At 73.1% G+C, this 55,633-nt stretch carries 52 protein-coding genes and 1 pseudogene (1 of these 53 cut by a window edge); 29 read left to right on the forward strand and 24 right to left on the reverse strand.

Annotated features, from left to right (window positions below; genetic code table 11):
* Both ACWDEN_RS40565 and ACWDEN_RS40570 read right to left on the reverse strand, forming a co-directional pair.
* Positions 1-675 (reverse strand): leucine zipper domain-containing protein (locus ACWDEN_RS40565; protein ID WP_450862989.1); only part of this gene is annotated, 675 nt, incomplete at its 3' end.
* A 302-nt stretch (positions 676-977) separates the two neighbouring features.
* Positions 978-2,144: a PucR family transcriptional regulator gene (locus ACWDEN_RS40570; protein ID WP_450862991.1), complete on the reverse strand. Its 1,167-nt coding sequence runs from the start codon at positions 2,142-2,144 to the stop codon at positions 978-980.
* A gap of 160 nt (positions 2,145-2,304) precedes the next feature.
* Here ACWDEN_RS40570 and ACWDEN_RS40575 point away from each other — a divergent pair, with 160 nt between their 5' ends.
* Both ACWDEN_RS40575 and ACWDEN_RS40580 read left to right on the forward strand, forming a co-directional pair.
* Complete coding sequence (locus tag ACWDEN_RS40575) at positions 2,305-3,798, forward strand: long-chain-fatty-acid--CoA ligase (RefSeq protein WP_351622346.1); 1,494 nt, start codon at positions 2,305-2,307, stop codon at positions 3,796-3,798.
* A 77-nt stretch (positions 3,799-3,875) separates the two neighbouring features.
* Positions 3,876-4,322 carry a DNA-binding protein gene (locus tag ACWDEN_RS40580; protein WP_351622349.1) on the forward strand — a complete coding sequence of 149 codons (447 nt, stop codon included), beginning with the start codon at positions 3,876-3,878 and terminating at the stop codon, positions 4,320-4,322.
* 78 nt (positions 4,323-4,400) lie between these two features.
* Here the strand turns inward: ACWDEN_RS40580 and ACWDEN_RS40585 are convergent, their stop codons facing one another.
* Together ACWDEN_RS40585 and ACWDEN_RS40590 are read right to left on the reverse strand one after the other, a co-directional pair.
* Entirely contained in the window at positions 4,401-7,562 is a 3,162-nt protein-coding gene (locus ACWDEN_RS40585) for an amidohydrolase family protein (RefSeq protein WP_351622351.1), read from the reverse strand.
* 167 nt (positions 7,563-7,729) lie between these two features.
* Positions 7,730-9,064: a hypothetical protein gene (locus tag ACWDEN_RS40590; RefSeq protein ID WP_450862994.1), complete on the reverse strand. Its 1,335-nt coding sequence runs from the start codon at positions 9,062-9,064 to the stop codon at positions 7,730-7,732.
* A gap of 113 nt (positions 9,065-9,177) precedes the next feature.
* Between ACWDEN_RS40590 and ACWDEN_RS40595 the strand changes: the two genes are divergently transcribed.
* Positions 9,178-10,410: a molybdopterin-dependent oxidoreductase gene (locus ACWDEN_RS40595; protein ID WP_351623428.1), complete on the forward strand. Its 1,233-nt coding sequence runs from the start codon at positions 9,178-9,180 to the stop codon at positions 10,408-10,410.
* Between the two features lie 313 nt (positions 10,411-10,723).
* Here ACWDEN_RS40595 and ACWDEN_RS40600 read toward each other — a convergent pair whose 3' ends face one another.
* Genes ACWDEN_RS40600 through ACWDEN_RS40610 form a run of 3 tightly spaced genes read right to left on the reverse strand, consistent with a single transcriptional unit; the run spans position 10,724 to position 12,782 of the window.
* Positions 10,724-11,479 (reverse strand): methyltransferase domain-containing protein, encoded by a 756-nt coding sequence (locus tag ACWDEN_RS40600; RefSeq protein WP_351623429.1) that lies wholly within the window; start codon positions 11,477-11,479, stop codon positions 10,724-10,726.
* Positions 11,476-12,093: a TIGR04282 family arsenosugar biosynthesis glycosyltransferase gene (locus ACWDEN_RS40605; protein ID WP_450862996.1), complete on the reverse strand. Its 618-nt coding sequence runs from the start codon at positions 12,091-12,093 to the stop codon at positions 11,476-11,478. The genes ACWDEN_RS40600 and ACWDEN_RS40605 overlap by 4 nt, the downstream gene beginning before the upstream one ends.
* Positions 12,090-12,782 carry a glycosyltransferase family 2 protein gene (locus ACWDEN_RS40610; protein WP_351615499.1) on the reverse strand — a complete coding sequence of 231 codons (693 nt, stop codon included), beginning with the start codon at positions 12,780-12,782 and terminating at the stop codon, positions 12,090-12,092. Before ACWDEN_RS40610 ends, ACWDEN_RS40605 begins: the two co-directional genes overlap by 4 nt.
* 111 nt (positions 12,783-12,893) lie before the next feature.
* On the opposite strand from ACWDEN_RS40610, the gene ACWDEN_RS40615 reads away from it, so the two are divergent.
* Entirely contained in the window at positions 12,894-13,625 is a 732-nt protein-coding gene (locus ACWDEN_RS40615; RefSeq protein WP_351615496.1) for a response regulator transcription factor, read from the forward strand.
* 2 nt (positions 13,626-13,627) lie between these two features.
* The gene (locus ACWDEN_RS40620) at positions 13,628-14,740 is read left to right on the forward strand and encodes a sensor histidine kinase (protein WP_351615493.1); all 1,113 of its coding nucleotides are present in this window, start codon (positions 13,628-13,630) and stop codon (positions 14,738-14,740) included.
* A 4-nt stretch (positions 14,741-14,744) separates the two neighbouring features.
* Here ACWDEN_RS40620 and ACWDEN_RS40625 read toward each other — a convergent pair whose 3' ends face one another.
* Positions 14,745-15,047, reverse strand: coding sequence for a hypothetical protein (locus ACWDEN_RS40625; protein WP_351615490.1), 303 nt, complete (start codon positions 15,045-15,047; stop codon positions 14,745-14,747).
* A 100-nt stretch (positions 15,048-15,147) separates the two neighbouring features.
* Positions 15,148-16,137, reverse strand: coding sequence for an NAD-dependent epimerase/dehydratase family protein (locus ACWDEN_RS40630; RefSeq protein ID WP_351615488.1), 990 nt, complete (start codon positions 16,135-16,137; stop codon positions 15,148-15,150).
* A 362-nt stretch (positions 16,138-16,499) separates the two neighbouring features.
* Between ACWDEN_RS40630 and ACWDEN_RS40635 the strand changes: the two genes are divergently transcribed.
* A complete protein-coding gene (locus ACWDEN_RS40635) occupies positions 16,500-17,372 on the forward strand; it encodes an SGNH/GDSL hydrolase family protein (RefSeq protein ID WP_351615486.1) in 873 nt (290 codons plus the stop codon).
* A 13-nt stretch (positions 17,373-17,385) separates the two neighbouring features.
* Here the strand turns inward: ACWDEN_RS40635 and ACWDEN_RS40640 are convergent, their stop codons facing one another.
* Positions 17,386-18,198, reverse strand: coding sequence for an SDR family NAD(P)-dependent oxidoreductase (locus tag ACWDEN_RS40640; RefSeq protein ID WP_450863000.1), 813 nt, complete (start codon positions 18,196-18,198; stop codon positions 17,386-17,388).
* Positions 18,199-18,286: 88 nt separating this feature from the next.
* On the opposite strand from ACWDEN_RS40640, the gene ACWDEN_RS40645 reads away from it, so the two are divergent.
* Positions 18,287-19,138: a helix-turn-helix transcriptional regulator gene (locus tag ACWDEN_RS40645; RefSeq protein ID WP_351615484.1), complete on the forward strand. Its 852-nt coding sequence runs from the start codon at positions 18,287-18,289 to the stop codon at positions 19,136-19,138.
* Positions 19,139-19,244: 106 nt separating this feature from the next.
* Here the strand turns inward: ACWDEN_RS40645 and ACWDEN_RS40650 are convergent, their stop codons facing one another.
* Together ACWDEN_RS40650 and ACWDEN_RS40655 are read right to left on the reverse strand one after the other, a co-directional pair.
* Positions 19,245-20,393: a glycoside hydrolase family 19 protein gene (locus ACWDEN_RS40650; RefSeq protein ID WP_351615483.1), complete on the reverse strand. Its 1,149-nt coding sequence runs from the start codon at positions 20,391-20,393 to the stop codon at positions 19,245-19,247.
* A gap of 93 nt (positions 20,394-20,486) precedes the next feature.
* Complete coding sequence (locus ACWDEN_RS40655; protein ID WP_351615480.1) at positions 20,487-20,921, reverse strand: septal ring lytic transglycosylase RlpA family protein; 435 nt, start codon at positions 20,919-20,921, stop codon at positions 20,487-20,489.
* Positions 20,922-21,133: 212 nt separating this feature from the next.
* Here ACWDEN_RS40655 and ACWDEN_RS40660 point away from each other — a divergent pair, with 212 nt between their 5' ends.
* From ACWDEN_RS40660 to ACWDEN_RS40680, 5 genes are all read left to right on the forward strand, one after another.
* A complete protein-coding gene (locus ACWDEN_RS40660) occupies positions 21,134-21,787 on the forward strand; it encodes a maleylpyruvate isomerase N-terminal domain-containing protein (RefSeq protein WP_351615477.1) in 654 nt (217 codons plus the stop codon).
* Between the two features lie 260 nt (positions 21,788-22,047).
* On the forward strand, positions 22,048-24,240 hold the full coding sequence (locus ACWDEN_RS40665) for an MMPL family transporter (protein WP_351615474.1): 2,193 nt from the start codon (positions 22,048-22,050) through the stop codon (positions 24,238-24,240).
* A gap of 337 nt (positions 24,241-24,577) precedes the next feature.
* Complete coding sequence (locus ACWDEN_RS40670) at positions 24,578-25,864, forward strand: phosphodiester glycosidase family protein (RefSeq protein WP_351615472.1); 1,287 nt, start codon at positions 24,578-24,580, stop codon at positions 25,862-25,864.
* Between the two features lie 231 nt (positions 25,865-26,095).
* The gene (locus tag ACWDEN_RS40675) at positions 26,096-26,554 is read left to right on the forward strand and encodes a PPOX class F420-dependent oxidoreductase (RefSeq protein WP_351615469.1); all 459 of its coding nucleotides are present in this window, start codon (positions 26,096-26,098) and stop codon (positions 26,552-26,554) included.
* Positions 26,555-26,658: 104 nt separating this feature from the next.
* Complete coding sequence (locus ACWDEN_RS40680) at positions 26,659-28,815, forward strand: hypothetical protein (protein WP_351615466.1); 2,157 nt, start codon at positions 26,659-26,661, stop codon at positions 28,813-28,815.
* Between the two features lie 26 nt (positions 28,816-28,841).
* Here ACWDEN_RS40680 and ACWDEN_RS40685 read toward each other — a convergent pair whose 3' ends face one another.
* On the reverse strand, positions 28,842-29,534 hold the full coding sequence (locus ACWDEN_RS40685; RefSeq protein ID WP_351615511.1) for an NAD(P)H-binding protein: 693 nt from the start codon (positions 29,532-29,534) through the stop codon (positions 28,842-28,844).
* Between ACWDEN_RS40685 and ACWDEN_RS40690 the strand changes: the two are divergent.
* Both ACWDEN_RS40690 and ACWDEN_RS40695 read left to right on the forward strand, forming a co-directional pair.
* A pseudogene (locus tag ACWDEN_RS40690) lies at positions 29,502-29,651 on the forward strand (helix-turn-helix domain-containing protein); the annotation flags it as partial. The gene ACWDEN_RS40685 and the pseudogene ACWDEN_RS40690 sit on opposite strands and share 33 nt — an antisense overlap.
* A 49-nt stretch (positions 29,652-29,700) precedes the next feature.
* A complete protein-coding gene (locus tag ACWDEN_RS40695; RefSeq protein WP_351615464.1) occupies positions 29,701-30,786 on the forward strand; it encodes a hypothetical protein in 1,086 nt (361 codons plus the stop codon).
* Positions 30,787-30,886: 100 nt separating this feature from the next.
* On the opposite strand, the gene ACWDEN_RS40700 is transcribed toward ACWDEN_RS40695, so the two are convergent.
* From ACWDEN_RS40700 to ACWDEN_RS40710, 3 genes are all read right to left on the reverse strand, one after another.
* Positions 30,887-32,068 (reverse strand): hypothetical protein, encoded by a 1,182-nt coding sequence (locus ACWDEN_RS40700; protein WP_351615508.1) that lies wholly within the window; start codon positions 32,066-32,068, stop codon positions 30,887-30,889.
* Between the two features lie 210 nt (positions 32,069-32,278).
* Entirely contained in the window at positions 32,279-34,000 is a 1,722-nt protein-coding gene (locus ACWDEN_RS40705) for an MFS transporter (protein WP_450863004.1), read from the reverse strand.
* Positions 34,001-34,053: 53 nt separating this feature from the next.
* Positions 34,054-34,500: a MarR family winged helix-turn-helix transcriptional regulator gene (locus ACWDEN_RS40710; protein ID WP_450863006.1), complete on the reverse strand. Its 447-nt coding sequence runs from the start codon at positions 34,498-34,500 to the stop codon at positions 34,054-34,056.
* Between the two features lie 690 nt (positions 34,501-35,190).
* Between ACWDEN_RS40710 and ACWDEN_RS40715 the strand changes: the two genes are divergently transcribed.
* Positions 35,191-35,847: a dienelactone hydrolase family protein gene (locus tag ACWDEN_RS40715; RefSeq protein WP_351615456.1), complete on the forward strand. Its 657-nt coding sequence runs from the start codon at positions 35,191-35,193 to the stop codon at positions 35,845-35,847.
* Positions 35,848-35,946: 99 nt separating this feature from the next.
* Here ACWDEN_RS40715 and ACWDEN_RS40720 read toward each other — a convergent pair whose 3' ends face one another.
* Positions 35,947-36,333, reverse strand: coding sequence for a DUF2267 domain-containing protein (locus ACWDEN_RS40720; RefSeq protein ID WP_351615454.1), 387 nt, complete (start codon positions 36,331-36,333; stop codon positions 35,947-35,949).
* Positions 36,334-36,650: 317 nt separating this feature from the next.
* Here ACWDEN_RS40720 and ACWDEN_RS40725 point away from each other — a divergent pair, with 317 nt between their 5' ends.
* The 3 genes from ACWDEN_RS40725 to ACWDEN_RS40735 all read left to right on the forward strand — a co-directional run bounded on the left by ACWDEN_RS40725 (position 36,651) and on the right by ACWDEN_RS40735 (position 39,987).
* The gene (locus ACWDEN_RS40725) at positions 36,651-37,841 is read left to right on the forward strand and encodes an acyl-CoA dehydrogenase family protein (protein ID WP_351615451.1); all 1,191 of its coding nucleotides are present in this window, start codon (positions 36,651-36,653) and stop codon (positions 37,839-37,841) included.
* Positions 37,842-38,027: 186 nt separating this feature from the next.
* Positions 38,028-38,915 carry an MBL fold metallo-hydrolase gene (locus ACWDEN_RS40730; RefSeq protein WP_351615448.1) on the forward strand — a complete coding sequence of 296 codons (888 nt, stop codon included), beginning with the start codon at positions 38,028-38,030 and terminating at the stop codon, positions 38,913-38,915.
* A gap of 79 nt (positions 38,916-38,994) precedes the next feature.
* Positions 38,995-39,987: an NADPH:quinone reductase gene (locus ACWDEN_RS40735; protein ID WP_450863009.1), complete on the forward strand. Its 993-nt coding sequence runs from the start codon at positions 38,995-38,997 to the stop codon at positions 39,985-39,987.
* Here the strand turns inward: ACWDEN_RS40735 and ACWDEN_RS40740 are convergent.
* On the reverse strand, positions 39,968-40,153 hold the full coding sequence (locus tag ACWDEN_RS40740; protein ID WP_351615445.1) for a type 2 periplasmic-binding domain-containing protein: 186 nt from the start codon (positions 40,151-40,153) through the stop codon (positions 39,968-39,970). The two genes, ACWDEN_RS40735 and ACWDEN_RS40740, sit on opposite strands and share 20 nt — an antisense overlap.
* A gap of 389 nt (positions 40,154-40,542) precedes the next feature.
* Here ACWDEN_RS40740 and ACWDEN_RS40745 point away from each other — a divergent pair, with 389 nt between their 5' ends.
* The 4 genes from ACWDEN_RS40745 (at position 40,543) to ACWDEN_RS40760 (ending at position 43,586) form a co-directional block, all read left to right on the forward strand.
* Positions 40,543-41,532 carry a pirin family protein gene (locus ACWDEN_RS40745; protein ID WP_351615443.1) on the forward strand — a complete coding sequence of 330 codons (990 nt, stop codon included), beginning with the start codon at positions 40,543-40,545 and terminating at the stop codon, positions 41,530-41,532.
* Positions 41,533-41,574: 42 nt separating this feature from the next.
* Positions 41,575-41,913, forward strand: a complete 339-nt coding sequence (locus ACWDEN_RS40750; RefSeq protein WP_351615440.1) for a GNAT family N-acetyltransferase — start codon at positions 41,575-41,577, stop codon at positions 41,911-41,913.
* Positions 41,914-42,153: 240 nt separating this feature from the next.
* Positions 42,154-42,948 (forward strand): LolA-like protein, encoded by a 795-nt coding sequence (locus ACWDEN_RS40755; RefSeq protein WP_351615437.1) that lies wholly within the window; start codon positions 42,154-42,156, stop codon positions 42,946-42,948.
* A gap of 89 nt (positions 42,949-43,037) precedes the next feature.
* A complete protein-coding gene (locus tag ACWDEN_RS40760) occupies positions 43,038-43,586 on the forward strand; it encodes an HD domain-containing protein (protein WP_450863012.1) in 549 nt (182 codons plus the stop codon).
* A 313-nt stretch (positions 43,587-43,899) separates the two neighbouring features.
* Here ACWDEN_RS40760 and pcp read toward each other — a convergent pair whose 3' ends face one another.
* From pcp to ACWDEN_RS40775, 3 genes are read right to left on the reverse strand one after another with little or no spacing between them, the layout of a single operon-like run.
* Positions 43,900-44,550: a pyroglutamyl-peptidase I gene (gene pcp, locus ACWDEN_RS40765; protein ID WP_450863014.1), complete on the reverse strand. Its 651-nt coding sequence runs from the start codon at positions 44,548-44,550 to the stop codon at positions 43,900-43,902.
* Positions 44,551-44,585: 35 nt separating this feature from the next.
* Complete coding sequence (locus tag ACWDEN_RS40770) at positions 44,586-45,560, reverse strand: DUF979 domain-containing protein (RefSeq protein WP_351615428.1); 975 nt, start codon at positions 45,558-45,560, stop codon at positions 44,586-44,588.
* On the reverse strand, positions 45,557-46,276 hold the full coding sequence (locus ACWDEN_RS40775) for a DUF969 domain-containing protein (protein WP_351615425.1): 720 nt from the start codon (positions 46,274-46,276) through the stop codon (positions 45,557-45,559). The genes ACWDEN_RS40770 and ACWDEN_RS40775 overlap by 4 nt, the downstream gene beginning before the upstream one ends.
* A 166-nt stretch (positions 46,277-46,442) precedes the next feature.
* Between ACWDEN_RS40775 and ACWDEN_RS40780 the strand changes: the two genes are divergently transcribed.
* From ACWDEN_RS40780 to ACWDEN_RS40800, 5 genes are all read left to right on the forward strand, one after another.
* A complete protein-coding gene (locus tag ACWDEN_RS40780) occupies positions 46,443-47,195 on the forward strand; it encodes a LamB/YcsF family protein (RefSeq protein ID WP_351615423.1) in 753 nt (250 codons plus the stop codon).
* Positions 47,192-47,839 carry a 5-oxoprolinase subunit B family protein gene (locus ACWDEN_RS40785; protein ID WP_351615420.1) on the forward strand — a complete coding sequence of 216 codons (648 nt, stop codon included), beginning with the start codon at positions 47,192-47,194 and terminating at the stop codon, positions 47,837-47,839. Before ACWDEN_RS40780 ends, ACWDEN_RS40785 begins: the two co-directional genes overlap by 4 nt.
* Positions 47,836-48,693: a 5-oxoprolinase subunit C family protein gene (locus ACWDEN_RS40790; RefSeq protein WP_351615418.1), complete on the forward strand. Its 858-nt coding sequence runs from the start codon at positions 47,836-47,838 to the stop codon at positions 48,691-48,693. Before ACWDEN_RS40785 ends, ACWDEN_RS40790 begins: the two co-directional genes overlap by 4 nt.
* Before the next feature lie 72 nt (positions 48,694-48,765).
* Positions 48,766-50,976 (forward strand): FUSC family protein, encoded by a 2,211-nt coding sequence (locus ACWDEN_RS40795; protein WP_450863017.1) that lies wholly within the window; start codon positions 48,766-48,768, stop codon positions 50,974-50,976.
* Between the two features lie 75 nt (positions 50,977-51,051).
* The gene (locus ACWDEN_RS40800) at positions 51,052-51,504 is read left to right on the forward strand and encodes a hypothetical protein (RefSeq protein ID WP_450863019.1); all 453 of its coding nucleotides are present in this window, start codon (positions 51,052-51,054) and stop codon (positions 51,502-51,504) included.
* Here ACWDEN_RS40800 and ACWDEN_RS40805 read toward each other — a convergent pair.
* Complete coding sequence (locus ACWDEN_RS40805) at positions 51,488-52,498, reverse strand: alpha/beta hydrolase (protein ID WP_450863028.1); 1,011 nt, start codon at positions 52,496-52,498, stop codon at positions 51,488-51,490. The genes ACWDEN_RS40800 and ACWDEN_RS40805 overlap by 17 nt on opposite strands.
* 74 nt (positions 52,499-52,572) lie before the next feature.
* Positions 52,573-53,226: a M15 family metallopeptidase gene (locus ACWDEN_RS40810; RefSeq protein ID WP_450863021.1), complete on the reverse strand. Its 654-nt coding sequence runs from the start codon at positions 53,224-53,226 to the stop codon at positions 52,573-52,575.
* A gap of 107 nt (positions 53,227-53,333) precedes the next feature.
* Between ACWDEN_RS40810 and ACWDEN_RS40815 the strand changes: the two genes are divergently transcribed.
* Positions 53,334-53,897 (forward strand): hypothetical protein, encoded by a 564-nt coding sequence (locus ACWDEN_RS40815; protein ID WP_351615407.1) that lies wholly within the window; start codon positions 53,334-53,336, stop codon positions 53,895-53,897.
* Between the two features lie 48 nt (positions 53,898-53,945).
* Here ACWDEN_RS40815 and ACWDEN_RS40820 read toward each other — a convergent pair whose 3' ends face one another.
* Positions 53,946-54,854, reverse strand: a complete 909-nt coding sequence (locus ACWDEN_RS40820) for a hypothetical protein (protein ID WP_450863023.1) — start codon at positions 54,852-54,854, stop codon at positions 53,946-53,948.
* Positions 54,855-55,026: 172 nt separating this feature from the next.
* Between ACWDEN_RS40820 and ACWDEN_RS40825 the strand changes: the two genes are divergently transcribed.
* Positions 55,027-55,633 carry the beginning of a hypothetical protein gene (locus ACWDEN_RS40825; protein ID WP_450863025.1) on the forward strand. It continues 821 nt past the right edge of the window, so only the first 607 of its 1,428 coding nucleotides appear in the window; its start codon is at positions 55,027-55,029; its stop codon lies beyond the right edge, outside the window.

Consider the following 55,633-nt stretch of genomic DNA (forward strand, 5'->3'; position numbering starts at 1 on the left):
CCAGGCGTTGTCCGTCAGGACGCGCTCGATCCGGTCGATGCCGCAGGTGGCGAAGAAGGCTGCGGCCCGGCTCAGGAAGGCCGCGCAGGTCGCGGCCTTCTCGTCGCTGAGGACTTCGCTGTAGGCCAGTCGGCTGTGGTCATCGACGGCGGAATGGATGTAGTCGAAGCCGGTGGTGCGGCGGCGGTCGGGGCAGGCGGCACGGCCATGGACGCGCCAGCCTCCGCCGTTGGGGATGCGGCCGAGCTTCTTGACGTCCACGTGCACGAGCTCGCCGGGCCGGCTGCGTTCGTAGCGGCGGATGACCTGGCCGGTGGGCCGGTCCAGGAAGGCAAGGCGGTTCAAACCGTGCCGGGTCAGGACCCGGTGCACGGTCGAGGTGGGCAGGCCCAGGATCGGACCGATGCGGGCCGGTCCGAGTTTGCGCTCCTGCCGCAGGCCGCAGATGCGGTCCTCGACCGCTGCTGCCGTGCGGTGCGGCGTCCTGTGGGGTCGGCTGGAACGGTCGTGCAGGCCGGCTGCGCCCTCTGCTCGCCAGCGGCCCAGCCACTTGTGGGCCGTGGCCCGCGAGATACCCATTTCGGCAGCGACATGCGCGACGGGGCGGCCGGAACGGACACGCTCGACCAACAGCCGCCTGCCATGAACGGTCAGCCGGGCATTACGGTGGGACACGAAGACCTCCGTGCGGTGCAGTCCTAGACAGCTCCACCACACCGGAGGTCTTCGCCATGATCAAGCCCTGCGGCTGTCAACAACGCTCGTGATCAATACAGCTAGACGGTCGCACCGCGCCCCCGCGGCACGGACCCGGGCGGCACGCCGAGGGCAGATGCCCGGTCGGCCCGGCAGGCCGCGCGCCCTCTCGCATCGGCACACCGGCGCCCCGGTCCTCCGCCGGGCGCCGCAGCCCCAGTCCCAGTCTGCGCCGTTCCGCCGTCGGGCTGAGCCCGGTCCGCCGGGTCGGCTGGTCCTGGTCAGGCAGGCAGCAACCGCAGCGCGTACAGCGCGGCGCCCAGGTCGGCGAGGGCCATCGGGTCGGTGAGCGGACGCCCGGTCAGCTCCTCGACGCGGCGCAGCCGGTAGCGCACGGTGTTGGGGTGGACGAAGAGCCGTTCCGCGGCCCCGGCGGCCACCCCGCCCGAGCTGAACCAGTGACCGAGGGTCTGCAGCAGCCGGGCCCGCTCCACCTCCGGCAGTTCGAGGAGCGGACCCAGGGCGACCTCGACCAGCCGGCTCGCCTCGGCCGGGGCGGCGGCCACCAGCATCGCCAGCGGGCTGTCGTCGAACCGGGTGACCCCCGGACCCTCGCCGGGCAGTCCGGCCAGGGCGAGCCGGGCGAACCGCAGCGCCTGCGGGGTGTCCCGCAGCGAGTCGAACCGGGGGCTGACGCCGACCCGGGCGCGCCGGCGGCGCAGCGCGCGCAGGCTCACCGTCTCCGCGTCCCGGTGCCCGAGCGAGACCAGCCCGATCTGCTGGTCCGGCAGCAGCCGCCACACCGACGGCACTCCGGAACGGCGCAGTGCCGCCTCGATGCCGGGCAGCGGCTCCTGGCCGGGATCCGGCACCGCCGCGGCCACCACCGCGTACGGCCCGCGCTCGGGCAGGCCGAGCTGCCGGGCCGCCTCCCACGGCGTCGTACGATCCGCGAGGGCGCCCGTGAACAACGCCTCGGCCAGGGCCGATCGGCGGGCCTCGCGCTGCAGCGCCAGTTCCGCGCTGGCCTCGCGGTAGGCGGCCGCGACGGCCTCCGCGTACCGGCCGAACAGCGCCCAGATCTCCGAGGAACCGGCCACCAGCTCCGCGTCCGTGACCTCCGGGTGCCGGCGCGCCTCCCCGACCATCTCCGACCAGAGCAGCTCGAAACCCACCCGGTACGCGTGCAGGGTGTCCGCGAGCGGCACGCCCTGCTCGGCGCGCAGCCGTCCGGTCTGCTGAGCGGCTTCGACGCCCGGTCGGACGCCGTGGGCGAAACGTCCGAGCAGTTGATCCGCGTTCCCCTCGCACGACTCCCTGAGCGACGCGAAGGGGATCAGCGAGTCGTCCGCGTACGACTCGACCTCCGCACGGATGCGCTCGGCCATCCGCTCGCCCAGCTCCGGAAGGCGCCCACGCAACGCCGCACCCACATTCGACAGGCTCATATCCGCAGCGTACGGTGCTTCTTTTGTTCCTGGGAACAATCTCGGCGCAGGTGAACTGTGGGCGTCGCCATGGACGCCCCTGATCGTGCGGGCGACCATGCCGGGAGCGTTCGCGACGGGACCCGTGGGCGCGGCGGCAGCATGGGTGCGAGGAGGCATCATGGCCAATCTGGCGGAATTCCTGGTGGCGACGGCGCGACGGCTGCCCGAGCGCCCGGCGCTGCGACTCGGAACGGCGACCACCACCTACGGCGAGCTCGACCGGCTCAGCGCCCGGGCCGCCGCGCTGCTGCGCACCGAGGGCCTGCGCACCGGTGACCGGGTCGCGCTGATGCTGCCGAACGTGCCGGAATTCGTCGTCCTGTACTACGCCGTCCTGCGCGCCGGCGGCATCGTCGTGCCGGTGAACCCGCTGCTCAAGGAGCGCGAGACCGAGTACCACCTGCGGGACTCCGGCGCCGTACTGCTCTTCGAGTGGCATCAGGCACCCGGCGAGGGCGCCGCGGGCGCGGCCGCCGCCGGCGTACGGCACCTGACGGTCGAACCGGCCGCCTTCGCCGCCGAACTGGCGCGCCTGGAGCCGGAGTACGAGGTGACGGCCGCCGCCGGTGACGACATCGCCGTGCTGCTCTACACCTCGGGCACCACCGGCCGCCCCAAGGGCGCCGCGCTCACCCACTCCGGGCTGCGCCACAACACCGAGGTCAACGTCACCGAGGTGCAGCGGCTGACCTCCGACGACGTGATCGTCGGCTGCCTGCCGCTGTTCCACATCTTCGGCCAGACCTGCACCATGAACGTCGCCGTCCGCAGTGGCGCGTCCCTCACCCTCGTCCCCCGTTTCGAGCCGCAGACCGTGCTCGACGCCATCGCCCGCGACCGGGCGACCGTCTTCGAGGGCGTCCCGACCATGTACGCGGCGCTCCTCCAGCACCCGGGCGCCGCCGAGGCCGACGTCTCCAGTCTGCGCATGTGCGTCTCGGGCGGTGCCTCGCTGCCGGTGGAGATCCTGCACGCCTTCGAACGGCGCTTCGGCTGCATGGTGCTGGAGGGCTTCGGCATGTCCGAGACCAGCCCGGTCGTCTCCTTCAACCACCCCGACCGCCCGCGCAAGCCCGGATCCATCGGCACCCCCGTCCGCGACGTCGAGGTCCGGCTGCTGGACGACTCCGGCCGGGACGTCGCACCGGGGGAGGTCGGTGAACTGGCCGTGCGCGGGCCGAACCTGATGAAGGAGTACTGGCACCGCCCCGAGGAGACGGCCGCCGCGATCCCCGACGGCTGGCTGCGCACCGGCGACCTGGCCCGCCAGGACGAGGACGGCTATCTGTACATCGTCGACCGGAAGAAGGACCTCATCATCCGCGGCGGCTACAACGTCTACCCGCGCGAGATCGAGGAGGTCCTGCACGAGCATCCCGCCGTCGCCCTCGCCGCGGTCCTCGGCGTGCCCGACGAACGGCTCGGCGAGGAGGTGGCCGCCGCGGTCGTCCTGCGTCCGGGAGCCCGGACGGACACCGAGGAGTTGCAGCGGTTCGTCCGGGACCGGGTGGCCGCCTACAAGTACCCGCGCCGGCTCTGGCTGACGGACACGCTGCCGATGGGCCCGAGCGGCAAGATCCTCAAGCGGGAGATCACCGCGCCCGCGTCGTGAGACAGCCCCCGGCGTGTGAACGGATTGTTCACAATAAGCAGTTGACGCCATGTCGTTTCGAGCCTGACTCTTGACGCATGTCATCGACCGCCGATCACACCGATCCCTTCAACCCCCCGCGGCCGGAGCAGGCGCGTGCCCAGCGGGTCCACGCCTCCCTCTTCCGTATCGCCGAGCGGCATGCGGCGACCGACGAGCAACGGCGTCGCCAGATCCACCCGTCGGTCGTCGCGCCGCACGAGGCCGTCCGGCTCGTGACGTTCCTGCTGAGCGGCGCCGCGCTGCTCGACGAGGGCGAGCCGGAGGTGGACCGTGCCGACATCACGGCCGCGTTGAGTCTCGTGCCGCTGGTACGGGCGGAGCTGGACGAACTGGAGGCCTCGCTCCTGCAGATGGCCCGCGGCCGGGGCATGACCTGGCCCGAGATCGCCTTCGGCCTCGGACTCGGCACTCCGCAGGCCGCCAGACAGCGCTACGAACGCCTGGCGGACCGCACCGCCACCGACGACGGGGGCGACGCCTGAACACGTGGGCCGGCAGCCGGTAGCCGGCAGCCGCCTTCCTGTGCGACTGCGGCACCCCCTGAGCCACAGCCGGGTGTCTCACCCGTCGGCGCCGGGATGGCAGCACGATCCGCGCCGGAGCCGTTCGGCCACCCCCAGCCAGGACGTGTCCCGGGGAGGTTCGTGCACCACGGCCGACCGGTGCGCCGACGTCAGGTCGCCCTGCGTGTGCGGGACTCCCTCGCGAACGACGACGGGGATGCGGACGAGGGAGTCGAAGTCGGAGAACGGGTCGCCGTCGACGAACGTCAGGTCGGCGATCCTGCCCTCCTGCACCGTCCCGAGGTCGGCGTCGAGGCCGAGGAGGCGGGCCGGCTCCACGGTCGCGGTGTGCAGTGCCTCGGCGGCCGTGAAGCCGTGCGCGACCAGGGCACGCAGGCACAGATGGAGGGAGAGACCGACCGGGACCAGGGGCGCGTCGGTGCCCAGGGCGATACGGGCGCCCTGCGAGGCCAGCAGCCGGTAGTCCGCCATCTCGGTGGCCAGGGCCTGCCGTTGCGCGTCCGTGGGCGCGGTGCCGGCGTGTGCGCGGACGACGGCGACGTCCCAGGGCGGCATGAGACGGGTCACGCGCGGATCCTCGGCGAGCCCGGGGTCGGCGGCGAGCAGGATCTGTGCGCTGAACGGCGTGATGATCAGGGCGAAGGAGCCGTCGGCGTACTGCTGGACCAGGTCCTGGCCGATGCGGCCGAGCGGGGTGGTGGCATGCCCGTACTCCAGGCGCTGCGTGGCCTGCAGATGGGTGGTCAGGTCCTGGCCCGCCGCCCGGCCGGGCGAGCACAGATGGCTGCCGCTGGGCACGCCCAGCGCGTGGGCCACCTCGGCCGCCTCCGCCATGACCTCACCCGGCGCGCGCACATATGTCTTCACGAAGTCGACGTCCAGGGCGGTGGCACGCCGGAGCGTGCGCCGGACACCTTCGCGGGTGCGGTGGGCGCGGCCCATGCTGTACGCGGTGCGCGCGCCGTCGATCAGTTCGGCGCAGGCCAGCTGCCGCGGGCCGAGCAGGTCCCCCGAGCCGGCCGCCTCGCGCAGCCGTACCGCGTCGTACAGCGGACCGCCCAGGCAGAAGGTGGTCGTGATGCCGTACGCGAGCGTGGTCAGGCTCTGGCGGGCGCCGTAGGTGGCCGCATAGGGGTGGGTGTGGCTGTCGACGAGGCCGGGTACGACGGTCCGGCCGGAGGCGTCGAGCGTGCGGTGTCCGGGACGGCGGGCACGGTGCGGCTCGACAGCGGTGATCCGCTTGCCGGTGACGAGGATGTCGACGTCGTGCCGTGGCGGCGCGCCGGTGCCGTCCCACAGCAGTCCGGCGTGGATCCGCAGTGGTTCGGCCGAGCGGCTCGCACCGCGCCCGGCGGTCAGGCGGAGCGGCAGCGTGGTCGCCCGGTCGGTGGTGAGGGAGAGCCGGCGCAGCCGGCCTTCGGACAGGTAGAGGAGCGTGCCGGAGTCCGCGGACCAGCTCGGGTGGTCGGCAGGCTCGTCGGCGAGCCGGCGGGCGGGACCGGCCGGGCTGCCGTCGGCCGTCACGGGCAGCAGGCACAGTGCCGACTCGGCGACCAGCGCCATCCAGCGGCCGTCGGGTGACCACACGGGCCCGGAGGCGACCCGGTCGGACAGCGACTGGTGCTCGGCGGGCAGATGACGGCGTTCGCCGCCGGTGCGGGTGTCCAGGACGCGGATGAGGTTGTAGCCCTCGCGGAACCGCTGGTTGAGCCGGTTGCGGTCGCAGAACGCCAGGTACCGGCCGTCGGGCGACCAGGTGGGCGCACCGGGCGGCCCGTCGGTGGCCAGCGGCCGGGCCAGCACCTCCTCGGCGCCCGTGGCCAGGGTGCGCACCAGCAGGTTCCCGGTGACGTCCTGGCAGGCCAGGCGGGAGCCGTCCGGTGACAGCGCGGGATACAGCCGGCCGCCCTCGGCCAACGGCTCGTCGGCGCCGCTGGCGAGGTGATGACGGCGTACGGCCGTCAGCCCGTCCCGGTCCGTGCAGTACAGCAGGCTGCGCCCGTCCGGTGCCCACGCCGGCATCTGCACCAGGTGGACGTCGGCCGCCTGGAGGAGCTTGCGCGGCGTGCCGCCGACCGGCATCAGCCACAGGGCGTTCAGCGCCACGAAGGCCACGCTGCGACCGTCCGGGGACAGGGCCGGCCGGTGCAGACCGCGCACCGGGACCGGCAACTCCGGGGCGAGCGGCGCCCGTCGGGGTCCCCGGGACGGACCCGGCACCGGCATCCGGGCGGTGAAGGGAACCTCCCGCACGGAGGAACCGGCCAGGGAGCGGACGCGGATCCGGCCGTCACCCACGTACAGCAGCTCGTCCTCGCTCAGCCAGCACGGCGGAGCGGCCGCCAGGTCCTCGTCCGCCGAGACGACTTCGTCATCGACCATCAGCCGTGCCGCGTCGGCCGGCTGCCCGGGGCTGCCCGCGCCGGTCAGACGCACATACGCGATCCGCCCCGCGGGCGAGACGGACGGGCACAGCAGCCGCCCCCCGGTCACCGTCCGCAGCACTTCGGCCGGGCCGCCCGAGACCGGCACCCGGACCAGCGACAGCCCGCCGTCGTTGCCGCCGCCCGGCGTGTGGGCGGCGCGCACGCACACCAGCGACCGCCCGTCCGCCGACCAGGCGGGATCGAAGTCCTCGTGGTCCCCGCCGGTGAGCCGCCGCAGCCGGCCGTCGGCCACGTCCAGCACCCACAGCCCGTAGGAGGCGCCGGCCGTGGCGTCGCCGCCGCGTTCGGAGGAGAAGGCCAGCCGGGTGCCGTCCGGCGACCATGCGACCCCGCGGTCGTCCCAGGGCCCGTCCGTCAGCTGCCGCAGCCCGCCGCCGTCCGGCCGCAGCGACCACAGATGGAAGCCGCCGCCGCGATAACCGCACACGGCCAGCGTCGTGCCGTCGGGGGACAGCGCGGGGCGCGTCGCCTCCAGCTCCCAGTCCGTCACCGCTACGGCCGCTCCGCCCTCCCGGGGCACGCGCCACAGCACCCCCTGCACCTCGGCGATCAGGTCACCGCCGGCCCGGCTGCCGGTGACCGAACCCCCGGTGATCCGGGTGCAGGTGAGCAACCGCCCCCCGTCGCCGGCCCGCGCACCGGGCCCGCCCGGCAGCCCGACCGCCGTCGCCGCCCGTGCGGAGACCGCGGTGACCAGCCCTGCCGCCGCCGTCCCGAGAAACCCGCGCCGGCCCACGCTGCCGAAGTCCATCCCCAGTCCTCCCTGCCTGCCGTCTGTCGTTCAGCCAAGTGGCAGCGGCACATCCCGCACCAGTACGCCATTTCGGCCACACCGGCCCCGGCCCACGCCCAGGGCAACGCCCGGACCGGGCGGCGGTCACGCGGGGTCACCCTGCCGTGCCGACGGCTCGGGAACACTCACCAGCCCGTCAGCAGCAGGTGGTTGAGGAGCAGGGCCAGGACGGCCTGGGCGGCGAGCCAGGGGCGGGGGTGGGGGAGAAGGGCGCAGGCGGGGAGGAGCCAGAGGGCGAAGGGCAGCCAGATGCGTTCCGTCTCCGCCTTGCTCATGCCGGACAGGTCGGCGACCAGCAGGGCGATCAGCGCGACGGAGACCAGGAGCGCCAGCCGCACCTCCGCGGGGCGTCGGGTGCCGGTCCGGGGGAGCAGCGCCGTGGTCGTCCGGCGCAGGCCCGCCACCGTGGCCGGGCCGGTGATGACCGCGGTGCAGGCGAGGTTGGCCCAGACCCAGTAGCCGTAGGGGCGGGTGCCGCCGACGCCCTGGTAGTAGCGGGTGACGAGGAGGTGGTAGGCGTGCCACCAGTCGAAACCGGCGAGCGTGAACACCACGGGGAACACGGCCAGTCCGGCGAGCAGGGACAGCAGGAGGGCGGGGCGTTCCCGGAGTCCGCGGCCCGCGAGCGCGACGACCGCCGCGCCGATCAGGGCGAACAGGGTGAGGCCGTAGGACAGGTAGCAGGTCAGGCCGAAGAGGAGGCCCGAGGCCGCCGCGTACCCGTGGGACCGCCGGGTCAGGGCCAGGGCGAGCAGCGCCAGGGACCAGGCGGCGACGGCCGCGAAGTAGGCGTCGGCGGAGGTCCCCTGCCACACCGCGGCCGGGGCCAGCACCAGGAACGGCGCGGCCCGCCGCGCGAGCGCCTCGCCGGCCAGCGCGCGGAGCGCGATCAGCACGGCCACGCAGCCCGTGGCACCCACGGTGATGCACCACATCCCGGCCCAGCCGCCGCCCCGCAGCCCGATCCGGTCCAGCAGCACGAAGGTGAGCGTGGCGGCCGGCGGATGGCCGGCGATATGGGCGGGCCAGGGGTCGGGGGTGCCGCTGACGATGTGGTGGGTGAAGTCGCGCAGGGTGGCCGGGATGTCGTGGAAGCGGCCGATGACCCGGAGGTACTCGTTGGTGGTGGTCAGCCTGACGGCGATGCCCTGGTGCCAGCCGTCGACCAGGGCGAGGGACAGGATCCAGGCCAGGGCGGCCGCCCAGGCCGCCGCGAGCAGCCCGCGCCAGGGCAGCCGGGCCGCGAGGGCGGGGCCGTGGGCGACGGTGGCCGCCGCCACCGCCAGGGCCGCCGGGGTGCCGGGGCCGAGGTGGGGGTCCCAGTCCGCGAACAGCGGCGGCCAGTGCACGAACAGGGTGTGGCGGGTGTCCTGGATGTGCCGGCCGACGACGACGGCCGCCGTCACGAGGAGGGCGGCGGCACCGGCGGCGTACAGGTCACGGCGAAGGGATCGGGTCACACCGGAACGCTAGGCCGGGGGAGCGGCGACCGGCCGCCGTACGGGCCGGACGTCAGCGTTTCGTCACCGGTCGCGGACCCTTTTCCGGTGGTCCCCCGGCCTACGGTCGGGACATGCGCGACCATTCCCGGCTTCCCACTTCCCCAGGTTTCTGGCGCAGCCCCCTGCGCGGCCCCTGGTTCACCTCGGTGCTCGGCCTCGTCCTGCTCGTCGGCATCACCGTGCTGTTCGTGACGGGCCTGGTGTCGTACGCCGCCTACAACCCGGGCCTGTCCCGGGTGAACGACATGACTCCCGACAAGGGCGTCCTGGGCTTCTACCTCTTCGCCTGGCCCACCGACCCGGTGTGGCTGTACCGGCTCACGCAAGGCGTCCACGTCACCCTCGGCATCACCCTGGTCCCCGTTCTGCTGGCCAAGCTGTGGTCGGTGGTGCCGCGGCTCTTCACCCTGCCGCCGGCCCGCTCCCTCGCGCACGCGCTGGAGCGGATCTCCCTGGTGCTGCTGGTCGGGGGAGGGCTGTTCGAGTTCACCACCGGAGTCCTCAACGTCCAGCTGGACTATGTCTTCCCGGGCTCCTTCTACCCGCTGCACTTCTACGGGGCATGGGTGTTCTTCGCGGCGTTCCTCGCACACGCGGTGCTGAAGACACCGGCCGCGGTGCGCACCGTACGCAGGCGCCGGCAGGAACAGAACGACCTGGTCTCCCCGCGCCCCGCGGCGCCCACCGTCTCCCGGCGCGGCGCGCTGGGCCTGGTGGGCGGCGGTTCCCTGCTGCTGTTCCTGACCACGGTCGGGCAGAGCCTGGGCGGACCCTTCCGCCGCACGGCCCTGCTCGCCCCGCACGGCACCGCCGATCCCGGCGGCGGCCCGAACGGCTTCCAGATCAACAAGACCGCCGCCTACGCCGGCATCACGACGGCCGACACCCACGAGGACGCCTGGCGGCTCGTCGTCACCGGCCGCACCGGGACCGTCCGGCTCAGCCGGGCCCAGCTGCTCCAACTGCCGCAGCACAGTGCCTCGTTGCCCATCGCCTGTGTGGAGGGCTGGTCGACGGCCGACCAGTGGTGGCGCGGGGTACGGCTGCGCGACCTCGCCGCGCTCGTCGGCTACGACGGCGATCCGCCGGACGTGCTCGTGGAGTCCCTGCAACGGCACGGAGCGTTCCGGCGTGCGGCCCTGCGCGCCAACCAGGTGGCCGACGGACGCTCTCTGCTCGCGCTCTTCGTCAACGGCGAGGAACTGTCCCCCGACCACGGCCACCCGGCGCGGATCATCGTCCCGGCGGCACCCGGTGTGCTCAACACCAAGTGGGTGGCCCGACTGACCTTCGGAGACCTGTGATGCCTCGTCGCGTACGCCTGGGCAGTCCCTTCCAACTGCTGCTGCTCGCCTGCTCGTTCGCCCTCGCCGCGTACGCCGGGGTGCGGCTGCTCGCCGGTGACTGGTTCGGGGTGGCGCTGTGGATCGTGGGCGCCGCCCTGCTGCACGACCTCGTGCTGCTGCCGCTGTACACGCTGGCCGACCGGGCCGTCACCGGCGGTCTGGGGGCGGCCGGACGGCGCGGCTGGACGCTGTACGTGCGCGTCCCGGCCCTGCTGTCCGGCCTGCTCCTGCTGGTCTGGTTCCCGCTGATCAGCGGCATGGTGGACCAGCGCTACCGGTCGGCCACCGGGCTCTCCCCGGACGGCTTCCTCACCCGCTGGCTGCTGATCACCGCCGTGCTCTTCGGCGGCTCGGCGCTGCTCCTGGTATGGCGTGTGCGCAAAGCGGCGAAGCACCGCCCGCCCGCCGACCACTGAGCCACGGACCGCCACCCGGCCCTGCGCGCGTACCGCAGCAGGGCCGGGGTGCCCAGGCGTGCCCAGGGAAACGGGGCACCGGTGGCCCTGGCGGCGCCGACCGTGTCGACCACCTGGACCCGGGCGCGTTCGTCGACGTGCCCCGGCACGGTCTCGGCGATCAGCAGGCCGCCCGGGCGCAGCAGCGCGGCGACCCGGTCCAGCAGCACGGACGGCTCCCCGCCGATGCCGATGTTGCCGTCCATGAGGAGCACGGTGTCCCAGCGGCCCTCGCCGGGCAGCGACTCGAACACCGAGCGCCGCAGCGCCTGCCCGCCGAGCTCGATGGTGTGGTCGACGGCGGCCTCGCTGACGTCGATGCCGAGCACGGTACGGCCCCGGGCGGCGAGTTCCGCCACCAGCCGGCCGGGACCGCAGCCGACGTCCAGGACGGCGCCCTCGCAGCGGTCCAGGACCTCCAGGTCGACCTGATCGGCTCGGCCGCACCAGCGCTCCACCTCCAGCGGCAGCAGCCAGCCGTCGGTACGGCGCAGGAACAGCGGGCCGCGGCCGGTGCGCACAGCGGCCGCGTAGGGGTCGGCGGCCGCCCAGGCGACGGCACTGCCCCTCATCGCGGGGTGACCGGCGTACAGCGGGCCAGCTGGGCGGCGAACCGGCCGCTCGGGGCCAGCGCGGCGACGGCGTGCGCGTCGGCGGCCGTGTCGACGTCCCGCAGCCGGGGCAGCTCGCGCACCCGCAGCCCTGCGGCCAGCAGCCGTTGCCGCTGCGCGGCCCCGGTCACCGGCGTCGACATCGGCACACCCCGCAGCAGCGCGGGGTCGGGCTCGGCCAGGCCCAGCGCCCAGAAGCCGCCGTCCTCGGCCGGGCCGAGGACGGCGTCGCAGCCCGCGAAGTCCACGGTGAGCAGCTCCGGCGTCACCTGCGGGGTGTCCATGCCGATGAGCAGCGCCGGGCCGGAGCAGTGCGCGAAGGCGTCCGCCAGCCGCTCGTCCAGCCCGCCCGCGCACTGCGGCAGCACCTCGAAGCCCACCGGCAGCCAGTCTCCCGGCGCCCCGTCGAGGACGAGGACCCGCCGGGTCGCGGGGGCCGCCGCCACGGCATGCAGGGTGTCCGCGAGCGCCGCCTCCGCCAGACGGGCGGCCTGCTGCGGGGTGAACGGCGGGGTGAGCCGGGTCTTGACCCGCCCCGGCAGCGGTTCCTTCGCGATGACGAGCAGCGTGGTCACCGTACGAGCCCCCCGTCGGCCGGGGTCTCGGCCAGCACGCGGCTCATGTCCCGCACCGCCTGCCAGGTGCCCCGCCAGGTGCCCGTCACCTTGGAGGCGCCGGTGCGCGGCCGGTAGGACACGTCGTGCTCGGCGATGAGCCAGCCGGCGTCGGCCGCGCGGACGACCATCTGCAGCGGATAGCCGCTGCGCCGGTCGGTGAGGCCGAGCGCGAGCAGCGGCTCACGGCGGGCGGCGCGCAGCGGGCCCAGGTCGTGCAGGCGCAGTCCGGTACGGCGGCGCAGTATCCGCGTCAGCGCGAGATTGCCCGCACGGGCGTGCGCCGGCCAGGCGCCCCGGCCCTCGGGACGCCGTCGGCCGAGGACCAGGTCGGCGGCGCCGTCCCGGATCTCCCGTACGAAGGGCACGAGCAGCGCGGGGTCGAGGGAGGCGTCGCAGTCGCAGAAACAGACGATGTCGGCCGTGGCCGCGGTCAGTCCGGCGTGGCAGGCGGCGCCGAAGCCGCGCCGCGGCTCGTGCACCACCGTCGCGCCGAGCGCGCGGGCGATGTCGGGGGAGCCGTCGGTGGAACCGTTGTCGACGACGAGGGCGCGCCAGCCGGCCGGGATCCGGCCGAGCACCCAGGGCAGGGCCTCGGCCTCGTCCAGGCAGGGGAGCACCACGTCGACGTCCGCTGAAGTGGTCGTCACGGTTTCACCCTACGAACGCCAATCGGGCATTTGGGACTCATGGTCCTTACGAAACGCGGACGCCCGCCCCGCGGCCCGACGGCGGCGGCCGAGCGGTGGGAGGCTGGAGCCATGCAATCGCTGTACGAGCCCCACGGGACCGAAGCCGCAGGCGGGACGGCCCGGATCCTGGTCGTGGACGACGATCCGACCGTCGCCGAGGTCGTCACCGGATACCTGCACCGCGCCGGCTATGTGGTCGACCGCGCCGACGACGGCCCGACCGCCCTCACCCGCGCCGCCGCGCACCGGCCCGACCTCGTGGTGCTCGACCTGATGCTGCCCGGCATGGACGGCCTGGAGGTGTGCCGGCGGATGCGGGACGGCGGGCCCGTGCCGGTCATCATGCTCACCGCCCGCGGCGACGAGGACGACCGCATCCTGGGCCTGGAGGTCGGCGCCGACGACTACGTCACCAAGCCCTTCAGCCCCCGCGAACTCGTCCTGCGCGTGGAGTCGGTGCTGCGCCGCAGCCGCCCCGCCACCACGGGGCACCGGCTCGCCGCGGCCGGCCTCTCCGTCGACCCCGACGCCCGCCGGGCCACCAAGAACGGCACCGAACTCGCCCTCACGCTCCGGGAGTTCGACCTGCTCGCGTTCTTCCTGCGGCACCCGGGCCGCGCCTACAGCCGCGAGGACCTGATGCGCGAGGTCTGGGGCTGGGACTTCGGCGACCTCTCGACCGTCACCGTCCACGTCCGCAGGCTGCGCGGCAAGGTCGAGGACGACCCGGCCAGGCCCCGCCTGATCCAGACGGTGTGGGGCGTGGGCTACCGCTTCGAACCGGACGGGGCGGTGCACTGACCATGCGTGACACCCTCCTCATCGCCCTGTACGCCTTCGCCGGCGCCGCGGCCGCGGGGGTGGCGGGAGCGGGCGTGCTGCGCCTGATCCGGCGCCGCTCGCTCACCGCCTCCGTCGCCGTGGTCGCGGCGGTCGGCGTCGGCGCGATGCTCGCCGGCACGCTCGCCGTCGCCTGGGCGATGTTCCTGTCGTCGCACGACCTGACCGTGGTCACCACCGTCGTCGCGATGGCGGCCGTGGTCTCCCTGGCCACGGCGCTGCTCCTCGGCCGCTGGGTCGTTGCCCGCAGCCGCGAACTCACCGACGCCGCCCGCTCGTTCGGCGACGCGGGCGCCTTCGCCGCCCCGCACGGACCGGTCACCGCCGAACTGGCCGCCCTCAGCCGTGAGCTGGCCGCCACCAGCGCCCGGCTCGCCGAATCCCGCGAACGGGAGCGGGCGCTCGAGAAGTCCCGGCGCGAGCTGGTCGCCTGGATCTCGCACGACCTGCGCACCCCGCTCGCCGGACTGCGCGCCATGTCGGAGGCGCTGGAGGACGGCGTGGCCGCCGACCCCGGCCGTTACCTCAAACAGATCCGCACCGAGGTCGAACGGCTCAACGACATGGTCGGCGACCTCTTCGAACTCTCCCGCATCCACGCGGGCACCCTCCCGCTGAGCCCCTCCCGGATCTCCCTGTACGACCTGGTCGGCGACGCACTGGCCGGCGCCGACCCGCTCGCCCGGGAACACGGGGTACGGCTGGTGGGCGACCGCGTCGAACCCGTACCGGTGGAGGTGGACGGCAAGGAGATGACCCGGGTGCTCGGCAACCTCCTGGTCAACGCCATCCGCCGGACCCCGCCCGACGGCACCGTCGCCATCGCCGCCGAGCGTACCGACGACGGGGTGGTGCTGTCCGTCACGGACGGCTGCGGCGGCATCCCCGAGGAGGACCTGCCGCGCGTCTTCGACACCGGCTGGCGTGGCAGCGACGCGCGGACCCCGCCCGCCGGGGCGGGGCTGGGGCTGGCGATCGTACGGGGCATCGTCGAGGCCCATCAGGGCCGGGCGACCGTCCGCAACATCCCGGGCGGCTGCCGCTTCGAGGTGACCCTGCCGACGGCGAAGGCGTGAACGGTCACTCCGGGCGGCAGCTGATGGAGTTCGGGGCCACGTTCCGGCATGTGAGCCCGCTCCCCGGGCCGATGATGCGCGAGAGGAGCGGCGCGATGTCCTTCTCGCAGGACAGGCCCGAGCCGTCCTCGGGGTCCTCGTTCGCGTGACGGCAGACCTTGTCGATGACGGTGCCGCTGTCGACCTTCGGGCCGGGCGGCGGCGCGTCCGCGGAGGCTGATGGGACGAGGAGGCCCAGGCCGAGCACCGGCGCGGTGAGCAGGGCTGCGACCTGGGCGCGGGTCGGCCTCAGGGTCCGTCGCGACATGGCTGTCCTTTCGACTGGTTCGTACGCATCGATGGGTTCATGCGCATTTCGAAGCAGCGCCATGATCAAGGGTCAGGCCGTCCCACGCGTGTGGACACGCTCAGTGCGTTCGCGTGAACTCCCGCATTCCCTCCGCGAAGCCCACCTCCGGCTTCCAGCCGAGTTCCGTGCGCAGCCGGGAGGAGTCCGCCGTGATGTGGCGGACGTCGCCCAGCCGGTACTCGCCGGTGACGACCGGTTCCGGGCCGCCGTGGGCGGCGGACAGGGCGCGGGCCAGGTCGCCGACCGTGTGCGGCTCGCCGCTGCCGGTGTTGTACGCGGTGAGGGTTCCGGGGCGCGGCCCGGCCTCCAGCGCGACGACGTTGGCCGCGGCCACGTCCCGTACGTGGACGAAGTCCCGCCGCTGCCGGCCGTCCTCGAACACCCGCGGGGCCTCGCCGCGTTCGAGGGCCGAGCGGAAGAAGGAGGCGACGCCGGCGTACGGGGTGTCGCGGGGCATCCTGGGGCCGTACACATTGTGGTAGCGCAACGAGATCGCCGTACCGTCCGTGGCGCGGGCCCAGGCGGCCGACAGGTGTTCCTGGGCGAGCTTGGTCGCGGCGTAGACGTTGCGCGGGTCGGGCGGGGCGTCCTCGGTGACCAGGCCGGGGACGAGCGATGCGCCGCACCGCGGGCAGCGGGGTTCGAAGCGGCCCGCCTCCAGGTCGGCCGCGGCCCGCGGCCCCGGGCGTACGACGCCGTGCGCGGGGCAGTCGTAGCGGCCCTCCCCGTACACCACCATCGACCCGGCAAGCACCAGCCGCCGGACGCCCGCCTCGGCCATCGCGGCGAGCAGGACGGCGGTGCCCAGGTCGTTGCGGGAGACGTACTCGACCGCGTCCGTGACGCCGTTGCCGAGGCCCACCATGGCCGCCTGGTGGCAGACCGCGTCCACGCCGGACAGGGCGCGGGCGACCGCTGCCGGGTCGCGCACGTCGGCGCCCCGACCGGCCCGGACGTCGTACACGAGCGGCTCGTGCCCGCTCGCGCGCAGCGCCTCGACGACATGGGACCCGATGAACCCGGCACCGCCGGTGACCAGTACACGCATACGGCCACGCTAGAGGCCGACGGCACGGGAACCGGGTGACGCGACCGCCATGTCATGACTTCGTAAGGGCTCGCTGTCGCCCGCACCGGGGAACGCGCCGGGTGATGCCCACCGTCAGCCTCTCGCGCCCAGACAGCAGTTGTTCCCGAAGAAGCTGAGTGTTTCAAGAACTTCTGTCAACAACGTTGACTCCTGGGTGCGCCGCCCGCACATTACTTCTCGGTAGTACCTCGCGGTAACCCCGCGACAAGGCAACTCCCCCTTGCCCTGAGCCGCCGCATTCTCGCGCACCAGCACACACACGGGCACAGCCATGCCCGCCTGCTGCGTGTCCCCACCTCGAGAACAGGGAGCACCCGCCCATGCCCAAGTCTGCCCTGCGCCGGGCCATCGCCGCGACGTCCGCGCTCGCCGGCGCGCTGGCCCTCGGCCTCACCGCCGCACCCGCCCATGCCACGACACCCCTGAACTACGCCGCCCTCGGCGACAGTTACAGCGCCGCCTCGGGCGTCCTGCCCGTCGACGCGAGCAACCTGATCTGTCTGCGCTCGACGGCCGACTACCCCCACGTCATCGCCGCCCGCACCGGCGCCGGGCTCACGGACGTCACCTGCGGCGCCGCCCAGAGCAAGGACTTCACCGCGTCCCAGTACCCCGGGGTCGCCCCGCAGACGGACGCGGTCACCGCCGGCACCGACCTGGTGACGCTGACGATCGGCGGCAACGACAACGGCACCTTCGTCGACGCCATGCTCGCCTGCGGAACCGCCGGCATTCTCAGCGGCGGCAAGGGCAGCCCCTGCAAGGACATCTACGGCAGCTCCTTCGACGACGGGATCGACACGAAGACCTACCCCGCGCTGAAGAACGCGCTGGACGCCGTGCGGGCCAAGGCGCCGAACGCCCGTGTGGCGGTGCTCGGTTATCCGTGGATCACGCCGGCCCAGGCCGACCCGTCCTGCTTCGCCCAGCTGCCGGTCGCCTCCGGTGACGTGCCGTACCTGCATGCGCTGCAGGCCCACCTCAACGCCGTCGTGCAGCGCGCCGCCGAGGAGTCCGGGGCGACGTACGTCGACTTCTCGCAGGCGTCGGAGGGCCATGACGCGTGCCAGGCCGTCGGCACCCGGTGGATCGAGCCGCTCCTGTTCGGGCAGAACATCGTCCCGGTCCACCCCAACGCGCTCGGCGAGCAGCGCATGGCCGAGCGGACCCTGAGCGTTCTCGGTCTCGGCTGACTCCCGCGCCCGGTCAGGCCCGTGCGCCGCCGTCGACCCGCAGCACCGTGCCCGTCACGAAGGAGGAGCGGTCGCTCAGCAGCCAGGCGGCGGCCTCGGCGATCTCCTCGGGAACGGCCGCGCGGCGCAGCGGGGTGAGCGCCGTGAGCCGGTCCTGAAGGCCGGGAGCCTGAGCTTCCCAGGCCCGGATCATCTCCGTCAGGGTGTTGCCGGGCGCGATGGCGTTGACGCGGATGCCTTCGGGGCCGTAGGTCACGGCGGCCGACTCGGTGAGGCTGTTCACCGCCCGCTTCATCGCACCGTACGCGGGCAGTTCGGGGTTGCCCCGCAGACTGCCGACGGACGAGTTGTTGACGATGGCGCCCGTCCCGGCGGTGGCCCGGATGGCGGTCACCTCGGCGACCATGGCGAGCCAGACGCTCTTGAGGTTCACCGCGTAGACATGGTCGAACTCGGCCTCCGGCAGCTGGTCCATGGGGCCGGGCGGCTGGATCGTGGCGCCGTTGTTGAAGGCGATGTCGAGGCGGCCGTACAGGTCGACGGTACGGTCCACGGCGGCCCGCACGCTCGCCGTGTCGGCCAGGTCGCACACGACGTAGTCCGCGGTGCCGCCCGCCGCCCGTACCTCCTCGGTGACGGCCTTCAGCTGGGCCTCGGTGCGGGCCGCGAGCAGGACCCGGGCCCCTTCCCGGGCGAAGAGCCGGGCCGCGGCGGCGCCGATCCCGCGCCCGGCACCGCTGACGAAGGCGACCTTGCCGGCCAGCAGGCCGTATGCGGGCGTGTCGATGTCCGGTGTGTCGTCCATGACGTTCTGTGCGTTGTCCATGGCAGCGAGCCTGCGCCCCGGGTGGCGGGCCCATCCAGGCACCGGCAGTACCTGGATCGGGCTCGCCGCAGACCCGCACACTGGAGGTGTGGACAGAGCGGAACTGGCGGGATTCCTGCGCAGCAGGCGCGAGCGGATCGGCCCTGCCGACGTGGGCCTGGCCGCCGGGCCGCGCCGTCGCACGCCGGGGCTGCGCCGCGAGGAGGTGGCGCACCTGGCGTTCATCTCGACCGAGTACTACACCCGGCTGGAGCAGGCCCGCGGCCCGCGTCCGTCCCGCGAGGTACTGGCCGGACTGGCCCGCGCCCTGCGGCTGTCGGACGCCGAACGCGAGCACCTCCATCTGCTGGCCGGCGCCTCGCCGGACCGCGCGCCCGGGCCCCCGCGCGAGGTGCGGCAGAGCATCCTCGACCTGATCCACCGGCTGCCGCGGTCCGCCGCCTTCGTCACCTCGGCCACGCTGGAGGTGCTGGCCTGGAACGAGCTGGCCGCCGCCCTGATGGAGGACTTCTCGGCCCTGCCGCGCCGCGAGCGCAACCTCGCGCGCCGTGCCTTCCTCGGGCCGCGCTCCGAGGGGCAGCGGCTGTACGGCGTGTCCGACGCCGACGCGTTCGCCCGGCACGCCGCCCGCCGGCTGCGCACGGCCGCCGCCCGCTACCCCGACGATCCCGAGGTGACCGGGCTGATCCGCGAACTCCGCGCCGGCAGCGAGGAGTTCGCCCGGCTGTGGGACTCCCACGACGTGGACGCGGAACCCACGCTCCGCAAGACGTTCCGGCATCCGCAGGTCGGGCCGGTCACCGTCAACTGCGACGCCCTGGACCTCGCCGACCGGGACCAGCAGGTCGTGATCTACACCGCCGTCCCCGGCACACCGTCCGAGGAGGCGCTGCGGCTGCTGTCGGTCATCGGCACCCAGCGCATGGACGCCGCCCGCTGAGCCGGACCAGCCGTACGGTGCGCACCTGGATGCCGTGCTGATGGCGGGCACGCGGTGCACCGCCTCTGTTGCGAGGCGGTGCACCTGTGGGCGAGGGCGGACCCGGTCAGCAGTACAGGTTGCCGCCCGGCGAGACGCCGAGGATCTGGGTGAAGCGCTGGTAGGCGTCGACGCGGCTCTGGACCTGGGCGGGGTTCTTGCCGTCGCACTCCAGGGAGCCGTTGATGCTGCGGATGGTCTGGCCGAATCCGGCACCGTTGACCATGGCGTCGTGCGGGGTCATCGTGCCCGGCCCCGACTGGGTGTTCCAGTACCAAAGGCCCGTCTTCCAGGCGACGGAGGCGTCGTTCTGCACCTGCCAGGGGTTGTCCAGGAGGTCGATGCCGAGTGCGTCACCGGCGGCCTTGTAGTTGAAGTTCCAGCTGAGCTGGAGCGGGCCGCGCCCGTAGTAGGCGGCCTGTCCGGCGGGGCAGCCGTACGGCCGGCTCCAGTCGCAGTACGTCGGGTAGTTGGCGGTGTTCTGCTCGACGACGTGGACCAGGCCGCCCGTCTCGTGGCTGACGTTGGCGAGGAAGGCGGCGGCCTCCTGCTTCCGGACCGTGTCGCTGCCGGTGTTCGCGAAGCCCGGGTAGGCGCTCAGGGCCTGGACGAGGCCGCTGTAGCTGTAGAAGCTGTTGCGGTTCGGGAACATCTGGTTGAACTGGGCTTCGGAGACGACGAATCCGGACGGTGTGCCGCTTCCGCCGCCGGCCGGAGCGTTCCACTTCTGGTTCGCGCCACTCGTGCAGGTCCAGATCTGCAGCCGCGTGCCGTTGGCGCTGTTGTCGTCCCGCACGTCCAGGCACTTGTTCGCGGCCGGGTTGACGATGTCGTGGGCCGGCGTGACCACCCACTGCTGGTTGGCGCCGCCGGAGCAGTCCCACAGCTGGACCGCCGCGCCGTCGGTGGTGCCGCGGTCGACGACGTCCAGGCACTTGCCGAGCGCCCGCAGGGTGCCGTCACCCGGGTTCGACCAGTTCTGCGCACCGGTTCCGTTGCAGTCGTAGAGCTGTACGGCGGTGCCGTTGGCGCTGTTGGCGCCCTCCACGTCCACGCACTTGCCGGCCAGCCCGGTGATCCGGCCGTCCGCGGCCCGGGCGGGCGAGGCGATGAACAGCGCGGCGAGGAGGGCGGCGACGGCGCCGCCGGCCAGGAAGCGTGCGAGACGCCCCGGACGTATGGGTCTGTGCGGGAGTTCGGCGAGGCGGAGGTGCATCGACAGGTGCTCCGGTCCAGGTCGGGTGGATGGGGTGCGTGCCGGTGCCGGCGGACGTGCCGTGCCGCCGGCCGGAGACGGGGGTACGGGCCGTCAGCCGAGGACGGTCTCCGTGACGACGATGTGTCCGGCGTCGGGATCGAGGCTTCCGCCGAGCCGTCCGAAGGCGCCGTCGGTCAGGTCCAGGCACTTGGGTACCTGCGGAGTCCAGGCGAACGTGCCCCGGTCGTTGATGCGGACCACCAGCGACCTGCCGTTGGCGGTGTTCGTGACCTGTACCCGTGTGCCGAAGGGCAGTTGGGGCTGACGGCTGAGCGAGGTCGCCGCCGTGTCGGCGTTGTTGTCGAAGAGTTCGCCGCTGGCCGTCAGGGCGCCGGGCGGCTGCGGACCGTAGTGGGTCGCCCAGCAGGTGTCGGAGTCCTGAGCGGCTGGGGCGTGCGTGCCGGCCTGGGCCGGGGAAGCGGTGAGCAGGCACGCGGAGAGGCCCAGTGCGGCTGTGAGGACGGCGGCGGAAGGGGACCTGGCCATGGAGGAGGGTGGCCTTTCGGGTGGGGGATGGCTGAGCTGTGAAACTAGAGGTACAGACCATTGGGGTCAAGGTGTGAAGTAAGCCATGAGGAAAGCGAGTTGAGGCGCGTCGCCGCACCGCGGCACGCGGAGTGGGGCAGGCACGCCATCCGAGTTCCGGCCCGTCCGAATTCGGTTGTCCGCCGAGCCGGCCCCGCACTACCGTGCGGTCAGTGGATCTCTTCTCACGCTCTTGGACGGCATTGCGCACAGCGGTCGCGGAACTCCCGGACGAGGACTTCGAGCGGCCGTCCGGCTGTACCGGCTGGCTGGTACGTGACCTGGTGTGCCACCTGGTCATCGACGCCCAGGACGTCCTGATCACACTCGTCACACCCACCGACGCCGAACCGACCGTGGACGCGGTCACCTACTGGAACCTGGTCGAGCCCCCGACCGGCCAGGATCCGCTCGACGCGCTGATCCCCCGGCTGGCCGCCGCCTACGGCGAGCCGCGGTGGCTGAAGTTCCACCTGGACGACGTCGGTTCCGCGGCGGGCCGCGCCGCCGAGCTCGCCGATCCGGCCCTCCGCGTCCGTACGCGCGACGAGGTACTGACCGCCGGCGACTACCTGTCCGCGTACGTGGTCGAATGGACCCTGCACCACCTCGACCTGATCGCCCGTCTGCCGTCGGCCGCCGAGCCACCCGTCGAGACGCTCACGGCGGCGCGCGCGTCGCTGGAGAAGATCGCGGGCACTCCCTTCCCCGCCTCGTTCTCCGACAAGGACGCGCTGCTCGTCGGCACCGGACGCCGTACGCCGACCGAAGCGGAGAAGGCCGCCCTGGGTGACTTCGCCGCCGAACTCCCGTTCATCCTCGGCTGAGCGGCCTGTCCCGGTCCTGGGCCGAGGGCTCACGTGTCCGCTCGGCGCTCCACGTCCCGGGCGCTCCACGTCCCCTGAGCGCTCGAACATCACTCGAGGGGGAGACCAAATGGCGAGATGACCTTCCTGTCCGGTCACTACCATGTGCCATAAGACAACCATTCGACCGGCTCGTTCGATACGCGCCGGTCAGGGTCGCCGACGTGCCAGGGACCGCTCCCCGGGCTGTGGTGATCTTCCTGCCCAGGAGGACCTTCCGCATGTTCCGACGTATTGGCGCCACAGTCGTCCGACATCCCGTCTGGACGATCGTGGCCTGGCTGATCGCAGCGGTGGCGATCGTCGCCACTGCACCGAGTCTGCCCTCGAACAGTGACGAGAGCAGCTTCCTTCCCAAGAGTTACGAGTCCATCAAAGCGGCCGATCTCCAACAGAAGGCGTTCCCCAGCACCTTCACCCCGTCCGCGATCGCGCTGTACCAGCGCACCGACGGCGGCGAGCTGACCGCCGCCGACAAGCAGGACATCGCCCGGATCACCACCGAACTGGGCAACAAGCACATCGACCAGGTGCAGAAGGTCGTCCCCGGCCCGCCGTCCAAGGACGGCAGGTACGACCTGACCCTGGTGCAGATGGACAGCAAGAACGCCGGCCAGCCCAAACAGGCCGACGCGGCCAAGGTGTTGCGCGACGACGTCAAGCAGCTGGCCAAGGGTACGCATCTCGACGTCAAGCTCGGCGGTAGCGCCGCCCAGGCTCTCGACCAGCAGGACTCGTCCAAGCGAGGACAGGCGCTGATCGGCTTCGGCACCTTCGCGATCATCCTGGTGACCTTGCTGATCATCTTCCGGGCGCCGATCCTGGCCGTACTGCCCCTGGTGCTGATCGGCCTGGTGTCGGCCGTCGCCAACGGCCTGATCGCCTACGCCACCAAGCTGTTCGACCTCCAGGCGAACAGCTCGATCTCGTCGATCCTGATCGTCGTGCTCTTCGGCGTGGGTACGGATTACTTCCTGTTCCTGATGTTCCGGTACCGCGAACGACTGCGCGCCGGTGACGAACCCAAGCAGGCCATGGTCAACGCGGTCGGCCGGGTCGGTGAGGCCATCGCCTCGGCGGCCGGGGCCGTCATCATCGCCTTCCTCGCGCTGGTGCTGTCCACCCTCGGCTTCCTCAAGCAGATGGGCCCGGCGCTCGCCATCGCGGTCGGCGCGACCCTCGTCGCGGGTCTGACCCTGATCCCGGCGGTGGTCTCGCTGATCGGACCGAAGGTCTTCTGGCCTTCCAAGTCCTGGCAGAAGGAACCGGAGAACGCCCGCTTCGCCGCCCTCGGCCGCGGGGTCCAGCGCCGTCCGGCGCTCGCCGCCGCGCTGTCCGGTCTCGTCCTGGTCGCGCTGGCGGGCGGCATCTTCGGTTACCACGCCACCTTCGACCTGGCCTCGGGCTCCATGCCGAAGACCAAGGAGTCCATGGTCGTCCAGGACCAGATGCAGAAGGCGTACTCGGCGGGCGCCGCGGCACCCACCGACGTCTACCTGTCCAGCACCGACGGCAAGCCGCTGGACAAGGCGGCCTTCGCCGCGTACGCGAGCAGGCTCGGGGCCGTGGACGGGGTCGCGAACGCCCGCATGACACAGGTGAACAAGGACGGCAGCACCGCGGACTTCACCGTCACGCTCAAGTACGAGGCGTCGACGGACAAGGCGATCGACACCGTGGGCCGGGTGCGGGACGTCGCTCACGCCAACGCCCCTGACGGCACCAAGGCGGTCGTCGGCGGCATGTCCTCGATCTACAAGGACATCAACACCGCGGTGAACCACGACTACAAGACGGTCTTCCCGGTGGCCGCCATCCTCATCATGGTGATCCTGGGCCTGCTCCTGCGCAGCGTCGTCGCCCCCTGGTACCTGATGGCATCGGTGGGCCTCGGCTTCGGCGCCACCCTCGGTGCCACCGTGTTGATCTTCCAGAAGGGGCAGGGACACTCGGGCCTGATGTTCATGCTCCCGGTGATCATGTATCTGTTCGTGGTCGCCATCGGCACCGACTACAACATCCTCATGATCGCCCGGCTCCGCGAGGAGGCCCGCGAGGGCCGCGAACCGCGCGAGGCGGCCGGCATGGCGCTGCGCCACGCCGGTCCGACGGTCGCCGCGGCCGGCTTCATCCTGGCGGCGACCTTCGCCACGATGATGCTGGCGGGCAACTCGCTGCTCACGGAGATGGGTTTCGCGGTCTCCTTCGGCATCGCCGTCGCGGCCTTCGTCATGGCGATGTTCTTCACCCCGAGCCTCACCGCGCTGATCGGCCACGCCGCGTGGTGGCCGGGGCACGGTGACCAGGCCGAGGCGGCGACGGCCGGCGCGGGCACCGGTGTCAGCGGTTCCGCATCGGCGCCCGGCGCCGACCGGGACTCCTTCGCCCACGATCCCGCGGGGCGCCGCAACTAGCGGCAGCGCGGGTCGTGATGGGGCGTCCCGCCGGGTCATGAGGCCTGGCGGGACGCCCCGTCGTCGTGTCGCGAGGGATGCGGCCGACGGTCCCACGCTCACGTGCAGCGCTACTGAAGCGGCACAGCCTCGACCGGGCCCGCGCACGGCAGGACGGACGCCGGCCGGGTTCGTCAGGGTCGTCGGGTGCGGGGGAGCGCACGCCAGGCCCCCGGCCCGGTTCCTGCTCGCCGGTATCCGCCAACTCGACCCGCGTAACCGGCAGTTAACCGAACCGGGACCGGCACATCAACCGCCGCACGGGTGGACGTCCGCATCGACGAGCACCCTCGCGTGCATGGCATTCACCTCGTACAGACCCGGCTTGACCCGTGCGGCGACGCTCACCGCGGCCGCCCTGCTCCTGCTGCTCGCGCCGCCCGCCGGCCGGGCCACCGCCGCCCAGGCGACGCTCCCGCTCGGCGACCCCGGCCTCGCGGAGACCCGCACGACACAGACCCTGGCCGACGGTGTCACCCTCACCCGTGTCGTCCGGGGCACCGAGCCCGCCCCGGCCGACCAGATCAACACCACGACACGCGGCCCCTGGGTGGTCGACGTCCTCACCATCGACCCGCGCAGGGCGCACGGGCAGCTGAAGGCGACATTCGGCCCCGACCTGGCCCACACGGAGAGGACGACCGATCTGGTGCGCTCCTCGAATGCCCTGGCCGGCGTCAACGGCTCCTTCTTCACCTTCACCGCCAGCGCGCAGTATCCCGGCGACCCGGTGGGCCTCGGCCTCTACGACGGACGGCTGCTCAGCGAGCCCACCGGCGACCCCGCGGAGGCCGACTTCGTCGTGGACGCCCACAGCAACCGCGCCCTGATGGGCCGGCTGAGTTGGTCGGGCAGCCTGCACAACCGGCGGACCGGAGCCACCCTGCCGCTGAAGTACGTGAACCATCCGCCCGCCGTCCCGGCGGCCTGCGCCGACCTGACCGATCCCACCCGGTGCACCGTGCCCGGCGACGTCGTGCGCTTCACCCCCGAGTTCGCCGAGAGCACCCCCTCCGGAGCGGGCGTCGAGGTGGTCCTCGACCGGCACGGCTGCGTCGTCCGCACCCGGACGGCCCGCGGCACGCACCTGACCGCCGGCCAGACCTCGGTACAGGCCACAGGGGCCGACGCGGCGGCCCTGCTGCACACCGCCGACGGGGGCTGCCTGCGCACCGAATCCGTGCTCACGGACGAGCAGGGCCGCCGGCTTCCCGCCCGCCCGGGGCTGTTCGGCGTGAACGGCCGCTATCGCCTCACCGCGCACGGCCGGATCGTGGTGCCGGCCGGCTCGGGCAGCTTCTTCGACCGCAACCCGCGCACGATCGCCGGTACGACCCGCCAGGGCAAGGTCGTCCTGGCGACCATCGACGGCCGCATGACGACCAGTGTCGGCACCACGATGGACGAGACGGCGGCGGTCGCCAACGCCCTGGGCCTGGCCGACGCCGTCAACCTGGACGGCGGCGGCTCGACCACCATGTCCGTCGAGGGCACCCTGGTGAACCACCCCAGCGGGCCCACCGAGCGGTCCGTGGGCGACGCCCTGGTCTTCGTACCCCGCCCGTACCGGCCCACCGAGGGCTGAGCCCCGCCCCTCCGCTCGGCCGCCCGCGCTCGGCCACACGGTGATCCGGCGCGCGGCCGCATGGTCGTGCACGGCAGCGGCGTCCGGGTCGTCGATCCGCTCCAGCAGCGGTGATACGGCGACCCGGGCGAGCCGTGCGCGTGGACCGGCCGGAGCGGTACACGAACTGAGGGCGCCAGGTGGGGGCATGGCACCCGGAATACCCTCGTGCGGACGGGAGTTGATCACCGCATGACTCAAGGACCCGCACCTCGGCCCCTGTCCGACGAAGCCCTCTCCGATCTGCTCGCCAAGCAGCAGTTCGGCACCCTTGCCACGGTCAAGCGAAGTGGTCACCCCCACCTCACCACCATGCTCTACGCCTGGGACCCCCAGTCCCGCGTCGTGCGGCTGTCCACGACGGCCGACCGCGCGAAGGCGAAGCAACTGCGGCGCGATCCGCGGGCGGCGCTGCATGTGCAGGGCGGCGACGTGTGGTCGTTCGCCGTCGCCGAGGGATCCGCCGAGGTCTCCGAGACCACCACGGTGCCCGGTGACGCGGTCGGGCGGGAACTCCTCGCGATGCTCCCGCCGACCGCCAGGCCCGAGCACGAAGACGCCTTCCTCGCACAGCAGGTGGCCGAGCGCAGGGTCGTGATCCGGCTGCGGGTGGACCGGCTGTACGGGACGGCCCTGGACATCGAGGGCTGACCCCGGCCCACCGAGCTGCTCACACCCGTGAGCCGTCCGGACGACGGCCGGGACGACATGACCGCGCTGCCCCGGAGTCTGCGCCGACTGGCAGGATGCCCCGCATGGAACGCGCACACCCCCTCGACGGCCTCGACGCCCAGCCCTGGCCGGACTTCTCCCACGCCTACGGCACCGCGGAGGACCTTCCCGATCTGCTGCGGGCACTGACCGGGCCGGACGACGACGCGGCGGCCGCAGCGCTGTCGGAGCTGTACGGGAGTGTGCTGCACCAGGGCACGGTCTACGCCGCCAGCGCACACATCGCGCCGTTTCTGGCCAGGATCGCGGCCTCGGGCCATCGGACGGCGGACCTGCTGACGCTGCTCGGGGGTATGGCCGAGAGCGAGGACGAGCACGGCGTGCCGCAGGGCACGGTCCGGGCCGCCGTGACCGAACAGCTCGCCCTGCTGCTGCCCTTGCTCGATGCCGCCGAGCCGGAGGTCCGCCGGGCCGCGGCTTGGGCCGTGTCCCACACCCGCGCCACCGCCACCGTCCTTCCCGCACTGCGGGGACGCTGGGACGAGGAGTCCGAGCCGTCGGTGCGGTCGGCGATCCTGGCCGCGATGTCCCGGCTGGATGCCCGCGCCGGTGCCGAAGCGGCCGCCACGGTCCTGGAGCCCTCCCAGCCGCCGGAGCTGCGGCTCGCCGCCGTGTTCGCCTGTCTCGACGCGAACCTGCCCTGGACCGGGCAGCACCACTCGACGCTGCTGTCCCTCCTGCCCGCTGACGAACTGGTCTCGGACGGCTTCGACCTCGACCGCGCCGAGCCCCTGGCCGCCGTGGTGGAGGCGCTGCTCGGCCGGGACCGCGAGACGGACCGGGAGGCGGTGTTCGCGCTGCTGGACGCCGCTCTTCGGGACGGTCGGGCGGAGGTCCGTGCCGAGGCGCTGTGGGCGGCCGACCGCGCCTGCATGCTCTCGCGCAGCGCCCCGCGGCGGCTGCTGGCCGGGCTGATCGAGGCGACCACCGAGGAGGAGGGCGTGGTGGCGGCGGCATCGCTCCTGGGCCGCCTGGGCACCGCCGCAGCGCCGGCCGCGTCCGTCCTGGCGCCGCTCGCCGGCCGCAGCCCGGACCGGGCGGACGACCACGCCGACCGGGCCCTGGCCGCGCTCGTGCTGGTGGCTCCCGCCCAAGCCGTACCGCTGCTGGCCCGCGGCCTCGGCCGGCGCCCACGGGCCCTGGACGCCGCCGCGGGCTTCCTGAGCCCCGTGGACGTCGTCCTCCCCTACGACACCGAACTCCTCGAGGCGGTACGCCGCCGCCTCTCCCGCCCCGGAAGCCTGAGCGGCAACGAGCCGGGGCAGCTGACGAAGCTGCTGGCCGGCTGGGGCGCTCGGGCCGCCTCGGCGCTGCCCGAACTGTACGCGCTGCTGCCGCACTTCCCCGGACAGGCCGCCACCGCCATCATCCCCCTCGCGCGCGACTGCGGCCCCGGCGAACGGCAACGGGCAGCCACCGCACTGCGGGCCACCGCCGAACGAGGCTCGCTGCGGGCGGCGAAGGCGCTGTACGACCTCGTCGGCGAGCCGGAGCCGCTGCTGGCGTGCCTCGCCCGTGAGCTTCGACGCGACTCGCGCGACCTGCAAGAAGCCGCCGGAACAGCGGGCGCCCTCGGGCCCCGGGCCGGATCCCTGGTTCCCGTACTGCAGGCGGCACTTGCCGCAGGGAAGGGCAGCACCGTCACCCCCGCACTGGACGCCGACACCTCGCTCGCCGAAGCGCTGTGGCGCATCACGGGTGACGCCCCCACGGTCGTCGAGGCCCTGGATTCGGTGTTCGCCCGGGCGGCACAGAGCCCCTGGGCCCGCTGGTCCGCGGTGCGGGCCGCCCGGGCGACGGCACTGCTGGGCCCGGCCGGACGTCCGCTGACCGCCCGGCTCGAGGCCCTGCTCGGCGACCCGGAGCAGGTACCGGCCGCGGTGCTCGCCCTCGCGGCGGTGGCGGAGCCCGCGCCACCGCCGCGCACCGGGCTCGCCACGGCGGTCCTGGACGCCGTCGAGCAGGAAGCCGACCCGACGGGAGCCCTGGATGCCCTGCAGTCCCTCGGCTCCGCATCTCTGGCCCCACGTCACCTGGCCCGGCTGGCGGTTCTCGCCGACGGCGACGCGCGGGTCATCCGCTCGGGCGTGGAAGGCCGGATCATCCGCGAGGACGAGGCCTTCCGCGAGCGGGCGCGCAGGCTCCTCGCCGTCCTGACGGCCGACGGCACCAGGCCCTGAGCAGCCGGGGCCGTGGTGCGGTCGGGTCAGCTCCAGTGACCGGCGGCGGTCTCGGCGACGTAGTCCGCGAACGGCCTCGGCGGCCGGCCGAGGGCTCGTTCCACGGCGTCGGCGACCGTGGCGCCCCGGCCGGAACGGACGGTCACGAGCAGGCCGGTGAGCAGGCGCGCGACGTCGGCCGGAACACCGGAGGAGATCTGCCGCTCGGTGAACACACCGGGATCGACGTCGACATGGCGGACGACACGTCCGGTGGCCCTGCCGATGAGGTCGGCCGCCTCGCCGAAGCCGATCGCCCGAGGACCGGTCAGCTGGTACGTCCGGCCGCCGTGCCGGTCCTCGGTCAGCGCGGATGCGGCGACCTCGGCGACGTCCCCGGCGTCCACGAAAGGCGTGCGGCCGTCGCCGGTCGGCAGGGACAGGGTCGCCGTCCGGATCCCCTGGAGCCAGGGACCCTCGCTGAAGTTCTGCGAGAACCAGTCGGGCCGCAGGATCGTCCCTTCGACGCCCGAGCGCCGCACGGCCCGTTCGGCGCCCTTGAGGGGGTGGGTGTCGTCGGCCTCGCCCACGCCGTACGCCGACAGCAGCACCAGCCGTCGTACGCCGGTGTCCACCGCTTCGGCGACGAGCCGGGGGGTCCGCGCCTCATGGTCGACGTCGGTCCGTAGGTCGGGCTCGACCAGAGGGACACCGAGGCGACCGTCGCGGCCGTGGCCCACCAGGTCGGCTACGAGGACCCGTTCGCCTTCAGCGTCGCCTTCAAACGCCGCCACGGCACCACCCCCTCCCTGTGGCGCCGTCAGGCACGCCGACCCGAGGCCACGACCCCCGAGTGAGCCGGCCGGCCCCGGCCCGGTGTCAGTGGGCTCCGCTACCTTCGGACCCATGCCGATCACTGCACACCTTCGCGACTCGGTCCGCCTGCCCGGCGGGCAGGCCCTGGTCAACGGCTTCGCCTTCGAGAGCCGCGGGACCGACTCACGCCGTGCCCTCCTCCGGAGCGGCCATGAGCTGGAGGTGTACGACCTGGACGAGGTGTTCGCCGGAGAGCGCGCGCCCAGCGCCGTCTTCCCGCTGCCCTGGCCGGGTTGGGACAGCGGTGTCCACTCGGTGAGTCCCGACGGCACGTTCGCGGTGTTCTCGGGGCAGCGCGCGGCACGGGCCGTGGGCCCGGGCGGTGAGACCCTGTGGGAGTACCGGCACGGCTGCTGGGGACCGGAGACAGGCCACCCGCACACCGGGGACGAGCAGGAGGTGTGCCGGGGGCTCGAGCACGGCTCCTGCCGGATCTCGGACGACGGCAGCCTGGTGTGGGCGCACATCGTGGCAGAGCCGGAGGAGGGCGAATGGGAGGAGCGCTGGGTCGTCCTGGACGCCCGTGACGGACGCGAGCTGGCGGCGATGCCACTGGAGAGCGCCGCCGCCGGTTCGCACCAGCTCTCCCATCCGGACGGCGTCCATGTGGGCCTGTGCATCGGCATGGGCCAGGACGGCATCCTGCTGCACTGGGCGCGATGGGACGGCAGGGAGCTGACCGGCTGGGACCTGAACGAGACCATGGACCGCATCCTGATGGACGTCCACCCCGGGCACGCGGGCTTCCTGACGGTCCAGCACTACGGCGCCGACATACGGCTGCACGCCCTGGACGGCACCGTGCTCGCCGAGAGACCGGCCGCGTCGGACGACGACGAGCATCCCCTCCACTGGGACTACACCTGCGGCTTCGTGGACGCCGATACCGTCATCGCGTCGACCCTCGACTCCGCCGAGGACGGCAAATCCCCCAGCCACTGGATCCTCGACACCCCCACCTTGGAGATACGCGGCACGGTGACCTATCCCGAGGGCCCCGCCGACACCTACGCGCGCCCGCTGGGCGACGGAACCTGGCTCACCTACGACGCCGGCAGCGAGACGCTCAACCGCTGGACACTGCAGGCGTTGTGCGAGACCGAGGCGCTGGACTGACCGGCGCCCGGACGGACCGGTCCTCGCCCGTCGGGCGGCGAGCGCCTGGGCCAGGTGGCGTACGGGCGCGACCCCTGCCTGGTGTGTGTGCGCCGGTGGCTCACAGCGGCTGGCTGGCGAGGGCCGCCAGGTAGGTGCCGTAGAGCAGGGACACGGCCGTGAGGCCTGCGCACACCAGGCGGAACCGGGCCGACGGGCTTGCGCGCCACGCCCGTACGAGGGCGCGGGCCGGCGGGATGAGGAGGGGGAACGCCGGAAGGAGGAAGCGCGGCTTGGAGGAGAAGGGTCCGGACACCGCGAGCGCCAACAGCAGCAGCACGCCCACGAAGACCACCAACGGCAGCGGGGCGCGCTCCAGACACAGCACGCAGAACGACACGATTCCGGCCACGACGAGGACCACGGACACGGGATAGGTCACCCAACTGCCCCGCATCGGCATCGACTCCAGAAACCGCAGGGGCCCGACCGCGAGGTCCAGGCGGGAGTTCCAGGCACTCTGCACCTGCAGGTACCCGTGCCACAGGTCACCGGTCTGCCGTCCCACCCACAGCACATAACCCGCCCAGCCCAGTGGACCGAGGGCCGCGCCGGCCAGGAGTCCCGGGGTGGCGTGCCCGCGCTGTCGTACGACCTCGTGCGCGGCCGCGGCGGCGACGGCCGCGGCGACCGCGACCCCGTTCGGCCGCGCGAGGCCCGCCAGCAGCGCCAGAGAGCCCGCGGCCAGCCAGCGGCGGCGCAGCACGGCGTACAGGGACCAGGCGGCACACGCGGTGAACAGCGGTTCGGTGTAGGCGAGGGTGAGGGCCACCGATTGCGGCAGTACGGCCCACAGGGCGACGACGGCGGTGGCGACCGTCCGCCCGTGGAGGTGATGGCCGATCATGTAGATGCCGTACACGGCGAGCACCGCGGAACCCCAGGCGACCAGCAGCCCGGCCTGCCCGGCGGTCAGGGGGAGCAAGCCGCGCAGGGCGCGGATGAGCGCCGGATACAGCGGAAAGAACGCCCAGTCGGTCTGGACCGCGCCAGTGCTGGTGATGCGCAGCTGGGTCCCGTAGCCGTGCTCGGCGATGTGCAGGTACCAGACGGAGTCCCACGTATGGACCAGGCTCTTGCCGAACGGGCGGCCGGCCACTGCGTCGGCCACGATCAGCAGGACGACCCCGGCGAGCCGGACGGCTCCGAAGACGGCGAGGGCCCGGAGAACGCCCGGGGCACCCTGCACCCGACCGCGGCCGGTCTCGCGAGGGCTGTCGGGCGGCCGCAGCGCGGGTGACATGCTCACCCTCCGACCATGAACGGCCGGAAACACGAGCGCAATCCGGCACGCGTCCGGCCACGCCGACCGGCCGCCTACGGAGCACTGTGAGCAGGGGACCGCCGTACTGTTCACGGCCGGGGCCGGCGAGGAACGGCGAGCACATTCCTCGTGCGTCCGGACCGGCGCTGTGCGGCACCTTCGCCTCGAAGGAAACTGATTCGGTGAGCCTCAGGCCGCGGTGTCGCGCAGCTCCGCCAGGGTGGCCGGTGTCAGGTGCCGACGGCTGTCGTCGGCGTCGACCAGGACGACCGTGCAGGGGGCGCTGTGGGTGAGCGCGGAGGTGAGACTGCCGTCGGCGAACTGGGCGAGCGGACCACGCGGGGAGCGGCCGACGGCGACCGCGCGGGCGCCCACGCGTGCCGCGTGCCGGGCCAGCGCACGGCCGGCGGCCGCGTGATCGCCCACGCTGCCGAGGACCTGACCGGTGGCGGCGACGCCATGCTCCGCGAGACGGTCCAGGTGGGCGACCACGGCGGCCCGGGCCTGTTCGGCCGTCTCGGTCTCGACGGCCTGCTCCTCGACCACCGCCGTCTGCTGGACGTGGACGACCTCCAGCGGGCTGCCGGTGTCGCGTGCGAGGCGGGCCGCTGCGTCGACGATGGCGGCGGCCCGGTCGTGCGCGCCCACGGCGACGATGACCGGCGGTGTGTCCGTGGCGGCCGGGGCGCCGACGGGCGTGAGCGAAGGCACCGCCGCTTCGGCCTCACCGGTGTCGGTCTCGGCCCGGCGCAGCAGGCCGTGCCCGCCGGCCAGGACGGGGACGGCCAGGACGAAGGTGGCGGCGCCGAGATAGAAGGGCACGCTCAGGTCGGTTGCGTCGGCGAGCCTTCCGGCGACGTACGGTGCCAGGCCGCCGCCGATGAAGCGCAGGAAGCCGTACGCGGAGGAGGCCACCGGGCGCTCCACCGGTGAGACGAGCATGACGGCCTGTGTGGTGAGGGTGTTGTTGATGCCGATGAAGGCACCGCTGACGATGACCGCGACGATGACCACGGCCGGTGTCTGTACGCCGGCGGCGATGACGGCCATCACGGCGGCGAGGCCGACGAGGTTGGCGTAGAGCACCGGAGCGGTGCCGAAGCGGGCCTGCAGGCGCGGGGCGACGAACACGCTGAACAGGGCCACCAGCAGGCCCCAGGCGGTGAAGACCAGACCCAGCTCGTGGGCGCCGAGCTTCATCGGATAGGGGGCGTAGCCGAGCATGGTGAAGAAGCCCCAGTTGTAGAGCAGGGCCATGATGCCCATGGTCAGCAGACCGCGGTGGCGCAACGCCCTGAGCGGCGCGACGGGGGAGGTGGGCCGGGCGGGCTTGGGCAGCGACGGTACGAAGGCGAGGGTCGCGACGAGGGCTATGGACATGAGGACGGCGACGCCGAAGAACGGGCCGCGCCAGCTGATGGCGCCCAACTCGCCGCCCAGCAGCGGCCCTACGGCGATACCGAGGCCGAGTGCGGTCTCGTAGAGGATGATCGCGCCCCCGAAGCCGCCGCTGGCCGAGGCGACGATCACCGCGAGCGAGGTGGCGATGAAGAGGGCGTTGCCCAGACCCCAGCCGGCGCGGAAGCCGACGATGCCGTTGATGGAGCCCGAGGAGCCTGCCAGCGCGGCGAAGACCACGATGACGGCGAGGCCGATGACCAGGGTGCGCTTGGCGCCGAACCGGCTGGAGAACCAGCCGACGACCAGCATCGCCACCGCGGTGACGATCAGATAGCTGCTGAACAGCAGCGAGACCTGGCTGGGCGAGGCGTGCAGGTTCTTGGCGAGGGCGGGCAGGATCGGGTCGACCAGGCCGATGCCCATGAACGAGATCACGCAGGCGAACGCCACAACCCACACGGCCTTGGGCTGCCGGAACGGGCTGGCGGTCCTTCCTTGCGGTGCGCTCATGACGGCTTCATCTCCGGTTCTCTCCAGGGAGGTTGCGAGGGGGACGGGCAGGTTCAGGTACGTGTCTGGCGGTCCTGGATCACGCGGGCCAGCGCGGGCAGCGCGATCGCCACGGCGTGCCGCTCCGGCCCCGTCAGCTCCTCCATGAGCTCCGCCAGGGCGTCGGCGCGCTCGGCCCGCCGTTGCCGGAACACCTCCAGGCCGGTGTCGGTCGCCTCCACCAGCACCCCGCGGCCGTCGGTGCGGTCGGCGGTGCGTCGCACCAGCCCCGCGCGTTCCAGGCGGGTGACGAGCTGGGTCATGTTGGGCTGGGTGGCGTTCTCGGCGCGGGCCAGTTCGGTCAGTCGCTGGGGTCCTTCGCGCCCCAGCCGGCCGAGCGCGGACGAGGCCGCGGTGCTCAGGCCGCCGGTCGTGGCGCTCCGGCGCACGTACCGGACGATGTCCTCCACGGCGAGCATCAGGTGCCCGGCCGACGCGTCCGCCGGGCCGGAAGAGTCCATAACCTGCTTATACATAAGGCCATTATGCATATATGTGTAGAGTGCATCAAGCGTGTCGGCCGGTCCGTCGTGGTCAAGTGACCCAGATGGTCGGCCAGGGCCTGTCCTGCCTCGGTGGCGGCAGTGGCCGGCCGGGGCCCGCCGGTGCGCTGGTGGACGGTCGCCGGATGTCCTTCCCCGTCCGGATCCTCCAGGACCGCGACCAGGCGCACGAACCAGTCATGGACGGTGTCGCCGTCCCGGACCGCCTCCATCGCGGCCACCCGGCCCGGGTGCGCGGCGGCGCGGGCCGCCAGTACGGAGACGTCCGGCGCATCGGGCGGCCTGCGTCGCACGCGGTCGCCGAGGGCGTCGTAGCGCGCGGACGACCTCCTCCGCCTCGCACAAGCCGGCCCCGAGCGGACGCAGCGCGTCCCAGGCGGCCATGACGGCCGTGAGCAGGCGGTCGTGCGGCACCTCCGTGTCGATCTCCCGGCGGGTCCGTTCCTCCAGGGATGACCACCAGCCGCTCATCGCCTCACCAGGAACGATGCCGTGAAGTGCCGAATGCGCCGAAGCTACCTCACCCCTGACGGCCGGGGAGGACGGCCGACCCGGCAGGGAGCTTTTCGCGCAGATATGGTGGGTACGCGGGGGTATGGCAGGTCTTTGTGATCCGCTGGTTCGGCAGGCGTGGAAGAAGTGATGCCGATGATCTCCGACATGGTTCTGGTGCCCACCAGCGACGCCACGCTCTCCGGTGACCTCGTGGTCCCGACGGCGGCGCGGGCCGTGGTGCTCTTCGCGCACGGCAGCGGCAGTTCCCGGCACAGTCCGCGCAACCGGATGGTGGCCGCCGAACTGCGCACCGCCGGGTTCGGCACGCTGCTGATGGACCTGCTGAGCGAACGGGAGGAGCGGCACGACGCGCTGACCGGCGAGCACCGCTTCGACATTCCGCTCCTGGGCCGACGGCTCGTGGCCGCGATCGACTGGATGGACACTCAGCCCGACACCCGTGGCCTCCCGGTCGTCCTGTTCGGCGCCAGCACGGGAGCCGCCGCGGCGCTGGTGGCCGCGGCCGAGCGCCCCGACCGGGTCCTGACCGTGGTCTCGCGAGGCGGCCGGCCCGATCTGGCGGGCGACGCCCTGGGACGGGTACAGGCCCCGGTGCTGCTCATCGTCGGCGGCCAGGACCAGCAGGTCCAGGAGCTGAACGAGGAGGCGGCCAGGTACCTGCGGGCCCCGAACGCCCTGCACATCGTTCCGGGTGCGACCCACTTGTTCGGAGAACCCGGAGCGCTGGAAGAGGTCGCCCAGGTGGCCAGGCAGTGGTGCGACGACCGACTGACCGGCACGACCGGCTGACCGGGGAGACCGTGCAGCAGGAGAAGTGACCGCTCGCGCCGGCAGCCCCCGCGCGAGGCGGTCCGCTCCGCGAAGTAGCCCGCCGCCACGGCTTCTCCGTCAGCTCGCATTCGGCCTGCCGAAGAACTCGGCGTAGCGGGCCGGCAGCCCGGACAGCAGGTGGTCGATCTGCCGGTCGGGCACCGCGTCGGCCACCGTGGACAGTACGGCGTCCGCGTCCCACTCGGCCGTACGGGGCCGTGCGCCGGTCTGCACGGACACCCGCCGGAGGAACTCGTCACAGTCGAACGTCTCGGGACGCCCTCGGTCCAGATGCAGGACCTCGTCCAGCGGCGCGGGCAACCGATCCGCCAGTTCGTCGGCTTCTTCCGGGGCGATCCGGGTCGCCAGCACCCACAGGACCGCCTCGCAGACGTGCTCGGTCTCCTCACGGCTGCGGTACTCGCCCCGGTCGCGGACCTGGGCCAGGAACTCTTCCAGTTGCACGGCGGCCTCCCGCTGTCGTCGCAGGCCATCACGGCGAGCCGCACCCCTGCCGTCCACCGCGGCCGGATCCGGGACGGCCGACGGACACGGGTGATGTCGTCATTGTAGGTTTTCGGGTGGTCTCAGGCCGGGAGGACGGAGGAAGGTCTCGCCCCTTCCCGCTCGCCGGTGGGGGGAGTCCGGGTTCCCCAGGCGGTGCCGTCGGTGGGGCGGAGCGAAGCCGGTCGGGTGATTGACGGGCCGGTCCCGGCTCGGGTGCGGCCTGTCACGGGCTCCGCCGGAGAGACTGCGGCCATCCCGACGGAGGTGGCGAACACATGCTCAGCGACAGCACAGCGACGATCCTTGCCGAGAGGCCGAGCGTGGCGGCGGTCGTCGCCGGTGCTCCGCGTGTGGCGCAGATCGCGGCGCGATGCAGCGACGAGACGGAGGCTGCCCGGTGCCTTGCGCCCGAGGTGGTCGAGGCGGTGCGGGCGGCCGGGTTCGCCCGGCACTTCGTCCCCGCGGCCTTCGGCGGCACGGAAGGCCGGTTCGTGGACATGGCCTCGGCGGTGGCCCTGGTCGGCGAGGGCTGCGCCTCGGCCGCCTGGGCCGCCTCGCTGTCCGCCCACGCGGCCCGGTACGGCGCGTACCTGCCCCTGGAGGGGCAGGCGGTGATCTGGGGCGACGGGCCGGACGCCCTCATGGCGGGCGCGCTCATGCCGGCCGGGAAGGCCGAGCCCGTCTCCGGTGGCTGGCGGCTCAGCGGTGAATGGAAGTACATCAGCGGAGTGCGCTTCGCCGACTGGGTCTTCGCCTGCTCCGCCGTACCCGGCGACGTGGGCCCCGACGGCCGGGGCGAGGTGCGGTTCTTCGCGGTGCCACAGGCGGACATCACCGTGAAGGACACCTGGTTCACGCTGGGAATGCGAGGAACCGGCAGCGACACCATGGTCCTGGACGACGTCTTCGTACCCGGGCATCTGACCCTGTCGAGGTTCGACATCAACGCGGGGCGTGCGACGGCTTCCGAGGCCCGCTGCCACACGGTCCCGGTGAACGCGGTGAACGGGCTGCCGCTCGCCGTGCCCGTCGTGGGTGCCGCCCGGGGCGCGGTGCGGGCCGCGGCCGAGCAGAACCTCCGGCGGGTCGACCGGCGGGGCGCCCCGCTGCGTGAGAAGCCGTCGGTGCAGATCGAGCTGGCGCGCTCGGCCGCGGAGGTGGACGCCGCGGAACTCCTCGTCCAGCGGGCCGCTCGGGTCGCCGACGGCATCGAGGAGACCAAGGAGGGCGAGGCGGCGGTCCGCGGACCGCGGGACCTCGCGCTGGCGGTCGAGTTGTCGGTGTCGGCCGTCGAACGGCTCTTCCGCGGCACCGGGACGACGGGCCATTTCGAGTCCGACCCGGTCCAGCGGTTCTGGCGGGACGTCAACACCGCCGCGTCCCATGTGATCTTCTCCTTCGAGACCACCGGCACGGCCTACGGGGCCTGGGCACTCGGCGTGGAGAGCGCGGAGCCGAGGCGTTGACCTCGCCGATACGGCAGGCACGGTGTCGGCTACGACGGCTCCCGGTCGAGGGATTCGCACCATCCGCTCAGAGCAGTGCCATGCCGCAACCACAAGATCCAGGCCCCCTTCCATTGTGCGCTCGGCATCGGATACCCCTGGAGGCTGAGACATCGGCCGACGGACACGACGCGGAGGGAACGGGCCATGAGCGCAGGACGGTTCGAGGACGGCTGGTATGTGGACGAGCGGTGCACCAACTGCGATGTCGCGCGGCAGCTCGCGCCCGGCCTGATCGGTGAGGTCGCCGGACGCTCGGCCGTGCTGCGGCAGCCGCGGGACCGGACCGAGGCGCGCCGGCTCCACGCCGCCGCGCACGCCTGCCCCACCCGCTCGATCCGTCCCCCGGGAGGGCGGCTGGACGCGGCACTGGACCCCTTCCCGATGGCGCTGGACGACACCGTCCACCTGTGCGGACACAACTCCACACACACCGCGGGAGCCAACTCCTACCTGTTACGCCGCCCCGACGGCACCGCGATGATGGTGGACACCCCGCGCTGGAGCACCGCGCTGGCGGTGCGCTACGAGAGGCTCGGCCCCGTCACCGACGTACTGCTCACCCATCGCGACCACGCCGCGCACGGCCGCCGCTACGCCGACCGCTTCGGCGCGCGGCTGTGGATCCACGAGGGGGACCTCGCCGCCGCCCCGGACGCCGACCGCGTGCTGCGCGGCACCGACCCGGTGGAGATCGCCGACGGCGTGACCGCACACCCCCTGCCCGGCCACACCCGGGGCAGCGTGCTCTTCCTCGCCGACGACCGGTACTGCTTCAGCGGCGACAGCTTCTACTGGTCGCGAACCACCCAGGACCTCGAGGTGGCCGAGAGCGTCACCTGGTACTCCATCCGGGAGCTGGCCGCCTCCTTGGCGCGCACCGCCGGCCGACTGCGCTTCGAATGGCTGCTGCCGGGCCATGGCGACCGCCGGCGCCTGCCCGCCGACGAGATGGCCCGGCGACTGCGAGGGCTGACCGTCCGGACCCGCGAACTGCGGCCCCGGCCCGTCGATTTCACGGCTGTGCGCTGGTGACGCCCCGGGCCGGCAGCCGACCGGGGGACCTCCTGCCCTGCTGAGCGGTTTCCGGCGTGAGGCGGGAACATGTGATGCCATGCGCGCCGCGTACATCGAGGAGCTGGGTTCCGCCGACGTCATCCGGTACGGCGAGATCGCCGCGCCCCGGCCCGGCCCCACCGACGTACTGGTGGACGTCCTGGCCACCACGGTCAACCCGGTGGACACGTTCGTGCGGTCGGGGCTCTTCCCCACGCAGATCGACTTTCCCTTCGTCGTGGGCCGAGATCTGGTCGGCACGGTCGCCGAGGCGGGCCCCGGTGTCACCGGGTTCCGCGCGGGGGACCGGGTGTGGTGCAACAGCCTCGGGCACGACGGGAGACAGGGTGCGGCGGCGGAGCAGGCGGTGGTGGCCGCCGACCGGCTGTACCACCTGCCCGAGGGAGCCGATCCGTACGCGGTGGCCGTGTTCCACCCGGCGGCGACCGCCTATCTGGCCCTGTTCGTCCACGGGCGGCTGCGTGTGGGGGAGACCGTGCTGGTCGCCGGGGCCGCGGGCAACGTCGGCAGTGCCCTCGTGACGATGGCGGTGCGGGCCGGCGCCCGCGTCCTCGCCACGGCCGGCGCGCGCGACGTGCGGTACTGCGCGGAGCTGGGCGCGGCCGAGGTGTTCGACTACCGGGATCCGGACCTGACCGGGAAGATCCGCGGCGCGGCCCCGTCGGGGCTCGACCTGTACCTGGACACGGCAGGCGTCAACGACCTCGACACCACGGTCGACCTGCTCGCCCGCAGGGGCCGCGTGGTGCTGCTGGCCGGCGCCCGGACCCGCCCCGTGCTGCCCGCCGGAGCGCTGTACATGAACGACCGTTCCGTCGTCGGGTTCGTGATCTCCCACGCGACATCCGACGAACTCGCGGGTGCCGCCGCGTACATCAACGACCTGCTCGGCCGGGGTGCGCTGCGCCCGCGCGGCATCGAGGTCCTCCCCCTCAGCGCGGCCGCCGACGTGCACGCCCGGATGGAGAAGGGCGAGCTGCACGGACGGCGGGTCGTCCTGCGTACGGACCTCACCTCCGGCGCCAGGTGATGTGCCGCAGCAGCGCCGCGACCGCCGCCGGCGGTTCACCGTGCGGGCGTACCACCACCACCTTCCAGCTCGGTGCGTGCCGGGCGAACCGACAGGCCGCCAGCTCGGGGAAGCGCTCGGCGATGGACCGGGGCATGACGCAGACGCCCAGGTCGCCTCGGACCACCAGCCGCACCTTGGAGCGAGGTCCGGATTTCGCAGGACTGGGACACGGTGACCTTCTTCGGGGCGGGGAGCCGGTGAGACCGGCTCGGCAGGATGCCTGGCGGCGATCGAGCAGCTCCCTCGCCGCTCTCACGGGTACCAGCGCCGGGCCGCTCCCTCTGCTTCCCCCTTGATCGCGATGATGGTGGATGTCGGTCACCTCTGCCAGAGATGATCGATGCGGTCTGCGGAGGCCGTGTCGGATGATTTGACTCAGAACGCGTAGTTTGTTCAGCGGTACGGACGTCCGGTCGGGCCGGGATTCGGCAGGGATGGAGACCTCGCGCAGACGGTCTACGATCATGGCATGATAGTTGAATATAGAACTACTCGTCCGGGAGGCGGTCCACGGTGAGCAACGTCGAGACGAAACCCACGGAGCTGCGGTGCGGTGGCGCAGTGGACGCCGAGCGGCCCACCGGGGCGGCACGGGTCGACGTACTGACCCCGCGCGATGTGCCCCTCGGCGGTCCCCGGGCGATGACCGTGCGCCGCACACTGCCCCAGCGTGCCCGGACCCTGATCGGCGCCTGGTGCTTCGCCGACCACTACGGCCCCGACGATGTCTCGGTGACGGGCGGCATGGACGTCGCCCCGCACCCCCACACCGGGCTGCAGACGGTGAGCTGGCTGTTCACCGGGGAGATCGAGCACCGGGACAGCATGGGCAACCACGCCCACATACGGCCGGGCGAGCTGAACCTCATGACGGGCGGGTACGGCATCAGTCACTCTGAGGTCTCCACCCCGCGGACCACCGTCCTGCACGGCGTGCAGCTGTGGGTCGCGCTGCCGGAGGAACACCGCCACACCGAACGGGACTTCCAGCACTACGCACCCGAGCCGGTGCTGAGCGACGAGGCGGAGATCAGGGTCTTCCTGGGCTCCCTCGCCGGCCGCAGCTCTCCGGTGCCGGCCTTCACGCCCCTGCTCGGCGCCGAGATCGTCCTCCAGCCGCGCGCGGCCCTGTCGCTCGCCGTGGACCCCGCCTTCGAGCACGGCCTCCTGGTCGACCAGGGCGAGGTGCGTGTGGCGGACACCCTGGTGGGTCCTTCGGAGCTGGGCTATGTCCCCCCGGGCGCCGACGCGTTGACGCTGACGAACGAGACGGACGACATCGCGCGCACGGTGCTGCTCGGTGGAACGCCCTTCGAGGAGGAGATCGTCATGTGGTGGAATTTCGTCGGGCGCAGCCACGAGGACATCGCCAAGGCCCGGGAGGACTGGCAGAACTCCACAGAGCGCTTCGGCGTCGTCGAAGGATATCCGGGCCACCGCCTCCTCGCCCCCGCCCTGCCGAACGCCGTCATCACACCGCGCAGGAATCCACCGCGCCACTGACCCGTCCCACGCGTGCACCGACCCCCATCCGAAAGGCATCCCATGAGCCAGCCCTCCGCCGCGCCGACCGTCGAGCGCAATGACGCCAAGTACCGGTACGAGATCCTGGTCGACGGCAAGCGCGCCGGACTGACCGCCTACCGCGACCGCGGTGAACAGCGCGTCTTCTTCCACACCGAGGTCGACGAGGCCTTCGCCGGACAGGGTCTGGCCTCCCGGCTGGTCAAGGAGGCGCTCACCGACGTACGCGAGTCCGGCAAGCGGATCGTGCCGGTCTGCCCGTACGTGGCCAAGTTCCTGAACACGCATGAGGAGTTCGCCGACATCACCGACCCCGTGACCCCGGAGGTCCTGCACTGGCTGGACACCGAACTGGGCTGACCGCACCCTTCGGGCCGGCCGCCGGACCAGGCGGCCGGCCCTACGGCAGCGCACCCTCGGGGAATTCCCGTAGCGCGCCGACGGCCGCACGGTAAGATCACTGTCCAGTCACCCTGAGGCGCGCCGGCCAGACCACCCGGCTGCGCCCTCCGTGCCGAGCCTCGCAGGACGCGTCGAACGACGCATCTGCCGCAGTGCTCATGGACGACCTCCGGAGAGCCGATGCGTTGTGCTGTGCCCTTGGCCGCTGTCGCCGCGTTGCTGTGCGCGGGCTGTGCCGCGACCGGTGACCACGGCGGTGGGGGCACCGGTGAGGCGAAGCCGGGAGCCGGCTCGGCGTCCGCGGGCCCCGCTGACGCCGTGCGCGCAGCCGTCGCCAGGACCGGTGCGACCACCGCCCGTCTGCACGAGCGCATCGAGGTCTCGGGCGGCGGAGAGACGTACACGCTCACCGTCACCGGAGGGTTCGACTTCGCCGGCGGCCGGGGCTCCCTCGCCGTCGATTTCCCCGAGGGCGCCGTCTCGCACATCGACGAGACCTTCGCGGACGGCAAGGTCTACGTGAAAGGTGCCTCCGGCGTAGATGCCGCCGCGTGGGGGGTGATGCCCCGTGAGAAGCCCGAGGCGCACTACGCGCTCCGGGCCCCGGCCAACGACCCGGAGCATGTCTTCCGGCAGACAGCCGCGATGGAACGTGTCTCCCGTGAGGGCGAGGAGACCGTCAACGGTGTGCGGGCCGTGCACTACCGCGGGATGCTCGACCACAAGACGCTCGCCCTCCGGATGGCCCGCGCCGTGCGGTCGAAGATGGACAGGGCCCGGGCCATGCTCGGAGACGACCTGCCCGCCTTCGCCGACGCGTGGGTCGACGGCCGCGGGCGGCTCGTGCAGACCTGCATGACACTGAACCTGGCCGCCGTCCAGGTGAAGGTGACGATGACGCTGTCCGGGCTCGGCGCACCGGTGTCGGTGAAGACGCCCCGGCCCGGCGACACGGTCCCGGTCAGCGACATGAACGGCGTTCTGACCGGCTGAGTGCCGTACTCCCGCCCACTCGGCCCGGGGGAGTGGTCCGTACACGCCGGCGACACCCGCCGTACGTCTCGGCGTGGCAGCCTGGGCCCATGACGCACGACCCCCTGCCGTCCGTGGACGAGCTCATGGCTCTGCTGGCCGACTGCGCGGACGTCTGGGACACCCCGGACCGGTCGGGCGACCCGGTGGACATACTGGACCACGGCCTCCAGGTCGCCGCCCTGCTCGCCGTGAGCCACCCGCACGACGAGGAGCTGCAGGTGGCCGGGCTCGTCCACGACATCGGCCACTACCTCGTGCCCGCCGACGAAGCGGCACACGGCAGGCATGCCGCGGCCGCGGTCGAGGGGCTGCTGGGGCCGCGGGTCGCCCGTCTGGTCGCCGCGCACATCCCGGCCAAACGCTATCTGGCCGCCGCCGACCCGCAGTTGGCGCTCTCGCCGGAGAGTGCCCGCACGCTCGGCTGTCAGGGCGGGCCCATGACCCCGGCGGAAGCGGTGGCCTTCGAGGCGGACCCCGACTTCCCGGCGGCGATCGCGCTGCGTCGCGCCGACGACGCCGGCAAGGTCGTGGGCCTGGCGGTGGCTCCCCTCCCGTCGTGGCGACCCGTCGTGGAACGAGTCGCCGCCCGCCGTTAGCGGGACGCGCCGACCGGGGCCGGACCCGGCCCCGCGTCGAGGGCCGGTGCCGCGAAGGTGGCCGGCCAGTGGCCGGTCGTGAAGTCCGCCCGTTCCACGGCGGGCAGGCTCGCCACGAGGCGGGCTTAGGCGCCTGACGCCAAGCGCGTACGGACCCTTCCGTCCGGAGCGGTATGTGGCCTTCGGCAGCCACTCGGCCTGCAGCGAGCCGACGGCGGTTCGGGCGGTTCAGGGCCTTGGCCCAGCGGGCGCCCGCCGACCCCATGCGCCCGGCATGCGCCGAGATGGGCGGCCCCGTGGGCAGTGAGCGGTATCAGTGGGTGGTTCCCCCGGTGACCTTCAGGTCGTGCTCCGCCGGGGTGCCGGCGGCGGTGGCCAGCAGGGCGCGCAGTCCGCGGGCGACCGTGGCGGGCTCCAGGGCCGGGGCGGTGCCGTCGGTGACCTGCTCCGGCGCCCAGGGCACATGCGCGAAACCGCCGCGGGCGTGCGGGAATTCGGTGGCGATCAGGTGGCCGAGGCCGTACGCGACGTGGTTGCAGACGAACGTGCCGGCCGTGTTGGAGACCGCGGCCGGCACACCTGCCGCGCGCACGGCGGCGACGCAGGCCTTGACGGGGAGGGTGGAGAAGTACGCGGCGGGGCCGCCCGGGACCACGGGCTCGTCGACGGGCTGGTTGCCCGCGTTGTCGGGGATGCGCGCGTCGTCGACGTTGATGGCGACGCGTTCGACGGTGACGCCGGGACGGCCGCCCGCCTGGCCCAGACACAGGATCAGGTCGGGCGCGGACGCGCGGATGGCGTCGCGCAGTGTGTCGACGGACGTGCCGAAGACAGAGGGGAGTTCGGCGGCGGTGACGGTGAGTCCGGCGGGCGGCTCGGCGGCCACGAGCAAGGCCGCCCGCCAGGACGGGTTGACCTGCCGGCCGTCGAAGGGGGCGAAGCCGGTGATGAGTACGCGGGTCATGGCACTTCCTGCACGGGAGGCGATGGCGGAGGCGCTCAGAACGCGAAGAGCGCCATGATCACGGTGGAGCAGACCAGGAGCGGCAGGGCGGTGGGGATCTGGGCCTTGATGGGGCCGTACTGGTCCTTCAGTTCGAGCAGGGTCGCCGGGACGATGTTGAAGTTGGCGGCCATCGGGGTGCACAGCGTGCCGGAGAAGCCGGCCAGCATGCCGACCGCCAGGACGGCCGGCGGATTGCCGTGCATCTGCTCGATGAGGACGGGCCAGCCGATCGCCGCGGTCATCACGGGGAACGCGGCGAACGCGTTGCCCATGATCACGGTGAACAGGAACATGCCGACGCAGTACGCGATGACCGCGAGGTACTTGGAGTTGTCCGGCAGCACGTCGTGCACGATCCTGCCGACCTGGGTGCCGACCCCGGCCAGCGCGAAGATCGAGCCGAGTACGGCGAGCAGCTGGGGCAGCAGCAGGGCGGATCCCATCGCCTCCAGCATGGAACGCCCCGCATGGAGCGGCACGGACAGCTTCCGCTCGCCGGTGACCAGCATGCCGACGACCAGCGCGACGAGGCAGCCGACGCCGAGCCCGAGGAGGGTGGCCTTGCCGGTCTCGAACAGGCCGGACGTGTCGAGCAGCGAAGCGCAGACGATGGCGACGAGCGGGATCGTCAGGGCGGGGACGAAGATCCTGCTGCCGAGCCGGGTCGCGGACGCCTCGCGTTCCTCGGTGGTGCTGGTGACGGGGACGCCCTTGCCGAGGAAGTTGAACCCGGCGAGCACGATCAGGACGAGGACCGCCACGCCGAGCGGTTCGGCCGGCAGGGTCCAGCCGCCGTTCTTCGCGGTGGCGTTCGCGACGCCGGTGCCGTAGGGGAAGGCGAGCCCCAGCAGGCCCCAGAAAGCCGCCGTCGTCCACCTCTTGGGGTTGCTGCGGTCGGCGGCCATCTGCACGGCCATGACGACGAAGACGAGGCCCACCAGCCAGTAGAGCCATTCGACCTTGATCACCTGTTCGTCTCCTTCGGCAGCGGCAGATCGTGTTCGGCGGCGGCGTGTGCCAGCTCCCGGTGCAGCTGCCGGTCCAGGAGCAGCAGGCGGGCGCCGTGGACGAGGAAGGCGCAGACGGCGACCGGGATCGCCCACAGGGCCAGCTGGGTCGGCTCGAGGTTCTGGTGGTACGTCGAGTTGACGAAGCCGGTGATCAGCAGGATGGAGCCGATCGCGATGAAGCAGTCCTCGCCGAAGAAGACGCCCACGGTGTCGGCCGACGCGGCGTAGGAACGCACCTTCTCGCGCAGACGCTCGGGCAGCGCCGTGCCCGTCGAGCGCTCGGCGGCGGCCTCGGCCATCGGCGCGACGAGCGGCCGGACCGTCTGCGCCGGACCGCCGATGCTGGTGAGGCCGAAGGCCGCGGTGATCTGGCGGACCAGCAGGTAGACGGTGAGGAACCGGCCGGCGCTGAGGCCGCCGAGCCGGCCGATGAGCCTGCGCGCCTGTTCGCGCAGGCCGTAGCGCTCCAGGAGGCCGATCACGGGCAGGACGACGGCGAAGACGGTGACCGAGCGGCTGTCGGCGAAGGACCGGCCGAAGGCCGCGAGGACCTCCAGCGGGTTCATTCCGCCGATCAGCCCCGTGAAGACACCGGCGACGCCCACCACGAGGACGGGATTGCGGCGCGTGACGAATCCGAGGATCACCACGACGACGCCGAGAAGAACGATCATGCGGTGGCCTTTGGCGTGAGGGGCGGGACGCCCGAGCGGCGCGGATCCGGGCCCGAATCCGTGAGGGATGACCGGGACCCTAGGGGATCGTTCAACGATCGAACAAGAGGGCGTTCGGCAAATCCATCCCTTGTCGGATCGTTCAACAATCGATTAGGTTCTGAGCGTGATCGACCTCAACGCAGACCTCGGTGAAGGCTTCGGCCGCTGGACCCTCACCGACGACGACGCCCTGCTCTCCGTCGTGACCAGCGCCAACGTCGCCTGCAGCTTCCACGCGGGCGACCCCGCGGTCATGCGCCGCGTCTGCGACCTCGCCGCCGCACGAGGCGTCCGGATCGGCGCGCAGGTGTCCTACCGCGACCTGGCCGGTTTCGGCCGCCGGGCCATGGACGTCCCCGCCGACGAACTGGCGGCCGAGACGGCCTACCAGATCGGGGCACTGAGGGTCTTCGCACAGGCCGCCGGGGCCGAGGTGGCGTACGTCAAGCCGCACGGCGCCCTCTACAACCGCACCGTGCACGACGCCGAGCAGGCCGCGGCCGTGGTCGAGGGCGTGAAACTGGCGGGCGGCGCTCTGTCCGTGCTCGGCCTGCCGGGGTCGGAGCTGCTCGCCGCGGCCGGGGAGGCGGGCCTCACCGCCGTACCGGAGGCCTTCGCGGACCGCGCCTACACCCCCGCGGGCACGCTCGTGTCGCGGCGCGAGACGAACGCCGTCGTGACCGACGAGGACGTGGTGGTCCGGCGCGCGCTGGCCTTCGCGGTGGACGGTGCGGTCGAGGCCGTGGACGGTACGACGGTCGTGGTGACCGCCCGCTCCCTGTGCGTCCACGGCGACACCCCGGGCGCCGCCCGGATCGCGGCGCGGGTGCGCACGGCGCTGGAGGCGGCCGGGATCGAGGTCGGGGCGTTCGCATGACGGAGAGCCGTTCTCTGCAGGTGCGCCTCGCCGGGCGGCACGCTGTGCTCGTCGAGCTGCCGGACGCCGAGCACACCGGAGCCTTCCACGCCGAACTCCTGCGGCGGCGTGCGGCGGGCACCCTGCCGCCCGTCGCGGAGATCGTGCCGGGCGCGCGGACCGTGCTCCTGGACGGCGTCACCCACCCGGAGGAGCTGGCTCGCCACATCTCCCACTGGGACGTGCCGACCCGGACCGCCGACCACGGGGGAGTCGTGGAGATCCCCGTGCGCTACGACGGACCCGACCTGGCCCGGGTCGCCGCCCTGTGGGGCGTCTCCGTGCACGAGGTCGCCGTCCGGCACTCCTCCTGCACGTTCCGCGTCGCCTTCTGCGGCTTCGCTCCCGGCTTCGGCTACCTCACCGGCCTGCCCGCGGAGCTGCACGTGCCGCGCCGCGACACCCCGCGCACCCGGGTTCCGGCCGGAGCGGTCGCGCTCGCCGGCCCCTACAGCGCGGTGTACCCGCGCGCCACCCCCGGCGGCTGGCAGCTGATCGGGACCATGCCGGACCCGACACCGCTGTGGGACCTCGACCGGGAGGAACCGGCCCTTCTCACGCCGGGAACGCGCGTGCGGTTCGTGGCGGAGGCAGGCACGCCATGACCGCCGAGCTCACCGTCGTGCGCTCCGGCGCCCTCACCACGGTCCAGGACGGCGGCCGCCGGGGCCATGCCCACCTGGGCGTGCCCCGCTCCGGCGCCCTGGACGCCGCCGCGCTGAGACTGGCCAATCTGCTGCTCGGCAACGCCCCCGGCGCCGCCGTCCTGGAGACCACCCTGACCGGCTGCGCCCTGCGCACCGACCGTGGCGTGACCGTCGTGGTCGGCGGCGCCCCCTGCCCGGTGACGGTCGACGGCCGGCCGGTGGCCTGGGGCGTGCCCGTACGGGTCCCCGCGGGCGCCGTACTCGACGTGGGCGGGGTGACGGCGGGTGTGCGCTCGTACGTCGCCGTGGCCGGCGGCATCGCCGTCGAACCCGTCCTCGGCAGCCGTTCGACGGACCTGCTCTCCGGCCTCGGCCCGGCGCCGGTGCGCGACGGGGACGTTCTCCCGCTGGGCGCCCCCGCGCGGCAACCGGCGCTCCCCGACAGCGCTCCGTGGCCGGCCCCGCCGACCGAACTGGCCCTGCCGCTGCGGCTCGGCCCCCGCGCCGACTGGTTCACGCGCGGCGCGCTGCGCACCCTCACCTCGGCGACGTACCGGGTGTCGCAGCACAGCAACCGGATCGGCCTGCGCACCGAAGGACCGGCGCTGGAACGCGTGTCGGCCGGCGAGCTGCCGAGCGAGGGCATGGTCCTCGGCGCCGTGCAGGTGCCCCCGGACGGGCGGCCGGTGGTGTTCCTGCACGACCACCCGACCACCGGCGGCTACCCGGTGATAGGCGTCGTCGCCGAGTCCGCCCTGGCAGCCGCCGCACAGGCCGCACCGGGCACGCCGGTCCGCTTCACCCTCGGCTGACAGGCCCGATGCGCTCCCCGCCGCGCCCGCCGGCGGCGTGCCGGGCGTGGGGCGGTGGGTGATTCTGTAGCAGTGGGTGATGTTGCAGGGGCCCGAGATGTCCCCGTCCGCCGGACTCCGGCTGACTACGCCGCCTCGGGCCGCCGGGCGGTACGCGTCACGCTGGTCGCGGCGGCCGGTTTCTACCTCTTCCGCTACGGCCTCGACCGCCCTGTGGCCGCCACCTACGCCCTGTTCGCGGCCGTGGCACTGGGCGGACTCGCCAAGATCCCGGGCACCGGCCGGCAGCGGGCCGCGACGGTTTCGCGTCTGCTTCCGGTGTGCTGGCTGCTGGTCGTCGTCGGCACCTTTCTGTCGGTGCGGACCTGGACCGCCGTCGTCGGCATGCTGGCGGTCGGCTTCGCGCTGGCCTTCGCCGCCGTGGGCGGTCCACGCCCGGCAGGTGCGGCGCCGGGCCTGCAACTCCTGTACATCCTCCCGTCGTTCCCCCCGTACGCGCCCGGCACGCTGGGCGAGCGCCTGATCGGGACCAGCACCGGACTGGCCCTCTTCATCGCCGCCGAGGCGCTGATCTTTCCCGAGCCCAGCCCGCCGTCGTACCGGGACCGGGCCGCCCACGCGGCGCGAACGGCCGCGCACGGCTCGGCCCTCCTCGCCGCACCGCCGTACGCCCTCACCGGCCCCGACATCGGGGCGCTGTGGGAGGCCGGCCGGTCCCTGCGGTCCCTGACCGTGCCGCAGGCGGAACGCCCGGCCGGGCCGGGAGTGCGCGACCGCGCCCTCGCCCACACCTGTCTGGCCACGCGTACCCTCCTCAGCCGTCTGGCACAGTTGCCCGTCCCGCCGGGCGGGCAGCCGGGTCCCGAGGTGACCGCCGTACTGCAGTCCGTCGCCCGGCTGGCCACGGCGACCGCGGACCGCCTGGGGAGCGGGCCGTCCCCGTCGGCCCCGTACGAGGACCTGCTCGCGGCACGCGCGCACCTGTCGGCCGTGTCCGCGGACCCGGTTCCCGCCGGGGACGCGGCGCCCGGAACCGCTCGCGCGCCGGACCTCACGCCCGCCGTACTGCGCCGGCAGGCCGACGTGCTGGAGATCGCCGACGCCGCGCTCACCATGGCCACGGCGGCCGATCTCGCCGTACGCGGAAGGCATGCCGGGATCCAGGCCGCGCAAGGCCGTTTCTGGTACGCCACGACCTGGGCGCCCCTCCTGTGGTGGCACCGGCTGCGCGGCCATGCCGGGCGCCGGTCGGTGTTCTTCCAGAACGCGGTCCGTATCGCCCTGGCCCTGACCGCGGCCCGGTTCGTGGCCGGGGTGGACACGCTCCCCCATGGATTCTGGGCCATGCTGGCGACGCTCACCCTGACCCGGACCACCATGGACGAGACCTGGCACACCATCCGGCTCGCGCTCGCGGGCACCCTGGCCGGAGCCCTCGTCAGCGCCGGGACGCTGAGCCTGGCCGGGACCGACACCGCCGTCTACGCCGTCATGCTGCCGGTGTGGATGCTGTTCGCCTTCACGGTGGGGCCGGTCAAGGGCGTCGGCTGGGCCCAGGGCCTGTTCACCGTGCTCGTGGCCCTGGTCTTCGCCCAGCTCTCCCCGCCGACCTGGCGCCTGGCGGAGGCCAGGGTGCTGGACGTGCTGGTCGGCAGTGCGATCGGCGTGGTCTTCGGACTGCTGGCCTGGCCGCACGGCGCCCACGACGAACTGCGCCACGCGGCGGCGGAACTCCTGCGCAGGGCAGCCGAGATCGTGGTGGCGACCGGCGCCTCGGTGGCGGGCGGCGATGCGGTGGCCGCGCCGTCCGGGGGGTCCGGACACCGGTCGTTGCAGAGCGCGGTCGTCCTCGCCGAGTCCGCGTACGCGCAGTTCCAGAGCGAGCCGACCCCGTTCGGCGGCGCGGCGCGCCGGCCCGCTCCGCGCAGCGTGGACTGGCAGGCCACGCTGATGGCCGGCCACCACACCCTGTGGGGCTCCCAACGGCTGCTGGAGCCGCCGCTGACCGGCTTCGACCCCGTGGTGGCCGATTCCGTCAGCGGGCTGGGGGACCGGGTGGCCGGGCGGATGCTGCTGATCTCGGCGGCCCTGGATCCCGGAGCGGACACCCCGACCGGGCGGTTCACGCTGTTCGATCCGGGGCCGGCCGGGTCCGTGCCCGAGCCGCCCGGCGCGCCGTGCGCGTACTACGCGACCGTGTCGTGGCTCGAGTCGCTGATGACCGACCTGACACGGATCGCACGCGGCAGCCCGGAGCCCGGGCAGGGTCCCGCCGTACCGTGACCGTGCCGCCGGATCCGGCCCGCGCCCGACGGCGGCGCCGTTTGGCCCGCGTCCACGGCGGGGACCCGGAGCGACATGTTCAGAACCATCGCGCGCGGCTGTGCCGCCGGGGCCGCCGGCACCACCGCGTTGAACGCCGCGAGCTACCTGGACATGGCGCTGCGCGGTCGGCCTTCGAGCAGCACCCCCGAGGCGATCGTGGAGAAGATCACCACGCGGGCGGGACACCCGGTCCCCGACGGGGAGGGCCGGGACAACCGGCTCTCCGGACTGGGGGCGCTGTCGGGCATCGCCGTCGGCGTCGGAACGGGCGCCCTCGCGTCACTGCTCCACCGTGCCGGTCTCCGGCCGCCCGCCTGGCTGGGCGCCGTACTGACCGGAGCCCTGGCGATGACGCTGGCCGACGTGCCGATCGCCGGCCTGGACATCAGCGACCCGCGTACCTGGTCGCCCGCCGACTGGACCGCGGACGCGATCCCGCACCTCGCCTACGGCCTGGTCACCTACGGAGTCATCGCGTCCGCGTGAGGACGCGCCGCAGCCAGCGGGTACGGGCCTCGCGGGCGTCCCGGCTGAGCGCCGCCCGTGGCGCGAAGGTGTCGAAGCCGTGACAGGCGCCGGGCCAGACGTGCAGTTCGGCCTGGCCTCCGGCCCGCCAGAGCGCCTGGGCGTAGGCCACGGCCTCGTCCCGCAAGGTCTCCGCCGACCCGACCTCGACATAGGCCGGCGGCAGCTCGCCCAGATCGGACGCGCGGGCGGGAGCCGCGTACGGCGGCACGTCAGGGGTGCCGTACCGGTCGCCCAGCACCGCCTGCCACGCGGTCGCGTTGGAGGTCCGGTCCCAGGTGTCGATGCCGGCCATCTGATGGCTGGAAAAGGTGTGGTTGCGGTCGTCGAGCATCGGGCACAGGAGCAACTGCCCGATCGGTCCGGGCCCGCCCCGGTCCCGGGTGAGCAGGGCGAGTGCCGCGGCGAGCCCGCCGCCGGCGCTCTTTCCCCCGACCACGACACGGCCGGCGTCGATGCCGAGCTCCGCCGCGTGCGCGTCCACCCAGACGAGCCCCGCGTAACAGTCCTCCACCGCTGCGGGATACCGCGCCTCGGGTGCCAGCCGGTACTCGACGGAGACGACGGCCAACTCCAGGGCGGCGGACCACTCGCGAAGGAGCCGAGGCAGCACGGACCACGCATTGCCCGAGATCATCCCGCCGCCGTGCATGTAGTACAGCAGGGGCAGCGGCCCGGCGATCCCGGCGGGCCGTGCGCTCACGAGCGTGACGTCCGGGCCGCCGGTCGGCCCCGGCACCCGCAGCTCCTCCACCTCGAAGCGGCCGTCGGCCCGAAGCTCCCCGACCGTCGGCCTGGGGCGCGTGGCAGCATCCCGCTCCTGCCGGGCCGCAAGGTTCTCCGGGGTGTACGGCTCCCTCGCCGCGGCTCCCGAACCGGCCAGTGCCGCGGCCAGTTCGGCGTCGAAGGGGGGCGCGTGCCCAGTCGTCGAGACAGGGCCGGGCGCGGAGAGCATGTCATCGCCTGCGTCCACGCGGCCCGGTCCATCACCCGCCCGGCACGGGCCGTCGGGGCGGGCCGCACCACGGCTCATGCGAGTTCCCTGGGCCCGTACAGCGCACTGCCGGCTTCGGTGGCGAGAGCCCAGTAGCGGTCGCCGTAGGACCAATGCCACCATTCCGTGGGGTAGTTGACCAGGCCCACAGCCCCCAGCGCCGCACCGAGCACCCGCCGGTGGGCCCGCGCCTCGGGGCCGATCGTGGTGGCGTCCGTGTAACAAGCGCCGTCACTCTCTTCCGGGTTGGCGTTCACCCGCGTCCCCATGTCGAGTTCGCGTCCCTCGGCGTCGACGAGCGTGAGGTCCACCGCGGCGCCGGCGCTGTGCGGCGCGATCTCCGGCGGCGACACATACCGGCTCGCGGCCTCGCGCACCCGCGCCGGCGACCAGTCGGGATGAGCGGCCCGCAGCGTGCCGGCGTACCCCTCGAAGTACTGGCGCTGCAGCGAGGGCGGCCGGTATCCCTCGACGAACAGCAGGCGCAGGCCGTCCGGGAGGAGTCGCTGGGCCCTGAGCAGCCGGATCAGGACCCCTTCTCGCAGGTGGGCGAACGCCCCTGACGGTTCCGCCCGGCGCGCGTCCACGGCGAGGGAGTCCCGTAGCCGGACGTCGACGAGCGGTTCGCCGCAGTCGGTCACGGGGACGGCGGCGACCCTTGGATCCGCCATCAGCACGATCTCGTTCATGCACCGATCCTCCCCGGCCGTCCGTTCGGCAGCGGCCGACTTGTGCGGCCTTGGCCTGAAGCCGTTGGTCCTGGTAGTCATGACATGTGCGATTCGAGAGTGTTCCCATGCCGGCGGCGGTCGAGGCACGGCCCCGTGACGTTCGTGGGTATCCGGTGCCGGCGATCACCCCCTGGGAGGGGGAGGAGCCCCAGTTCGCGCTGACCGACTACGAACGCAGCGCCGCCTGTGCGCAGAAGCGTCTCTGCTCGGTGTGCAACCAGGCCATGCCGCAGGGACCGGTGTGGCGTGTGGTGGGGGCCGCGGAGAGCGCGGCGATCGGGGAGGCGCTGGCCGCCGGGCGGCCCTACCGCAATCTCGCGGCGACCCTCGAAGGACCGGGGCACCGTGCGTGCATGCTCTACGCCTCGATGGTGTGCCCCTATCTCGCCCGGCCCAACGCCCGGCGCGGCATGTCGGCGGCGGAGCCGGACGACTTGACCTCCCACGTGGTGCGCGGCGCCGTGCGGGGCACGATGGGCGCGGTGGTGGGGTTCGCCGAGTACGAGTACGCCGTCACCGCCAGCCGGGTGCTCTTCCGGTTCCTCGACGTAGTCGAGTTCCTGCCGCACGACACCGCCGACGCGCACCTGGACGAACTGCGGGCCGAGCTCGCCCGGATGGCGAAGTGACCCGCACTTCGCACCCCGGACGCGCCCGGCCCGTCGGGTCGGCCGGCCTCAGGGGCGGTAGGCCGCCAGGCCGACCGTCGGGGTGACCTTGGCCGGACGACCCGTGCCGTCGGCGGGCAGGGTCACGGTGCCGGACGGGGTGCGCACCGCGAGGGTCCTGCCGTCGGGGGACCAGGCCGGCTCGGTGTAGTCGGTGGTGGCGTGCGGGGTGAGGTCCGTGATGTGCCCGCTGTGCGCGAAGTTCTCCACGAGGACGTGGTCGTGGCCGGCGACCGAGCGCACGAAGACGACCTCCTCCTCGTTCGGGGACAGGGCCGGCTGGGCGCCCTGGGCGACCTTGCCGCCCTGCTGGCGCAGGTAGTCGTCCCGGATGTAGACCGCGCCGTCGTGGTCGTTGGCGTACACCGAGGTGCCGTAGTGGCCGGCCGCGTTCGGCCAGACGTTGCCGGTCTGCGGCAGCGCCCCGCCCGGACCGGGCTCGCCGTACAGCGACAGCGTCTTCGGCGTGCCGTTGACGGCCTTGGCGGAGATGTACTTCAGCCGGGACACACCGCCCGCGCGCGCCGCGAAGATGAGGTTGTCCTTGGCGGGGATGTTGTACCGGGTGTCCTTGGCGGTCACCTGCCAGGTCGGGTGGGACCAGTTCTGGTTCCCGGGGTTCTTGGCGACGACCACACGCCCGCTGCCGTCGGGGTTGGCGACGTCCAGGTTGCCGGAGCCGTCGACAAAGGCCGCCTTGGCGCCGTTCGGGGACCAGGCGAGGTCCCGGACGGACACTCCGAAGTCCACCTTGTGGCCGTTGATCAGCACGTACTTGGTGCCGTTGCTGATGGTCAGGGTCCCGTGCGAGGCGTCGGCGGCGGCCGAGGCGGCGCCGGAGGCGCCCAGCAGCGCCGTGCCGGTGACGGCCGCGGCCACGGCGATGGCGGCCGCCATGGTGCGGGTACGCATGGTCATGTCTCAATTCCCCCAGGAATAAGGACTGGTCAGGTCGTTCGGTGAAGCCGAGCTTGGCAGGGCCTGATCTTGGAACTGTCAGTTCAGCGTCACAGGGGCGTAACACAGGAGATAAGGTCCCTCTGATCGTTCAGTCAGTCGTCGTGAAACTCCTTCAGACCAAAGGACGTAGATGAGACGAAGATCCCTCACCGGGCGGGCCGCAGTCCTCATATCCACCGCCGGGCTCGCCGCCGGCCTGCTGGGCACCGCCCCGGCCGGCGCCGTCACCGGCCGGCCGGTGATCACCCTGGACACCCCGGCGCCCGTGGCGCTGCCGGCCGCGCCCGCCACGGCCGACGTGTCCTTCGACTTCCAGACCAAGGCCAGGAACCTCCAGGCGTACGACGCCACCCTGACCGTGGACGCCCGGGGCCTGTCGAAGATCGCCAAGGTGACGTTCTCGGACAACTGCACGGCCAAGGGCCTGATCGCCACGTGCTCGGAGATGTTCGAGTCCGACTCCTCTCCCACCACCCACATGGGCGCCGAGACCCGCCTGACCCTGACCCCGCTCAAGGGCGCCGCGCTCGGTGCCACGGGCACGTACAAGGTCACCGGGCACTCCGCGCACGCACAGATCGTGGGCGGCACCGGCGGGGTCGAGGTGGGAGGCGCCTCCTTCGGCCTCGACGAACTCACCGCCCACACCGGCCTGAAGGTCGGCAGCACGGTGAGCGAACCGGTCCGGTTCACCAACGTCGGCAACCGTCCCGCCAAGGGCGTCCAGGTGGTCCTGG

This window comes from Streptomyces sp. NPDC001153, from assembly GCF_053598315.1.

What these genes read in the sequence shown, in the direction of transcription:
- ACWDEN_RS40570 (WP_450862991.1), bottom strand. Translation starts at nt 2,144, where the DNA reads ATGAGCCTGTCGAATGTGGGTGCGGCGTTGCGTGGGCGCCTTCCGGAG.
- ACWDEN_RS40575 (WP_351622346.1), top strand. Translation starts at nt 2,305, where the DNA reads ATGGCCAATCTGGCGGAATTCCTGGTGGCGACGGCGCGACGGCTGCCC.
- ACWDEN_RS40580 (WP_351622349.1), top strand. Translation starts at nt 3,876, where the DNA reads ATGTCATCGACCGCCGATCACACCGATCCCTTCAACCCCCCGCGGCCG.
- ACWDEN_RS40585 (WP_351622351.1), bottom strand. Translation starts at nt 7,562, where the DNA reads ATGGACTTCGGCAGCGTGGGCCGGCGCGGGTTTCTCGGGACGGCGGCG.
- ACWDEN_RS40595 (WP_351623428.1), top strand. Translation starts at nt 9,178, where the DNA reads ATGCGCGACCATTCCCGGCTTCCCACTTCCCCAGGTTTCTGGCGCAGC.
- ACWDEN_RS40600 (WP_351623429.1), bottom strand. Translation starts at nt 11,479, where the DNA reads ATGAGGGGCAGTGCCGTCGCCTGGGCGGCCGCCGACCCCTACGCGGCC.
- ACWDEN_RS40615 (WP_351615496.1), top strand. Translation starts at nt 12,894, where the DNA reads ATGCAATCGCTGTACGAGCCCCACGGGACCGAAGCCGCAGGCGGGACG.
- ACWDEN_RS40620 (WP_351615493.1), top strand. Translation starts at nt 13,628, where the DNA reads ATGCGTGACACCCTCCTCATCGCCCTGTACGCCTTCGCCGGCGCCGCG.
- ACWDEN_RS40625 (WP_351615490.1), bottom strand. Translation starts at nt 15,047, where the DNA reads ATGTCGCGACGGACCCTGAGGCCGACCCGCGCCCAGGTCGCAGCCCTG.
- ACWDEN_RS40630 (WP_351615488.1), bottom strand. Translation starts at nt 16,137, where the DNA reads ATGCGTGTACTGGTCACCGGCGGTGCCGGGTTCATCGGGTCCCATGTC.
- ACWDEN_RS40635 (WP_351615486.1), top strand. Translation starts at nt 16,500, where the DNA reads ATGCCCAAGTCTGCCCTGCGCCGGGCCATCGCCGCGACGTCCGCGCTC.
- ACWDEN_RS40640 (WP_450863000.1), bottom strand. Translation starts at nt 18,198, where the DNA reads ATGGACAACGCACAGAACGTCATGGACGACACACCGGACATCGACACG.
- ACWDEN_RS40650 (WP_351615483.1), bottom strand. Translation starts at nt 20,393, where the DNA reads ATGCACCTCCGCCTCGCCGAACTCCCGCACAGACCCATACGTCCGGGG.
- ACWDEN_RS40655 (WP_351615480.1), bottom strand. Translation starts at nt 20,921, where the DNA reads ATGGCCAGGTCCCCTTCCGCCGCCGTCCTCACAGCCGCACTGGGCCTC.
- ACWDEN_RS40665 (WP_351615474.1), top strand. Translation starts at nt 22,048, where the DNA reads ATGTTCCGACGTATTGGCGCCACAGTCGTCCGACATCCCGTCTGGACG.
- ACWDEN_RS40670 (WP_351615472.1), top strand. Translation starts at nt 24,578, where the DNA reads ATGGCATTCACCTCGTACAGACCCGGCTTGACCCGTGCGGCGACGCTC.
- ACWDEN_RS40675 (WP_351615469.1), top strand. Translation starts at nt 26,096, where the DNA reads ATGACTCAAGGACCCGCACCTCGGCCCCTGTCCGACGAAGCCCTCTCC.
- ACWDEN_RS40680 (WP_351615466.1), top strand. Translation starts at nt 26,659, where the DNA reads ATGGAACGCGCACACCCCCTCGACGGCCTCGACGCCCAGCCCTGGCCG.
- ACWDEN_RS40695 (WP_351615464.1), top strand. Translation starts at nt 29,701, where the DNA reads ATGCCGATCACTGCACACCTTCGCGACTCGGTCCGCCTGCCCGGCGGG.
- ACWDEN_RS40700 (WP_351615508.1), bottom strand. Translation starts at nt 32,068, where the DNA reads ATGTCACCCGCGCTGCGGCCGCCCGACAGCCCTCGCGAGACCGGCCGC.
- ACWDEN_RS40705 (WP_450863004.1), bottom strand. Translation starts at nt 34,000, where the DNA reads ATGAGCGCACCGCAAGGAAGGACCGCCAGCCCGTTCCGGCAGCCCAAG.
- ACWDEN_RS40710 (WP_450863006.1), bottom strand. Translation starts at nt 34,500, where the DNA reads ATGGACTCTTCCGGCCCGGCGGACGCGTCGGCCGGGCACCTGATGCTC.
- ACWDEN_RS40715 (WP_351615456.1), top strand. Translation starts at nt 35,191, where the DNA reads ATGATCTCCGACATGGTTCTGGTGCCCACCAGCGACGCCACGCTCTCC.
- ACWDEN_RS40725 (WP_351615451.1), top strand. Translation starts at nt 36,651, where the DNA reads ATGCTCAGCGACAGCACAGCGACGATCCTTGCCGAGAGGCCGAGCGTG.
- ACWDEN_RS40730 (WP_351615448.1), top strand. Translation starts at nt 38,028, where the DNA reads ATGAGCGCAGGACGGTTCGAGGACGGCTGGTATGTGGACGAGCGGTGC.
- ACWDEN_RS40735 (WP_450863009.1), top strand. Translation starts at nt 38,995, where the DNA reads ATGCGCGCCGCGTACATCGAGGAGCTGGGTTCCGCCGACGTCATCCGG.
- ACWDEN_RS40750 (WP_351615440.1), top strand. Translation starts at nt 41,575, where the DNA reads ATGAGCCAGCCCTCCGCCGCGCCGACCGTCGAGCGCAATGACGCCAAG.
- ACWDEN_RS40760 (WP_450863012.1), top strand. Translation starts at nt 43,038, where the DNA reads ATGACGCACGACCCCCTGCCGTCCGTGGACGAGCTCATGGCTCTGCTG.
- pcp (WP_450863014.1), bottom strand. Translation starts at nt 44,550, where the DNA reads ATGACCCGCGTACTCATCACCGGCTTCGCCCCCTTCGACGGCCGGCAG.
- ACWDEN_RS40775 (WP_351615425.1), bottom strand. Translation starts at nt 46,276, where the DNA reads ATGATCGTTCTTCTCGGCGTCGTCGTGGTGATCCTCGGATTCGTCACG.
- ACWDEN_RS40785 (WP_351615420.1), top strand. Translation starts at nt 47,192, where the DNA reads ATGACGGAGAGCCGTTCTCTGCAGGTGCGCCTCGCCGGGCGGCACGCT.
- ACWDEN_RS40790 (WP_351615418.1), top strand. Translation starts at nt 47,836, where the DNA reads ATGACCGCCGAGCTCACCGTCGTGCGCTCCGGCGCCCTCACCACGGTC.
- ACWDEN_RS40800 (WP_450863019.1), top strand. Translation starts at nt 51,052, where the DNA reads ATGTTCAGAACCATCGCGCGCGGCTGTGCCGCCGGGGCCGCCGGCACC.
- ACWDEN_RS40805 (WP_450863028.1), bottom strand. Translation starts at nt 52,498, where the DNA reads ATGCTCTCCGCGCCCGGCCCTGTCTCGACGACTGGGCACGCGCCCCCC.
- ACWDEN_RS40810 (WP_450863021.1), bottom strand. Translation starts at nt 53,226, where the DNA reads ATGAACGAGATCGTGCTGATGGCGGATCCAAGGGTCGCCGCCGTCCCC.
- ACWDEN_RS40815 (WP_351615407.1), top strand. Translation starts at nt 53,334, where the DNA reads ATGCCGGCGGCGGTCGAGGCACGGCCCCGTGACGTTCGTGGGTATCCG.
- ACWDEN_RS40820 (WP_450863023.1), bottom strand. Translation starts at nt 54,854, where the DNA reads ATGACCATGCGTACCCGCACCATGGCGGCCGCCATCGCCGTGGCCGCG.